We start from the raw sequence: 54,941 nt of genomic DNA, 5'->3' as shown, positions 1-54,941 counted from the left end.
ATCAACGCGGCATTGCTGTGCGCGTTGTCGGTCGTGTTCGCGGGGCATGGTGTGAAAGCGCTGCAAGAGGCCGGGATTTTCGGCACGCGTCCTGTTCCGTTCTTCGAATTCGACTGGCTGGGCATTCATGCTGATGCGTACTCGTTGGGCGCTCAGGCCATTGCACTGCTGGCGATCATCGTGCTTTACGGGCGCAGCAAACTGGCCGAAAAGCGCAGACTGCCTGCCTGACGTTCACGCCTTGCCATGCTCACAGGTGTCGTCGCTGCGCGGCAGCGATGACACCTCATTAACAGGAGAGTTTGCCCATGCGGGTCTGGATCGACGCCGACGCTTGCCCCAAGGCTGCGAAGGATCAAGTCATCAAGTTCGCTTTAAAGCGTCAGTTTGAAGTGGTGCTGGTGGCCGGGCAGAGCCAGGTCAAGCCGACCTATGCGTTGGTCAAACTGATTGTGGTGCCCAGCGGCCCGGATGCTGCCGACGATTATCTGGTTGAGCACGCGGTGCCCGGCGAGTTGGTGATTTGCAGCGACGTGCCGTTGGCGGACCGGTTGGTGAAGAAGGGCGTGGCCGCACTCGATCCGCGCGGTAAACCGTTCGATGCCCACAACATGGGCGAGCGGTTGGCGGTGCGTAACCTGTTTACGGACCTGCGCGAGCAAGGTCAGGTGAGCGGCGGGCAGGGTGCGTATGGCGAACGCGAGAAACAGGCGTTCGCCAATGCGCTGGACCGTCTATTGACGCGCCTGACGCGCGCCTGATTAATCGTTTTCGTGAGTCAGTTCCAGCACCCGGTCAACCATCTTGTTGATGCCTGAAGCCGCTTCGCTGATGGATTGCGCCAGCATGTAGGCCGGGGTGCTCACCAGTTTCCGGGCCTTGTCTTCGACGATATCGCTGACGTCGCACTCTTGGTGAGTGGCGCCCATTTTATTCACGACGGTGGCCGTGTCCGCGTCATTACCAATGGTGCAGATCACACCAGGGCCATAGATTTTGGCGGCCATGGCCGGTGAGATGCACATCAACCCCACGGGTTTGCTCGCTTCGGCAAAGGCTTCGGCCAGTGCTAGCACATCAGGCTGCACGGTACATTCAGCGCCTTTAACAGCGAAGTCAGACAGATTTTTCGCGGCGCCAAATCCGCCGGGTACGATCAATGCGTCGAAGTCCTCAACGTTCGCCTCGCGAATATCCTTGACCTCGCCACGGGCGATGCGCGCGGACTCCACCAATACGTTACGCGACTCAGGCATCTGTTCGCCGGTCAGGTGGTTGATGACGTGCATTTGCGCCACATTGGGTGCGAAGCATTGTGCATGGGCGCCACGCTGATCGAGGCGCAGCAGGGTGATAACGCTTTCGTGGATTTCGGCACCGTCGTAGACGCCGCAGCCCGACAGAATCACGGCAACTTTTTTCTGGGTCATATGGGTTCTCCTCAAAACGTGATACGTGGCGTTAATGTCGCCTGATTTGGCATCAGATGCCAGAGCGGACAAGTCGGGCGCACGTCGCTGAATGCATGACTAATGGATCGCTTTCAAACGTCAGTGTTCAGTTTAGAAGAGAGAACGCAGGCGCTGTCATGGGCAGCGCCTCGGGAGGTGCGAGTGCGGGCGCACACGCGGTGTTACTCGACGGGCGGGGTGTTGGCGTCGGCGGCTTTGTTTTTTTCATCCAGCGCGGTCTGCCGGGCGATGCGCGCATTCTTGAAGCGACGGCGGATCCACAGGCACACGCCCAGTACCAGCAGCGCACCCAGCACCCACAATTCGTACTTTTTAACGCTGCCGAGCAAGCCTTCCAGCACGGCGCCAAAGTGGTAGGCGGCGGTGGCCAGGGCGATGGCCCAGATGGCGGCACCAATGCCGTTGAGCAGCAAATAGCGGCCCGGCGGATACCCGGACAGGCCAATCGCCACCGGCATGACGGTGCGCAGCCCATAGACAAAACGGAAGCTCAGGACCCAGATGTCCGGATGCTTGCGAATGTGCTCCAGCGCCTTGTCGCCCATCAGTTGCCAGCGCGGCTTGCGCGCCAACAGTTTGCGGCCGTGCTTGCGCCCCAGGAAGTACCACAGCTGATCGCCGGCATAACTGCCGAGGAACGCCACGATCATCACCAGTTTGAGGTCCATATATCCGCGGAACGCCAAGAAGCCTGCGAGTACCAGAATGGTCTCACCTTCAAAGAACGTCCCTAGAAACAGGGCGAAGTAGCCGAATTCTTGAAGAAATTGTTGGAGCATTGTCTGGATGCTGGCGAAATGAACGCGCAGCCTACGCCTTCAAGCGCGTGTATGAAAGTATCGAAATGTGTCTGGTCGTGAACAAATCCTACAATGCACATGGTTTTGACTTACGTCATGCGCGTTGTCATCTGGCGTTCATGACGCGCCGTTATAAAGGTCGCGCGCGTGCAGGCCGAGGTTGTATCGGGTTTTTTTGCAGTCGCAAGCGATGTGCCCCTACGCGCCGAAGGCTCTACTAAAGTCGCAGTGGAAGACCGGCGGGTGGTGGTGATGCAGCGCAGTCTCAGAACAATTTGGCCAAAACACCCTCTAACCAGGCCTCAGCCCGCATAAAGCGCCTTTGAGCGGTTTAATCCCGCAGGCGTTGGTGGCATTCTGGCTGTCAATTTGACTGGCCGCGCCGCTTAACTGTTACGAGAGTCAAACCCGCTCTTATCAGGAACAATCAATGAATACCGAAGGACAGACAGAACTCGTTGCCACCGAACCTCAACCGATCGTTGAGCAGGCCCCCGAACCCCAGCCCGAGCCGCAAGCGCAAGCCCCGGCCGAGAGCCATGGCGCGGCGCACCCGGTGATTACCATTCCGGGTCTGGATGACAGCAGCCTGTATATCCATCGTGAGTTGTCGCAATTGCAGTTCAACATTCGCGTGCTGGAGCAGGCGCTGGATGAGTCCTACCCGTTGCTGGAGCGGCTGAAGTTTCTGCTGATCTTTTCCAGCAACCTCGACGAGTTCTTTGAGATCCGGGTGGCGGGCCTGAAGAAGCAAATTACCTTCGCCCGCGAGCAGGCCGGTGCGGACGGTTTGCAGCCGCATCAGGCGCTGGCGCGCATCAGTGAGCTGGTGCATGGCCATGTTGATCGTCAGTACGCGATTCTCAACGACATTCTGCTGCCCGAGCTTGAAAAGCATCAGGTGCGCTTCATTCGTCGGCGTCACTGGAACACCAAAATCAAGGCGTGGGTACGCAAGTTCTTCCGCGATGAAATTGCACCGATCATCACGCCTATTGGTCTGGACCCGACGCACCCGTTCCCGTTGTTGGTCAACAAAAGCCTCAACTTCATCGTGGAGCTGGAAGGCATTGATGCCTTCGGCCGCGACTCGGGTCTGGCGATCATTCCAGCCCCGCGTTTGTTGCCGCGTGTGATTAAAGTGCCGGAAGACGTTGGCGGGCCGGGCGACAACTATGTGTTCCTGTCGTCAATGATTCACGCCCATGCCGATGACCTGTTCCAGGGCATGAAAGTAAAAGGCTGCTATCAATTCCGACTGACCCGCAACGCCGATCTGGCGGTTGACACTGAAGATGTCGAAGACTTGGCCCGTGCGTTGCGTGGCGAGTTGTTCTCGCGTCGTTACGGCGATGCGGTGCGTCTGGAAGTGGCCGACACGTGCCCTAAGCACCTGTCCGACTACTTGCTCAAGCAATTCAACCTGCACGAAACCGAGCTGTACACGGTCAATGGCCCGGTGAACCTGACGCGCCTGTTCAGCATCACCAGCCTGGACAGCCACCCCGAGCTGCAATACACGCCGTTTACGCCAGCCATCCCGAAGCTGTTGCAGAACAGCGAGAACATTTTCAGCGTGGTCAGCAAGCAGGACATTTTGCTGCTGCACCCGTTTGAGTCGTTTACCCCGGTCGTCGACTTGCTGCGCCAGGCCGCCAAGGACCCGCATGTCCTGGCCGTGCGCCAGACCCTATACCGCAGCGGTGCCAACTCCGAGATCGTGGATGCGTTGGTGGATGCGGCGCGTAACGGCAAGGAAGTGACGGCGGTGGTGGAGCTGCGTGCGCGTTTTGACGAAGAGTCCAACCTGCAACTGGCCAGCCGTCTGCAAGCTGCGGGCGCAGTAGTGATCTACGGGGTGGTGGGGTTCAAGACCCACGCCAAGATGATGCTGATTCTGCGTCGTGAGGCGGGCGAAATCGTGCGCTATGCGCACTTGGGCACGGGCAACTACCACGCCGGCAACGCCCGTCTGTACACCGACTACAGCTTGCTGACCTCGGATGACGCGCTGTGCGAAGACGTCGGCAAGCTGTTCAGCCAATTGATCGGCATGGGCAAAACCTTGCGCATGAAGAAGCTGCTGCATGCGCCGTTCACACTGAAGAAGGGCATGCTGGACATGATTGCCCGGGAAACCCAGTTCGCCCTGGAAGGCAAACCTGCGCACATCATCGCCAAATTCAACTCACTGACCGACCCCAAGATCATTCGTGCGTTGTACAAGGCCAGCCAGTCCGGGGTGCGGATTGACCTGATCGTGCGCGGGATGTGCTGCCTGCGCCCGGGCATCCCCGGCGTGTCGCATAACATTCACGTGCGCTCGATCATCGGCCGCTTTCTGGAGCACACGCGGGTGTTCTACTTCCTTAACGGCGGGGAAGAGCAGATGTTCTTGTCGAGTGCCGACTGGATGGAGCGCAATCTCGATAAGCGCGTCGAAACGTGCTTCCCGATTGAAGGCAAAAAGTTGATTCTGCGGGTCAAGAAAGAGCTTGAGTGCTACCTGACAGACAACACGCACAGCTGGAGCCTGCAGTCGGACGGCCGTTATATCCGCAACACGCCAACCGGCAACCAAAACCCGCGCAGTGCCCAGGCCACGTTGCTGGAGCGCTTGAGCCTGCCGGTATTGACCGTCAGCACCGGCCCGTCGGTGTAAGCCTGAAGGTGGCTGGCGCAGGTTGCGCCAGCCACTGCATCACCGCCTCAGGACACCGTCAGCACAATCCCGACTCGGGTCAACCATTGAGCTTCTTGCTCAAAGTCGGCCTGGGTCAGCGGGTTCTGTTCCAGCCAGCCTTCGGGGAATATCACGTCAAGGTGATCGCCATCGGCGCGCAGTTTGACCTGAGACGCCTGCTGATCGCCGCGAATGTGGTGATACAGAATCGCAAAGCGCAACAACACGCACAGGCGAATCAGCTTGATGCCGTCATCCCCGAACTCGGCAAACTTGTCTTTAGGGATGTTGCGGCGGTGCCCGCGAACCAGCAACGCAAGCATTTGCTGATCTTCGCGTGAGAAGCCGGCCAGATCGGAGTGCTCGATCAGGTAGGCGCCGTGCTTGTGGAAGTGATAGTGGGCGATGTCGAGGCCGACTTCGTGCACCTTGGCCGCCCAGCTCAGCAGTTCACGCCACACGCCGTCTTTCAGGTCCCATGACTTGGCCACTTGATCGAAGGCGCGCAGTGCTTTGCGTTCGACCCGTGCGGCCTGTTCGCGATCGACATGGTAACGGTCCATCAACGAGCTGAGTGTGCGCTCACGCACGTCTTCATGATGGTGACGGCCGAGCAGGTCGTACAGCACGCCTTCGCGCAACGCGCCGTCGCAATGATCCATGCGCTGCAATTCAAGGGCGTCGAAGATGGCTTCCAGAATCGCCAGGCCAGCGGGGAAGATGGTCCGGCGATCCGGCTTGATGCCTTCAAAGTCGATCTTGTCGACTTCGCCCAGTTTGAAGAGTTTGCGCTTGAGCCAGCTCAGGCCTTCGGCGTTGACCTCGCCATTACCGTGACCACCTGCCTTGAGGGCCAGGCCAATGGCGCGAATGGTGCCTGACGAGCCGATGGCTTCATCCCAGCCCAGTCGGTGCAGGGCGTGTTCGATGCTCATGATCTCCAGGCGCGCTGCGGTGTAAGCCTGTGCATAACGTGCCGGGGTGATCTTGCCGTCGCGGAAATACCGCTGGGTATAACTGACGCAACCCATTTGCAGGCTTTCACGCAGCAGGGGCTCAAAGCGTTGGCCGATGATGAATTCAGTGCTGCCACCGCCGATGTCTGCCACCAGGCGCTTGCCCGGCGTGTCCGCGAGGGTGTGTGAAACGCCCAGATAAATGAGGCGCGCCTCTTCCCGTCCGGAAATGACTTCAACGGTGTGCCCGAGAATTTCTTCGGCGCGCACGATGAATTCGTTGCGGTTGCGGGCTTCACGCAAGGCGTTGGTGCCGACGATGCGCACGGCGCCCAGCGGCATACCGTTGATCAGTTGGGCAAAACGCTTCAGGCAATCGAGCCCGCGCTGCATGGATTCTTCATTGAGTTTGCGTTCTTCGTCGATGCCGGCAGCTAACTGCACCTTTTCACCAAGACGTTCAAGAATACGGATTTCACCGTTCTGAGCCTTGGCCACCACCATGTGAAAGCTGTTAGAACCCAGATCAATGGCGGCGATCAGGGATGGATTCTTGGCTTGGGATTGGGGCATGGTTGAGGGGTCTCGGTCGATAACGTCGCCATCGTGCCACGATCACAGGCTCGCGCCAACGCGTGATGTCGGATGGCTTGATAGGGATCAAAGTTTTTATCTCAGTGCACGTCAGCGGTTATCTGACCGGCTGAACGGCAGGCCCTGCCTTAAAACCTTCTGCATACGCTGGCTCATGGCTGACTATAGTTATAGTCAATCAAGCGTCAGCTTCCTGAACGCAGTGATGACGGCTATGATGTGCTACGTTTTTGCTTACCACCACGGAGACTTCCATGAGCAGCGATCTTATTAAACACGTCACCGACGCTAGCTTTGAGGCCGATGTTCTCAAGGCTGAAGGCGCCGTACTGGTCGACTACTGGGCTGAATGGTGTGGCCCTTGCAAAATGATCGCGCCAGTTCTGGACGAGATCGCTGAGACGTACAAAGGCAAGCTGACCGTTGCCAAGCTGAACATTGATGAAAACCAGGAAACCCCGGCCAAGCATGGCGTACGTGGTATTCCGACGTTGATGCTGTTCAAGAACGGCAATGTCGAAGCCACCAAGGTGGGTGCGCTGTCGAAGTCGCAATTGGCTGCATTCCTCGACGCCAACATCTAAGTGTCGATAAAAGCCCTGCTAAATGCGGGGCTTTTTCATGGCTCAAGGACTAGACGCTATGAAAAGCAAGTGTTACATTCGGCCCCGCACTGGTTTCTCCACTGCCCCCTGCAAGCCGTCGCCGACGCACTCCTTATCGAATTAGTACGCGATCCTGTCGCCTTCTCTGCGGCGCGGCCTCATTAAGCCAAAAGCTTAATTTCCCCCCTCCATAAATGATTACGTCATTCCTATATGAACCTGACTGAACTCAAGCAAAAGCCGATTACCGAACTGCTCGAATTGGCCGAACAAATGGGCATAGAAAATATGGCCCGTTCGCGCAAGCAGGACGTGATTTTCTCCCTGCTGAAAAAGCACGCGAAAAGCGGCGAGGAAATCTCCGGTGATGGCGTGCTGGAGATCCTCCAGGACGGCTTCGGCTTCCTGCGCTCTGCTGACGCTTCCTATCTTGCCGGCCCTGACGATATTTACGTCTCGCCCAGCCAGATCCGTCGCTTCAACCTGCGCACCGGCGACACCATCGTCGGTAAAATCCGCCCGCCAAAAGAAGGCGAGCGTTACTTCGCCCTGCTGAAGGTCGACACGATCAACTACGATCGTCCTGAGAACGCGAAAAACAAGATTCTCTTCGAGAACCTGACCCCGCTGTTCCCGACCGTTCGCATGAAGATGGAAATCGGTAACGGTTCCACCGAAGACCTGACCGGTCGTGTGATCGACCTCTGCGCGCCAATCGGTAAAGGTCAGCGCGGTCTGATCGTTGCTCCGCCAAAAGCGGGCAAGACCCTCATGCTGCAGAACATCGCGTCGAACATTTCGCGTAACAACCCTGAAGTTCACTTGATCGTTCTGTTGATCGACGAGCGTCCTGAAGAAGTAACCGAAATGCAGCGCACCGTTCGCGGCGAAGTGGTTGCGTCGACCTTCGACGAACCGCCAACCCGTCACGTGCAAGTGGCTGAAATGGTGATCGAGAAGGCCAAGCGTCTTGTTGAGCACAAAAAGGACGTGGTGATCCTGCTTGACTCCATCACCCGTCTGGCCCGCGCCTACAACACCGTGATCCCGAGCTCCGGCAAGGTCTTGACCGGTGGTGTTGATGCCCACGCCCTTGAGAAGCCAAAGCGTTTCTTCGGTGCGGCACGTAACATCGAAGAAGGCGGGTCGCTGACCATCATCGCCACCGCGCTGGTTGAAACCGGCTCGAAGATGGATGAAGTGATCTACGAAGAGTTCAAAGGCACCGGCAACATGGAACTGCCTCTGGACCGCAAGATCGCTGAAAAGCGCGTCTTCCCTGCGATCAACATTAACCGCTCCGGCACACGCCGTGAAGAGTTGCTGACCGCGGACGACGAGCTGCAACGCATGTGGATCCTGCGCAAGCTGTTGCACCCGATGGACGAAGTGGCCGCCATTGAGTTCTTGATCGACAAGCTGAAACAGACCAAGACCAACGACGAGTTCTTCCTGTCGATGAAACGCAAGTAATACGGTTTCTCGACTCAAAAAATGGCGCCCTCCAGGGCGCCATTTTTTTTAAACATAAAAAAGGGAGGTTTGTGCTTAACTCCGGTCAACAAAAACAATGTATTAGCGAGTTTCGAGCGTTATGACTTCTCTTGTTTATCGCAGGGATATTGATGGCCTGCGCGCAGTTGCCGTGATTGCTGTCGTGCTGTTTCACTTTGGTGTACCCGGTTTTTCCGGCGGCTTTGTGGGCGTCGATGTGTTCTTCGTCATTTCCGGTTATCTGATCACTTCAATCATCTGGCGTCAGCGTGAAGCCGGACGTTTCAGCTTCGTCGAGTTCTGGGCACGTCGCGCGCGACGGATCTTGCCCGCCTTGTTCGTCTTGCTGATGGCGGTGTTGGTGGCGGGTTGGTTCCTGATGGCGCCCAAGGACTACGAAGAGCTGGGGCGCTCGGTGCGCTACCAGGTGATGTTCGCGTCCAACCTGTTGTTTATGCGCCAGGAAGGCTACTTCGACGCCGCCAGCGATCTGAAACCGTTACTTCACACGTGGTCATTGGCGGTTGAAGAGCAGTTCTACATCGTCTTCCCGCTAATACTGACGTTGCTTTCCAGCCGTTTCAGGCACTGGCGCATGGCCTTGTTCAGCCTGTTACTGATTTCATTTGGCTTGAGCGTCTGGGCTGTGGCGCATCACCCGGAGAAAGCGTTTTTCCTGCTGCCGATGCGCGCATGGGAGCTATTGGCTGGCGCCATGCTGGCCATCGCGCCTGAACCCAAGAAACGTCTGACGCCAGCTGCGGCGCAGTGCTTCAGCCTGTTGGGGTTGGCGCTGATACTGGTGGCAGTGTTCGGCTATGAAAAAAGCACCCCTTTCCCCGGTGCCGCAGCGCTGTTGCCTGTCATAGGAGTGGTGGCCCTGATCTGGGCCAACGAGCATCACCGCACGTGGGTCGGTCAGGTATTGAGCACCCGCGTGATGGTCGGGCTGGGTCTGATTTCTTATTCCTGGTACTTGTGGCACTGGCCGGTGTTCGTGTTTGGCAGTTATGCCAGTGTGGATGACTTCGGCCCCGTGTTGACCGCTGCGTTGATCGCGCTGACGTTGATCCTCGGCTATTTATCCTGGCGATTCGTTGAAACCCCGTTTCGTGAACGTCGATGGCTGGCCGGGCGTCGTCAGATTCTGACCGCCGCAGCGCTAGGCATTGTGGTGTTGGGGCTGGCGGGGCAAGCGCTGCGCTGGACGGATGGCTTGCCGTCCCGTTTGTCAGAGCAGGCATTGCAATACGCCAACGCCAGCAAATGGCGGCCCGAACTGATGGCCTGCATCACCGATGACAAAAGCCCGGCAGACACACCGTTTTGCCGCTACGGCACGCCCGATGCGCCAGCGCAGTTGTTGGTGTGGGGCGACAGTCATGCCACGGCGTTGATTCCGGCGCTGGACGCAAGCGCCCGCCAGTACGGGGTCAATGTCATGTTGGCCAGTTCGGCCGGCTGTTTGCCGCTGCAAGGGCTAGAACATGGCGAGCGGTGTGCCCACTACAATCGGCGCGTGGAACAGACGCTCAATGCCGAACCGGTCGGCGACGTAATGCTGGTGGCACGTTGGAGCCTGTACCTCGACGGCGACGCCAAGGGCGACAAGGGCCATGCGCTCAAGGCGGCGGACGGCCACTATGACCGGGCCATCGCTGAGCAGCGTCTGGCGGACGGGTTGCGCACGCGCATTGATGAGCTGCGCAGGGCCGGCCACCGGGTGTGGCTGATGAAAGAAGCCCCGTTGCAACCGTTTAACCCCCCGTATCGCTTGAGTCGGCTGGCGATGTTGCATCAGCCGACCTCGGGCACCGGTTTTGCCCTGGCCGAGCACCTCAAGCAGAAGGCGTTTATCAACCAACTGTTCGCTCAACTCGCTGCCAACGACCCCGGCGTCAAGGTGTTGGACCCTACGCCGCAACTGTGTGATGACACGGGTCTGTGCCGGGCCGAACAGGAGGGTCATTCGTTGTATACCGATGACAACCACCTGTCCGAGGTCGGTGCCCGCTTACTGCTTCCTGTGCTCGCCCCGCTGTTCCAAGAGGTGGCAGGCGCCAGGGCGCTGGGCGTGAAGTGAGTTCAAATCCGTCCGCCCAGCAGCGATAAGCTGCCAGCGGGCGGCATTGCAGGTAGGATGTACGCCTATTTTGAGGGTGCCAACGTCAATGAAATTCAAGGATCTTCGGGATTTCGTGCAGCAGCTAGAGCAGCGCGGAGAGTTGAAACGCATCCAGATTCCCGTCTCTCCAGTGCTGGAGATGACCGAAATCTGTGACCGCACGTTGCGCGCCAAAGGCCCGGCGTTGCTGTTCGAGAACCCGACCGGCCACACGATCCCGGTACTCGGTAACCTGTTCGGCACGCCAGAGCGCGTGGCCATGGGCATGGGGGCTGAGTCTGTCAGCGAATTACGTGAAATTGGCAAACTGCTAGCGTTCCTCAAGGAGCCAGAGCCGCCGAAAGGTCTGAAGGACGCGTGGTCGAAACTGCCGATCTTCCGCAAGATTATTTCCATGGCCCCGAAAGTCGTTAAAGACGCGGTGTGCCAGGAAGTCGTGATTGAAGGCGACGATGTCGATTTGGCCATGTTGCCGGTGCAGCACTGCTGGCCGGGCGATGTGGCGCCGCTGATTACCTGGGGCCTGACCGTCACCAAGGGCCCAAACAAGGATCGCCAGAACCTCGGCATCTACCGACAGCAAGTGATAGGCCGCAACAAAGTCATCATGCGCTGGCTGAGCCACCGGGGCGGTGCACTGGATTACCGCGAGTGGTGCGAAAAACACCCGGGTCAGCCATTCCCTGTTTCCGTGGCGCTCGGCGCTGACCCCGCGACCATCTTGGGTGCCGTGACGCCAGTGCCTGACAGCCTGTCCGAATACGCGTTTGCCGGCCTGTTGCGCGGCAACCGCACCGAACTGGTGAAGTGCCGCGGCAACGATCTGCAAGTGCCCGCCACGGCGGAAATCATCCTTGAAGGCGTGATTCATCCGGGTGAAATGGCACCGGAAGGACCGTACGGCGACCACACCGGTTACTACAACGAAGTGGACAGCTTCCCGGTCTTCACCGTTGAGCGCATTACCCATCGGATCAAGCCGATTTACCACAGCACCTACACCGGCCGTCCACCGGATGAGCCTGCGATTTTGGGCGTGGCGCTCAACGAAGTGTTTGTACCGATCCTGCAAAAGCAGTTCCCGGAAATCACCGACTTCTACCTGCCGCCTGAAGGCTGCTCGTATCGCATGGCCATCGTGACCATGAAGAAGTCGTACCCAGGGCACGCCAAGCGGGTCATGCTCGGCGTGTGGTCATTTTTGCGTCAGTTCATGTACACCAAGTTCGTGATCGTGACCGATGACGACATCAACGCCCGCGACTGGAACGACGTGATCTGGGCCATTACCACGCGCATGGACCCCAAGCGCGATACGGTGATGATCGACAACACGCCGATCGACTACCTCGATTTCGCCTCGCCGGTGTCCGGTCTGGGTTCGAAGATGGGGCTCGATGCGACCAACAAATGGCCGGGTGAGACCACGCGCGAATGGGGGCGGGTCATCGTCAAGGACGAAGCAGTGACCCGCCGTGTCGATGACATCTGGAACCAATTGGGAATAGATTGATGCGAGTTACCTTGCAGCCGTCAGGCGCGGTGTTGGACACCTTGCCCGGCGAGCCGATTCTGAATGCGGCGCAGCGCCTGGGCTATGAATGCCCGCAAAGCTGTCGCAACGGTAATTGCCATGTGTGCGCCGCCTTGCTGGTTGAAGGACGCGTCCAGCAGGCGGGCGAAATGCGTGACCATGGCGAGATCTATACGTGCCTGGCGCAGCCGCAGGAAGACTGCGTCGTGTTGTGGGACGGTGTGCTTGCCTTGGGAGAGTTACCGGTGCGCAGCGTGGTCTGTCAGTTGACCGAATGCAGCGAAATGGGCGGCGATGTGTGGCGCGTGCGTCTGCGTGCGCCTGCGGGCAAGCCACCGCGCTATTACGCGGGCCAATACGTGATGCTGGAGCGTGAGAACGGTGAAAAATCCGCCTTCTCGCTGGCCAGCGCCCCACACGCCGGGCGCGACCTCGAACTGCATGTGCTAGTGCGCGAAGACAGCGCCCGTCGCCTGATCGAGCAACTGCAACGCAACGCAATGATCCGGGTTGAAATGCCGTTCGGTGATACCCACTTGTCCCAATTGCCCGACGGCCCGCTGGTGTTGATCGCCGCGGGCACTGGCATGGCGCAAATGCACAGCCTGATCGAGCATTGCCGGGAGAAAGGATTCCCGCATCCGGTGCATTTGTACTGGGGCGTTCGTCGTCCTGAAGACTTCTACACCCTGGAAGAGTGGGACGCGTGGCAGAGCATTCCGAATTTGCACTTGCACAAGGTGGTCAGTGACCTGTGCGGATGGGAAGGACGTTGTGGGTTGTTGCACGAAGCCGTGTGCGAAGACATCCACGACCTGAGTGCTGTCTACGTGTATGCAAGCGGGTCCCCGGCCATGGTGTACGGCACCTTGGACGCGCTGGTCGCCGCAGGCATGGACGCCCACCAGATGCGCGCTGACGTCTTTGCGTACAGCCCACGGCCCTGATGCCTCGTGTGCAGCCTGTCGCAGCCCCGCGCCGCGACAGTGGCTGCACCGGCGGGTGCCCGCGCACGCCTTGAGTTCACGCCTGCCAGGATTAAAAACGTAACCCCGTGGTCACCATGGCGGCGTTGAAGCCGAGCCATACCAGCTCGCTGGCCATCGGGCCGTAATGAACGCCCACGGACGGGATGATCACCGGCGCCACGCCAAAACGATTGAGCGGGATTTTGTCCTGATACTTCCCGTGGTAGCCCTCCAGCAACCCGCCCGTCAGCTTCAAGTACAGGGGATAAGACTCGCTGTCGAAGCGCTTGCCGCCGTATGCGTAGTAAGAACGTTGCCTGAACGAGTTGCGAAAGGTCGCCGCACCCGCCAGCCAGTTTGAGCGGTGGTGGTATTCGAGTCCGATCAGGTCCTGATGGTTGTTGTGCTCGGGGTCGGGCGAAAAATGCCGGGTATAAACGCTGGTCTGTGCATACCAAAAATCTCGATCCTGCTGTTGCGCTTCATCGTGCGCCATCGCGGCGCTGGCGTTGACCAACATCAACACGCCACAGATTCCGGATTTCTTCATGGGTGGGCCTCTGTCGGCAGTTTGGCGTGCGCCAGTGGCGGGTCACTATAAAGAGGTGGGTGATCGTTAACCTGAACGTGACCGGAACAGGTCGACGCCCGACGGTTTGGCATCGCGTTGTTTGCGTGACCCAGTGGCCATATGTCAGGCCAAGCGCGTCATTTCGCATTCAGTGCTATAAGATTCAGCACGTTATGTTGTGGACATCCTGCAAGTGCGCAAGGCCTGTACCCATTCGTTATGACTGTCATTGAATCAACCTGCTTGACCCCCGCTTACCCGCCGCGACTTGATCTCGGGGCGCCGTTGACCCCTGAACAATTGCGCAGCTCGCTGCACGGCACCATGGCGCGCCATAAAGGTGGACCGGTGTGGTTGTTCGCCTATGGCTCACTGATCTGGCGCCCGGAGTGTTCAGCGGTTGAACGCGTGCGCGGTCGGGTACATGGCTATCACCGCGGGCTGTACCTGTGGTCACACGAACATCGTGGTACCCCGCAATTGCCGGGTTTGGTGTTCGGACTGGACCGGGGTGGCTCATGCAGCGGCTTTGCCTATCGGCTACCGGAAGAGAACCTCGACGCTGCCCTCTATGCCTTGTGGCTGCGGGAGATGCCCGTGCCGTCGTATCGGCCGCACTGGCTGACCTGCCGGCTTGAAGACGGTTCGCAGGTACAAGCGTTGGGGTTTGTGCTGGAGCGGCACCTGCCCAGCTATGCGGGCAATCTGCCAGATGACGTATTGGGCCAGGTGCTGGCCAACGCCTGCGGGCGTTACGGCACCACCCGCGATTATGTAGAGCAGACCGTAAACGCCCTGCGCAGCCACGCCATGCCAGACCGTCATCTGGAGGCGCGGCTCAAGCGCTGTGGATCAATCAAGCCTTAAGCGTTACGCGCTTCGCTGGCTGTTTTCTTGTGGCGCAGGGTGGGGATCATGAACGCGATCGCCAGCAGGCATGCACTGATCAACAGTACGAAGCCGCCATCCCAGCCGAAGTGGTCAACCAGATAGCCCATGGCCGCGCTGGCCGCCACCGAACCGCCCAGGTAACCGAACAGCCCCGTGAAGCCGGCTGCCGTGCCTGCGGCTTTTTTAGGTGCCAGTTCCAGCGCCTGTAAACCGATCAGCATCACTGGCCCGTAAATCAGGAAGCCAATGGAGAACAGCGCGATCATGTCGACGGTCGGGTTGCCCGGCGGGTTGAGCCAGTACACCAGCGTCGCGACTGTCACCAGTGACATGAACACGATCCCGGTCAGCCCGCGGTTGCCGCGGAAGATTTTGTCCGACATCCAGCCGCACAGCAGCGTCCCCGGAATACCTGCCCATTCATAGAAGAAGTACGCCCACGACGTGGTGTCCACGGTGAAGTGCTTGGCTTCTTTGAGGTAGGTCGGTGCCCAGTCCAGAACCCCGTAGCGCAGCAGGTAGACGAAGACGTTGGCCAGGGCGATGTACCACAGCATTTTGTTGCGCAGCACGTATTTGACGAAAATCTCTTTGGCGCTGAATTCGTCTTCGTGGCTGGCGTCGTAACCGGCCGGGTAATCGTTTTTGTACGCCTCAATCGGCGGTAAACCCACGGATTGAGGCGTGTCGCGCATGGTGATAAACGCAAACAGTGCGACCAGCAGCGCAACGGTGGCCGGTACGTAGAACGCGGCGTGCCAGTCGTTGAACCACGCCATGCCCAGTAAGAACAATGGGCCGATCAAACCGCCACCCACGTTGTGGGCCACGTTCCACACAGAGACCACGCCGCCGCGTTCTTTCTGCGACCACCAGTGCACCATGGTCCGGCCACTGGGCGGCCAGCCCATGCCCTGTGCCCATCCGTTGATGAACAACAGAATGAACATCATGGTCACGCTGGACGTGGCCCAAGGCGCGAAACCGAAAATGAACATGACGGCCGCTGAAATCATCAGGCCAAACGGCAGGAAGAACCTCGGGTTGGAGCGGTCGGACACCAGGCCCATGAGGAACTTCGACAAGCCATAAGCAATGGCGATTGCAGACATCGCTACACCCAACTGACCCCGGGTATACCCCTCGTCAATCAAGTACGGCATGGCCAGCGAGAAGTTTTTACGCAGCAGGTAGTAGCCTGCGTAACCAAAAAAGATACCGGCGAAAATCTGCCATCGCAGGCGTCGATAAGTGCTGTCTATTTTTTCAGCAGGCAGCGGTGCCTGATGAGCGGCAGGTCGGAAAAAAGCAAACATTCAAGAGCTCCAAATTTCTTGTTATATCGGCGGGCCCGAACGTTACATTTTCGTTACCGAAAATGACAGGCCTTCTCAACTGAAACAAACGGAAACAACCCACATGACATGTTCACTTATGAACATGTCGCACAGGTGTAAAAGCGTGGGGGTTGTCCACAACGATCTTGCGAGTACGAAAAGGCTTGGACACTTGAATTATCAAGGCACTCAAGGGTGTTTCAGTTGCAGGTACTGTCCGTTTAATCGGAACGCTCCGACGTTTAGTTGGGAACCTGAGACCTGAAAGAATTAGCGACAAATTTCTATCATGTGTGCCCTCTGCACTGATGCAGGCGTTCAACGCGCAGCTTGGGAGAAAGCATGAAGAAATGGATCGGGTTGGTCGTATTGGCGGTGTCGCTAAAGGGGTGGGCAGGGGATTTCGTGCCCTCGCTGCACTATCTGGTGAAACCTGCTTACCCTCAGGAGTTGGAGCGAGTGGGCTTGCCCGGTGAGGTGCGGGCCAAGTTCAAGGTCAATGCCGATGGCTCGGTGGTTGACCCCAAAATTCTGTACAGCACCCATCCTGAATTCGCGGGCGCCGTGCTTAAAGTGGTGCGCGAATGGCAGTTTGCGAGCTGGACGCCAGGAAACGGCAACCCGCAGCAGGTCGAGATTTTATCGCCACTGGTGTTCAGTCTTAACGACAGCCGTGAAGCCCGTGGCAGGCTGCAGGGGGTCGATCTGGCGGGCGCCACCTGTCGCAAACACGTTGAGGAAATCCACCGGTTTGAAAGGCGCAACCTGAAGATGCCGCTGGGGGGGCTGACCTTGTTTATGGTAGCCCGCAGCCGTTTGATCGATTTGTATGTCGCGCAAGATCTGACCTTGGAGCAATTGTCCGAGGCCTTGTATGAGCTGTCACAAGGCATGGAGAAGATCAGCCGCACCTGTGAGAAAAATCGGGGCAGCCGGTTTGTCGATACGTTGCCGGAGGGGGTGAAGGACCTGCTGGCGAGGTCTCTCGAGCGTGATCACATTCAGGTGGCCAGTGAAATGTTGTAAACCCTGACAGCCGCTTCAGGCAGCTGAGTACGGGTGCTCTAGAAAAGACGGCACCCGTGTTGACTCATGAGGTTTTGTACCCTGGCTTGCCATTGGCAAGTCGCCATTCGTTCACGATTCGAATGACATCCTGCGGGTCCTTTGCAATACCCGCTTCGATGTAGACGGTCAGTTGTAAACCGTCCGGGTGTTCAGTGATCCTTAAAAAATGCTCCACCAGGGCACTGTGTTCTTCTTCAGAGAGGAAGTTGATGCACCAAATGTCAGTGAACAGTTTTACGAGTTCATGCTCTGTGTACGCTTCGTATTGAGTTTTAATGTTGTCTCTCCGCTGTCTTTATTCAGGTTTTCCCGTTATTGGGAAGACAAACGTACGTGCGCTTTAAACAGCGGGTGAGGTACATAGTTATGCCATTTGCCCGAAGAAGGGGTGTCGCAGATCGGCGCGTTATTGCTTTGCTTACCTTGGCCGATAACCTCGAAGAGGCTGCCCGCAGCCGTCTGTTGGTGATCTGCCCATCCGCTATACCCCTTGGGCCAGGGCCAAACGACCCGTATGCTTGCCCCCAACCGTAAAAAGGAGCGAATTGTGAAAGCGTGGATCTTGATGATGCTGGCCCTGTCCTTGCCGATGGCAGCGGTAGCCGAAGAAGCGAAAGAAGGCGAGGCCAAGGTCAGCTACATCAGCCTGAGCCCGCCGTTTGTAGGCAATTACGGTCTGGATGGCAGCCCGAAGCTCAAGGTCTACAAGGCCGATATCGCGTTGCGCGTCACGGGCGACGAAGCGGCCAAGGCCGTGAAGGCAAACGATCCGCTGATTCGTAACCAATTGGTGGGTCTGTTCACTCAGCAGACCAGCGAAACCCTGGGCAATGTCGAGAATAAAGAAAAGCTGCGCCAGGAAGCGCTGAAGCAGATCCAGCAGGTTCTGACCGACGAGACCGGCAAGCCGCAGGTTGATGATCTGCTGTTCAATAACTTGATCGTTCAGTAAGCCTGACGCTGCGCTCGTCGGGCAGGCAGTGGTTTTGTTCGCGCCCATCGCGTCGCGAACAAAACCGGTGTCAGTCGTTCAGGCCCTGCACGAACGTTACGACGCCAGGCTCTTGCGAAACCGCGCCAGGGCAATCGCGAAAAACAGCAGCCCGATGGTCGCCAGCGCCAGTAAGTCGGGCCACACCACGTCCACTCCGGCTCCCCTGAACAGAATCGCTGCGCTCAAACTCACAAAGTGGGTCGAGGGCGAGCACTGCATCACCCACTGCAACCATTCAGGCATGCTGTCCAGCGGCGTGCTGCCACCCGAGAGCAACAGCATCGGGATGATGACCGGGATGGCCAGCAAGCCGAACTGCGGTGTTGAGCGGGCGAGGGTGGCGAGGAAAATCCCCAGGGCGGTACTGGCAAACAGATAAAGCGCCGTCACCCCCAGAAACAACGCCAGTGATCCGGCCAGCGGTACGCCCAGCGCCCATTTGACGATGACCTCCAGCGACACCCAAGTGCAGAGCACCACGACCAGCATGTTGCTCCAGATTTTTGCCAGCATGATTTCCAGCGCTGTAAGGGGTAACACCAGCAAGTGATCGAGGGTGCCGTGCTCTCGCTCGCGCAACAGCGCGGTGCCGGTCAGCACAATGGCCAAAATGGTGATGTTGTTGACGATCTGAATCACCGCCAAAAACCAGCCGCCCTCAAGGTTCGGGTTGAACAGCGCACGGCCGCTGATCCGTACTGGCGTGTTCGCGGCAGCGTCGGCCTGGCCGGTGTAATTGAGCAGCTCACGTTGAAAGATGCGCCCAATGTAGCCCGCGCCCATAAACGCCTGACTCATGGCCGTGGCATCCACGTTGACCTGCAGACCCGGTTCACGCCCGGCCAGCAGGTCCGCCTGAAAGTTGGCCGGTACGTTGATGACGAAAGTGTATTGGCCGCCATCCATGGACGCATCCAGCTGATCGTAAGGCAACGCTTGCGGGGTTTGGAATTCTGGCGGCAGCAACGATTCGCTGAGTTTGCGTGACAAGGCGCTGTGGTCTTCATCGACAATCGCGACGCTGGCGTTATGCACGCCAATAATTGACCCCGCCGCCGGCATGTAAATCGCCACCGTGAAGGCGTAGAACAAAAACAGCAGCAGCACGCTGTCATGGCGCAGGCTCGTGAGTTCTTTGATCCCCAGGCGCAGGATGTGCGAGAGCTTGTGCATCAAACCTCCTGCTTCTTGAGCATGATGAGACTCAAGCCGGTAAAGGCGACGAAGAAGCCCAGCAACGCCAGGCATTGCGGCCACAGCTGGCGCAAATCCAGGGCTTTGGTAAACGTACCGACCGCAATATCGAGAAAGTGCCCGGCAGGGAACAGCATGCCCATCAGCGCCGCAGAGCCGTCCAGTGACGAGCGCGGCACGATCAGCCCGGAGAATTGGATCGTCGGCAGGCTGGTGATGATCATGGTGCCGAGAATTGCCGCGATCTGGGTGCGGGTGAACGCTGAAATCAACAGCCCCATGCTGGTGGTCGACAACACATACAACAGCCCACCGAGCGCCAGCGTCAGTGCGCTGCCTTTGAACGGCACGCCGAACAGCCAGCGGTTCATCGCCACCAGCAGCGCCAGATTGACCAGACTCACCACCAGGTACGGCACCTGTTTGCCCAGCAAGAACTCAAGCCGGGTCAGGGGCGTGGCGTAGAAGTTGGTGATGGACCCCAGCTCTTTTTCCCGCACGATCCCCAGCGCCGTCAGCATGGCCGGGATAAAGGCGAGAATCAGCGCCATCACGCCCGGGCCGATGGCATTCACGCTGACCACGTCCTGGTTGTAGCGAAAACGGGTTTCGAGCTTGGCGCCGCCTTGTTTGTTTTGCGCCAGACTGCTCAGCGCGGCCAGTTGTTCAAGGTTGGCCTGGTGCACGGATTCAACATAGTTACGGCTGGTTTCTGCACGGAACGGCATGCCGCCATCCAGCCAGGCGGCGACGGTGGGCTGGCGCCCGGCGTACAGGTCGCGGCCAAAACCCGGCGGGATTTCCAGTGCGATTTTGATTTCTGAACGTTGCAGACGCTTGTGAAGTTCTTCTGCACTGTAGATGGGCGCGTGTTCTTCGAAGTAACGCGAGCTGCGGAAGGCTTCCAGATACGCGCGGCTTTGCGGGCTTTGGTCCTGGTCGTAGACGGCGAACGCCAGGTTTTCCACGTCCAGTGAAATGCCGTAGCCAAAAATCACCATCATGAACAGCGCGCCCAGCAAGGCGAACGCCATGCGGACTTTATCGCGTAGCAGTTCTTTGGATTCGCGGCTGGCGACGGCTATCAGCCGGGTCAGGCTGAAGCCGCTTTTGCTGGGCGGTGGTGGCGCATTGATCACCGCCGCAGCCGCTTCGGACGCGGGCGCCGCACTCGACTCCTGCTCGTTTTGCGCCTGCTCCAGGCACGTGACAAATGCGGCTTCCAGCGTCTCGCCGTGAAACTGCTGCTGCAACGCATCGGGGGTGTCGCAAGCCAGTACTTTGCCGGCGTGCATCAACGAAATACGGTCGCAGCGCTGGGCTTCGTTCATGAAGTGGGTGGACAAGAAAATCGTCACGCCCTGATCGCGCGACAGTTCGATCAGCAGTCGCCAGAAGTCGTCGCGCGCGGCCGGGTCAACCCCCGAGGTGGGCTCGTCAAGGATCAGGACTTCGGGGCGATGCAATACCGCCACGGCCAGCGACAAGCGTTGACGCAACCCCAATGGCAACTCGCCGGACTGTTGCTCGGCAATATCAGCCAGATCAAAACGCTCGATCAGCTCTTCAATCCGCGCGCGGCTGTCTTCTTTGGGCAAGTCGAACAACTGGGCGTGCAAGACCAGGTTTTGCCGCACGCTCAACTCGCCATACAGCGAGAAACTCTGGGACATGAAGCCCACGCGTTTGCGCGTGGCCAGGTCTTTGGCATCCACCGGATTTCCGAGCAGTTTGGCACTGCCTTCGGTGGCGGGCATCAACCCGGTCAGCACTTTCATGGTGGTGGTCTTGCCACAACCGTTGGAGCCCAGAAACCCGAAGATTTCACCGCGTCCGATAGCGAAGCTGACGTTGTTCACGGCGATAAAGTCGCCGAATTTGAGGGTCAGGTCATGGGCTTCGATGGCGATATCGCTGTTGTCGCTGACCCGTGGCGGAATCACCAGCGGCTCGTTGCTGTGGCCGGTGTCGCCCTGATAGTGGGTAAACGCTTCGTCCAGTTTGCCGGTGGAGGCGACCGCCGCCAGTTCCTGCGTGAGCCCGGTCGCAATCAATGTGCCGCGGTCGAGCATCAGGCAGTGCTCGAACTGTTCCGCTTCTTCCATGTAGGCCGTGGCAACCAGCAATGTCAGTTGCGGGCGCTGGCTGCGTACGTCGTCGACCAGCTCCCAAAAGCGCCGACGGGACAGCGGGTCGACGCCGGTGGTCGGTTCGTCAAGGATCAACAGGTCGGGCTCGTGAATCAGCGCGCAACACAGCCCGAGCTTTTGCTTCATACCGCCGGACAACTTGCCCGCGGGTCGTTCGGCAAATCGCTCCAGGTCTGTGGCCTTGAGCAAGTTGGCCATGCGTTGTTCGCAGTCGTCTTTGGACAGGCCGAACAACGTGCCGAAAAAGCGAATGTTTTCGCTGATCGACAACTCCGGGTACAGGTTGCCGCCGAGCCCTTGGGGCATAAAGGCAATCAACGGGTAAAGCGTGTTGCGATGGCGGCGATCGTCAATCGGCCCGCCGAGCACCTCTAGGCTGCCTTGCTGGAGCTTTTTGACCCCGGCAATCAGCCCCAGCAAGCTCGACTTGCCCGCGCCATCCGGGCCAATCAGCCCGCAGCGCGTGCCTTTAGGCAAGCTGAAGGTGATGTCGAGCAGCGCCTGCTGTTTGCCATACCGGTGGCGGATGCCACTGGCGTTGAGCGCCAGGTCGCTCATTGCAGATTGGCCGGCCAGTCCACGTCGGCAGTGCGCACATACCCGGCGCCGGGCATTCCGGGTTTAGCCTGAGGCACGGCGCTCGGGTCGGTGAGACGAAGTTTGACGCGGAACACCAGTTTTTGACGCTCGTCGCGGGTTTCGACCTCTTTGGGGGTGAACTGCGATTTGGCGGCCACGAAGCTGATTTTTGCGGGCAGTGGCGTTTCGGGCAGGGCGTCGAGCAGGATGCGCGCCTGCGCGCCGACGGTCAGCTTGCCGACCACCGAAGCGGGTAAATACAGGTTCATGTACTGGTCGCTGGGGTCGATCATCATGAACACGCGTCCGCCCGCGCCCAGCACTTCGCCGGGTTCGGCAAGGCGCAGCTGGATCACACCGTCGATGGGCGCCCGCAGGCTGCTGTCGTCAATCTCGCTGGTGAGCTGTGCCACTTGCGCTTCGCTGGAATGGATCGCGGCCCTGGCAGCGGCGACCTGAGCCTGCGCGGCGACCACGGCAGCATTGCTGGTGTCAAAACGCGCTTGTTGCTGATCGAGTTGCTGGCCGCTGGCAAAGCCGCGCTGGGCCAGTTGGCGGAAGCGTTTGAGTTCCTGGCTGGCGAGCAGTTTTTCGCTTTGGCGCAGTTGTACGTTGGCCTCGTTGGCGGCCAGGTTTTGCCGGGCCCGCAGCACTTCGGACTCGGCCTGATTGCGCGAGGCTTCGAGGGTGCGGGTGTCCATGCGTGCCAGCAGTTGACCCTTGGTCACGCGATCGCCTTCGTCGACCAGCACTTGCGCGAGGCGACCGGGGATTTTGGCGGCGATCTGGACTTCAGTGGATTCAAGTCGGCCGTTGCCCATGCTGATGCCTTCGGGGAGTCGGTCATGCTGGGATTTCCAGTAACCGAACCCGCCTGCCGCCACCAGCAGGATCACCAACGGAATAACGAAATAATGGGATACACGGTGGTTCTTCGACATGCAAACATCCTGTCTCACAGAGCGCTCTAGTTTGACGGTCTCACTGCCGGGGCGGTTTGATGCCAGTCAAAGGAAGGTCAAAGCCTAGACGCTATTGAGCGAGGTTGCCGAAGTGATTTGCCCGTTTACAGGCGCGCGCCTGTGCCTGCAGGGCGTGGCTGCCCGTCAGAGCAGCCCCAGCACCGTCGCCCATTGTTCGTCTGTGACGGGCATGACTGAAAGGCGGCTGCCTTTTTGGACCAGGGGCATCTCGGCCAGCGCCGTCTGTTGTTTGAGGTAGTCGAGCTTGATCACCTGAGGAAACGTGTGCACGTGGGCCACTTGCAGCGCACTCCACGGGTTTTTCTCGGCACTGGCTTTGGGGTCGTAGTAAGGGCTGTCGGGGTCGAGCGCGGTGGGGTCGGGGTAGGCCGCTTCGACGATGCGGCCAATTCCGGCAATGCCGGGTTGCGGGCAACTCGAATGGTAGAAAAAGAACTCATCGCCCACCGTCATGGCACGCATGAAATTACGCGCTTGGTAGTTACGAACGCCGTCCCAGCGCGCTTCACCGACTTTCTGTAAGTCCTTGATCGAGAACTCGTCAGGCTCGGATTTCATCAACCAATGGGCCATTTTTCTTCTCCTGAAACATGATGTGAATCATCTTTCTTGAAACATTTTGATAAACCGACAGCCGGTTGACGCCATCGTTTGCGTGTCGTTACGGGTTGTCGCAGAATGCCGGGATTTTAAGCTTGACGCTGCTGCACGGCCTATAAAAAACCGTTGCTGTCATCGTGTTGATTTGCCTGAAGGGGGGCAATCGATGAAACGCAAACCGGATGTACTGTGGGTGTTGGCTTTTTTGTTCGGTTTGGGCGTAGTGACGACGGGGTATGCGCAAAGTTTGTGGTCCAACTCGACCGACGCGCCGATTGAACTGGCTCAACAGCAAGTACAACCTTTCAAACGCTAAACTTTCTTGCGCTAACGCGTTTCAGGCATCGCTCTCAACGTGATGCCTTGGCGATGTGTGGGCGACGTACCACTGTTTGTCCGACACCGTGCCTTGTAACGGTACGTCCCAACTGGCTTGTGTCAGGCTTTCGACCTTTTGGCATTCGTGGGCCAGGCCTAACAGTGTCGGTTTGCGCCAGCTCTGACGGCGTCCCAGATACGCCAGGCTGCGGTCGTAAAACCCGCCACCCATGCCCAGCCTTCCACCCTTCGCATCAAACCCCACCAATGGCAGCAACACCAGGTCGAGTGTCCAGACCTTGCGTTGGCGTGCGGGGTTGATGCGCGGCTCCAGAATACGAAAGCGGTTGGGGATCAGCTTCTCGCCAGGGGCGATGCGTTGAAACACCATTTTGGTCCGCGGCCACGCGCTGAGTACCGGCAGGTAGGTGATCTTGCCCCGGCGTTGCGCTTCGCGCAGCAGCAGGCGCGGATCGATCTCACCGTCGGTGGGCAGATATAGCGAGAGGTGTTTGGCGCGGCGAAACAAAGGATGTTGCGCCAGTTGCCGGTACAGGCCGCGGGCGGCCAGACGTTGCGCGCAGGGCGACAGTTCGCGGCGGGCATTGCGCAGTTGTCGGCGAAGTTGCGGGCGGGTAGGTGGCGTGCTGTTCAAGGTCGACACCGAGAAAGCCAATGCCAGCAGAGGGCTGGCATTGCACTGGAAAAATCAGGCTCCCCGACGTACCGCTGTCGGCTTGGCCCTTGAACCCGAAAGTTCAAGGTGGAAGTTGCAGTAGACCTTAAGGCTTTCCGTCTAGCGGACATGCGCACCGGTCCAACGTGCAAGCTCCAGGGTAGTGCGAATCGGCTCAGGGACATCGCTAACTGGCGAATACTCCAGGGAGTGGCGCGAGTATACCCCAAAGAAACCTTTTGAATCAGCTTTGACGTTCGTTCGGATCAGTGGCAAGCACCAGATCCACGCGTTCCAGCAGGTCGCGCACTTGTTCGCGGGTGGAGCTGTTGGTCTGAACTTCGGCGACCTCCTGCTTGTGCAGCAGATCGTGAGTGATATTGAGCGCGGCCATGACGGCGATGCGGTCGGCGCCAATGACTTTGCCGCTGCTGCGGATTTCGCGCATTTTGCCGTCCAGGTAACGGGCGGCGCTCACCAGGTTGGTCCGTTCGTCCTGGGGGCACATGATCGAATATTCTTTATCGAGGATATGCACGGTGACGCTATTGCTTGAACTCATGAGTCTTGCTCCAGGGCTTTGAGGCGCGAAATCATCGATTCCACCTTGTGTCGGGCGATTTCGTTTTTTTCAATGAGGTGCGCGCGTTCCTCGCGCCAAGTCTTTTCCTGAGCTAGTAAGAGTCCGTTTTGACTTTTAAGTTGCTCGACCCGGCTAATCAAGCGTTCGAGTCTAGCCATCAGTTCATGCAGGTCGGTGTCTTCCATTGTGTCCTACTGTGTATTTTCTGATGGAGGGTGACGATCAGGGGTGTTGACGCCTTGATGGTCTGGCTCGTCTGCCGATGCTAGGATACAAGGCCTCCATTCTAGACATAGCGCCGCTTGGCGCCTAGCTGACCATGCCTATTCAGAACTCCCCGTACCAAGCCTTTGCCGCCCTGCTGAGCACCAGCGGCATTAACGTATCGCCTGCCGAGTTGCACGGCCTGTTGCTGGGTCGCAGTGCGGCCGGTGCCGGCTTTGAACCTGACAGCTGGCTGGCCGATGCCAAAGAGCTGTTCCATAGCGAAAATGAAACCAGTGACAACGTACGCAATGCCTTGATCGGTTTGCAAGAGATGGTCAAGGGCGAACTGACCAGTGACGACATGACCGTCGTGCTGTTGCTGCCAACAGACGACGCGTCGCTGCCTGATCGCGCCACTGCATTGGGAGAGTGGTGCCAGGGTTTTCTGGCCGGTTTCGGGCTTAACTACCGTGATAACGCGTTGAGCATCGAAGGCAAGGAAGTGCTGCAAGACCTGGCGGCCATCGCACAGGTGCAGGACGCGCTGGAAGAATCTGAAGACGGTGAAAGCGACTACATGGAAGTGATGGAATACCTGCGCGTTGCGCCGCTGTTGCTGTTCACCGAAACAAAAAAGCCTGAAGCGCCAGCGGCCGCCAAGCCTTCGTTGCACTGATCGATCACCAAGAGGAAACCCGTCTGCCCATGATCCATATCCCGAAATCGGAATACGCACGCCGCCGCAAGGCGCTCATGGCGCAGATGGAACCCAACAGTATCGCGATATTGCCCGCGGCCCCCGTGGCGATCCGCAACCGTGACGTCGAGCACGTCTACCGTCAGGAAAGTAACTTCCAGTATTTGAGCGGTTTCCCCGAGCCTGAAGCGGTGATCGTGTTGATCCCCGGCCGGACTCATGGCGAATTCGTGCTGTTTTGCCGCGAACGCAACCCTGAGCGCGAGCTGTGGGACGGTTTGCGGGCCGGGCAGGAAGGCGCCATGCGCGATTTCGGTGCGCACGATGCATTCCCCATTACCGACATCGACGACATCCTGCCGGGGCTGATTGAAGGCCGCGACCGGGTGTACTCAGCGATGGGCAGCAACCCGCAATTCGATCGCCATTTGATGGAGTGGATCAACACCATCCGCTCCAAGGCCAGCCTCGGTGCTCAGCCGCCCAACGAATTTGTTGCCCTGGATCATCTGCTGCATGACATGCGCCTGTATAAATCGGCGGCAGAACTTAAAGTTATGCGCCACGCGGCGCAGATTTCGGCCCGTGCCCATATCCGTGCCATGCAAGCCAGCCGTCCGGGCTTGCATGAATACAGTCTGGAAGCCGAGCTGGATTATGAATTCCGTAAAAGCGGGGCAAAAATGCCAGCGTATGGCTCGATTGTCGCTTCGGGTGACAACAGCTGCATCCTTCACTACCAAGAGAACGACGCCCTGCTCAAGGACGGCGATCTGGTGCTGATCGATGCGGGTTGCGAGATCGACTGTTATGCCAGCGATATCAGCCGCACCTTTCCGGTCAACGGGACCTTTTCGCCCGAGCAAAAAGCAATTTATGACCTGGTGCTGGCGTCGCAAGAAGCCGCGTTCGCTGAAATCGCGCCGAACAAGCACTGGAATCAGGCCCACGAGGCGACTGTTCGCGTGATAACGGCGGGGCTGGTGGCGCTGGGGTTATTGCAGGGCGAAGTCGACGATCTGATCGCCAGCCAAGCCTATAAAGCGTTCTACATGCACCGCGCCGGTCATTGGCTGGGGCTGGATGTGCATGACGTGGGTGAGTACAAGGTCGGGGGTGAGTGGCGCGTGCTGGAAGTCGGCATGACCCTCACCGTTGAACCCGGCATCTACATCAGCCCTAACAATCAAACCGTCGCCAAAAAATGGCGCGGCATCGGTGTGCGGATCGAGGATGACGTAGTGGTCACCAAAAACGGTTGTGAGATTTTGACCGGCGATGTGCCGAAAACGGTGGCCGATATCGAGGCCTTGATGGCTGCGGCCAAGGTGAACGCAGCATGAGTCGGGTCAATCTGGCCATCATTGGCGGCGGGCTGGTGGGTGCGAGCCTTGCGCTGGCGTTGCAGGCTGGCGCCAAGGCGCGGGGCTGGAAAATCGTCCTGATCGAACCCTTCGCTCCCGGCAATAGCTACCAGCCCAGCTACGACGCGCGTTCCTCGGCCTTGAGCTATGGCGCCCGGCAGATCTATGAGCGACTGGGGCTGTGGCAGTCCATCGCCACCCGCGCCGAACCGATCAAGGACATTCACGTGTCCGACCGCGGGCGTTTTTCGACCGCACGCTTGTCCGCCATTGAAGAAGGCGTGCCAGCGCTGGGGTACGTGGTCGAAAACGCCTGGCTGGGCCAGTGCCTGTGGAAAAACCTGGACCCTGACGTCATTACCTGGCGCTGCCCCGCTGAAGTTATCCACCTGCAGCCGCTTGAAGACGGCTATCGCCTGACCCTCAACGATGAAACCACGCTTGACTGCGACCTCGCCGTGCTGGCCGATGGCGGGCGTTCGGGCTTGCGCGAGCAGTTGGGGATTCATGTCAGCAAGCGTCCTTATGACCAAAGTGCGCTGATCGCCAACATCACCCCGAGTGAAGCCCACGGCGGGATGGCCTTTGAGCGTTTCACCGACGAAGGCCCGATGGCCTTGCTGCCGCTGCCGGAAAACCGCTGCGCGCTGGTGTGGACCCGCCTGGGGATGGACGCCGAGCGTTTGGCCGCGCTGGATGAGCGCAGCTTCCTCAGTGAATTGCAGGGCGTTTTCGGCTATCGCCTGGGCACCCTCAAGCAAGTCGGCGCGCGGCATTTGTATCCGCTGACGCTGATCGAGGCGCAAGAGCAAGTACGCCCGCACCTGACTGTGCTGGGGAATGCCGCCCACAGCCTGCATCCCATTGCCGGTCAGGGTTTTAATCTGTCACTGCGCGATGCCCAGGCGTTGGCCGACGCGTTGTTGGCGAGCGACAAACACCCCGGCGATCTGGCCACGTTGTTGAGTTATCAACAGCGGCAAAAACTCGACCAGCAATTGACCATTGGTTTTTCGGACCAGGTGACGCGGTTGTTTGGTAGCGATCAGACCCTGGTGTCGTTCGGCCGCAACTTGGGCTTGCTGGGGCTTGATCTGCTGCCTCCAGCCAAACGCTGGTTTGCCCGTCAGGCCATGGGCCTGGGCACCCGCGCAGACAGTTGATGATGGCCGGGGGCGTTCGCGCCCCTTGTCGATCCTTTTTTCACGTGCGGCGCTTGCCGCTCACGACACAGGCTTAAAGCATGGAAATGCGCGCAGATCTGCTGATTGTTGGGGCCGGAATGGTCGGAAGTGCCTTGGCGCTGGCGCTCAAGGACAGCGGCTTGAAAATCCTGCTGCTCGATGGTGGGCCGCTGAGCGTCAAACCGTTCAGTACCGACGACGTCTTCGAGCCTCGGGTCAGCGCCTTGTCGGCCGCCAGCCAGCGCATCCTGCAACGCCTGGGTGCGTGGGACGGTATCGTCCGGCGTCGCGTCAGCCCCTATTCGCACATGCACGTGTGGGACGGCAGCGGTACAGGCCAGATCCATTTCTCGGCGGCCAGCGTGCACGCCGACGTGCTGGGTCATATCGTAGAAAACCGTGTGGTGCAGGATGCGCTGCTGGAGTGTTTGCAGGGCAGCGACATCGAATTGCTGGCCAATGCGCGGCTGGAACAGATGCGCCGCTCAGGCGACGAGTGGCTGCTGACGCTGGCGGACGGTCGCACCTTGCGCGCGCCGCTGGTGATCGCAGCCGATGGCGCCCACTCGGCGGTGCGCCGCCTCACGGGCTGTGAGACCCGCGAATGGGACTACATGCATCACGCCATTGTCACCAGCGTTCACTGCGCCCAGCCGCATCAGCAAACCGCCTGGCAGCGCTTCACTGACCACGGGCCCTTGGCATTTTTGCCTTTGGAACGCGATGGCCAGCAGGACTGGTGCTCGATTGTCTGGTCCACCACGCCTGAAGAAGCCCAACGTTTGATGGCGCTGGATGACGACGGTTTCTGCCGTGAGCTTGAGCGGGCGTTCGAAGGGCGGCTCGGGCCGGTACTGAGCGCAGACCCGCGGGTCTGCGTGCCTTTGCGCCAACGTCACGCCAAACGCTATGTGGCCGAAGGGTTGGCACTGATCGGCGATGCCGCCCACACCATCCACCCGTTGGCCGGGCAGGGCGTCAACCTCGGTTTCCTTGATGCGGCGGTGTTGGCCCACGTGTTGTTGCACGCGGTTGATCGCGGCGAACGTCTGGCCGACATCAAAGTACTAAGCCGTTTCGAGCGTCGTCGCATGCCGCACAACCTGGCGTTGATGGCGGCGATGGAAGGCTTTCAGCGACTGTTTCAGGCGGATTCGCTCACCGCGCGCTTGCTGCGCAACAGCGGCCTGAAGTGGGTCAACCAAATGCCCGAGGCCAAAGCGGTGTTCGTGCGTCAGGCGCTGGGGTTGACCGGGGATCTGCCGCCGCTGGCCAAGCCCTGATCGGAGCCTGCCCCGGCCTTTGCAACATCTGGTAACGCCTCGGGGGCGAGTTAGGTTGAGCTGGCAAATGTGATTCACTACCATTTACGCCCGATTCGCATCTAGAGAGACCGCCCCCCATGTTGGCACCCAAGCGTCTACTGACTGCCCTGGCCCTGAGCGTTTTTGCGAGCAGCGTCTACGCTGCCGACGAAGTGGTGGTGTATTCCTCGCGCATCGACGAACTGATCAAGCCGGTATTTGACGCCTACACCGCGAAAACCGGGGTCAAGGTCAAGTTCATCACGGACAAGGAAGCGCCGCTGATGCAGCGCATCAAGGCAGAGGGCCAAAATGCGACTGCCGACCTGTTGTTGACCGTGGACGCGGGCAACCTGTGGCAAGCCGAGCAAATGGGCATCCTGCAGCCGTTCACGTCCGAAGTGATCGATAAAAACATCCCGCCGCAATACCGCTCTTCTTCCCACGCATGGACGGGCCTGAGCCTGCGTGCGCGGACCATCGCCTACTCCACGGACCGGGTCAAACCTGAAGAGCTGTCCACCTACGAAGCGCTGGCCAATAAAGAGTGGGAAGGCCGCCTGTGCCTGCGCACCGCCAAAAAGGTGTACAACCAGTCGCTGACCGCCACCATGATCGAAGTGAACGGTGCCGACAAAACCGAAGAGATCCTCAAAGGCTGGGTGAACAACCTGTCCACTGATGTGTTCTCGGATGATATCGCGGTGCTGGAGGCGATCAACGCCGGTCAGTGCGACGTGGGCATCGTCAATACCTACTACTACGGCCGCCTGCACAAGCAGAAGCCTGACCTGGCCGTGAAGTTGTTTTGGCCCAATCAGGCTGATCGCGGTGTACACGTCAACCTGTCGGGTATTGGTTTGACCCAATACGCTCCGCACCCGCAAGCCGCCAAGGCGCTGGTCGAGTGGATGACCACGCCGCAGGCGCAGTCGATCTTTGCAGGCACCAATCAGGAGTTCCCGGCGAACCCGAGCGTTCCGCCTTCTGCCGAAGTGGCCAGTTGGGGTGAGTTCAAGGCAGACGCCTTGCCAGTCGAAGTGGCCGGCAAACGCCAGGCTGAAGCCATCCGCATGATGGACCGCGCGGGCTGGAATTAAGCCCGGTGTAAAGCCAGCCCTCTCCCTCGCGCAGAGGGCGCTGACGGGCGGTCTGTTCGAAGGCGCGCGGCCTCTATTCGGGCCGCGCGCAGCCTTCCCCCTCCACATCGTGTAACAACGCAACATACAATCGCTGGTTCTTCCCTCCTTCCGAGAGTCTTTTGTGGCACATCCCGCCCAACGTCGCTGGTATCCGCTGGTTTTTAGCATCGCTGCCCTGGTGCTTTTGCCCCTGAGCGTTTTGCTGTTGTCCTGGCAAAGCGTGGACAGCCAGATCTGGAACCACCTGTGGGACACACAAATGCCGCGTCTGCTGGGCAACACGCTGACGCTGATCATCGGGGTCGGGATCGGCGTCACCCTGCTGGGCGTCAGCCTTGCGTGGCTGACCAGCTTGTGCGAATTCCCGGGCAGACGCTGGCTCGACTGGGCGCTGATGTTGCCGTTCGCGATCCCGGCCTACGTGCTTGCGTTTGTGTTCGTCGGCTTGCTGGACTTCGCCGGGCCGGTTCAAACGCTGCTACGCGAATGGTTCGGCACGGGGCTGCGTTTGCCTCGCGTGCGCTCCACCGGTGGCGTGATCATCGTGCTGATTCTGGTGTTCTACCCGTATGTCTATTTGCTGGCGCGCACTGCATTTTTGGCGCAGGGCAAAGGGTTGATGGAGGCGGCGCGGGTGCTGGGGCAAAGCCCGTGGCAGGCGTTCTGGCGCGTGGCCTTGCCCATGGCGCGCCCGGCCATCGGCGCCGGGGTGGCGTTGGCGCTGATGGAGACGCTGGCTGATTTCGGCGCCGTGTCGGTGTTCAATTTCGACACGTTCACCACGGCGATCTACAAAACCTGGTACGGCTTTTTCAGTCTCTCAACCGCTGCGCAACTGGCCAGCCTGCTGTTACTGGTGGTGATGATCGTGCTCTATGGCGAACGCCGCGCCCGGGGCGCCAGCCGTGCCAGTAACGAGCGTCCGCGCGGTAAGGCCCTCTATCACCTCACCGGGCCTAAAGCCTGGTTGGCCAGCGGGTGGTGCGCGCTGGTGTTTGCGTGTGCGTTTGTGATCCCGATGCTGCAACTGGTGGTGTGGTTTTGGCAACGTGGGCGCTTTGACCTCGATGAGCGTTACACGGGTCTGATATTGCACACCTTGTACTTGGGCGGCATGGCGGCGCTTATCACGGTCTGTGTGGCTCTGGTGCTGGCGTTTGCCCGGCGTCAGGCGCCGACACCGACCATCCGTGTCGGGGTGAGCCTGGCCAACCTGGGTTACGCGCTACCCGGTTCGGTTTTGGCGGTGTCGATCATGTTGGCCTTCAGTTATCTGGATCGCGAACTGGTCATTCCGGTTTCCGGCTGGCTGGGCGGCGCGGGCAAGCCCTTGCTGCTGGGCAGCCTTTCAGCCTTGTTACTGGCGTATTTGGTGCGCTTTATCGCCGTCGCTTATGGCCCGCTCGAAAACAGCCTGGCGCGCATTCGTCCGTCGTTGCCCGAAGCTGCACGCAGCTTGGGCGTGAGTGGCCCGCGACTGTTTTTCAAAGTGTATCTGCCGTTGTTGTTGCCGGGGACATTGAGTGCGGCGCTGCTGGTGTTTGTCGACGTGCTCAAGGAAATGCCCGCAACCCTTCTAATGCGGCCCTTCGGCTGGGACACACTGGCCGTGCGCATCTTCGAAATGACCAGTGAAGGCGAATGGGCTCGTGCTTCACTGCCCGCCCTGACGCTGGTACTGGTGGGACTGTTGCCGGTCATCGGGTTGATTCGACGCTCGGCCCATCGAATCGGCTAGGTGTCAGTGCTCCGGCATGCGGCTACAATGCGCGGCATTCGGTGCGGTCTGTCAATCAGGCCAGGTTCCCTGCGCAGTGTACGAAAGCTAACTTAACTAGCCTGAAACACTTTGCACGCCTGTCCGCACCTTCGCCAATCCCGGAAGGAGGAACCCATGGGACAGCGTACGCCTTTGTATGACCTGCATCTCGCCCTCGGCGCGAAGATGGTCGATTTTGGCGGTTGGGACATGCCTTTGCATTACGGCTCGCAGGTGGAGGAACACCACGAAGTGCGTCGGGACTGTGGAGTGTTTGATGTCTCGCACATGACCGTGATTGACGTCGGCGGCGTGCAGGCCAAGGAATGGCTTCAGCATTTGCTGGCCAACGATGTCGAGCGTCTTCACACCCCTGGCCGTGCGTTCTACAGCGCCATGCTCAATGAAAAGGGTGGCGTGGTCGACGACATGATCGTTTACCTCAGGGCCAACGGTTACCGGTTGGTGGTCAACGCAGCGACCCGCGACCAGGACCTGGCGTGGATGACGGCCCAGTCCCGCGGTTTTGACGTGCAGTTGCAGGAACGCCCGGAGCTGGCGCTGCTGGCGATTCAAGGCCCACAGGCCCGGCACAAGGTCGCTGAACTGGTGAGCCAGGCCCGCAGCGATGTGATTCACCAGCTCAAACCCTTCGAAGGACTGGACGCAGGTGACTGGTTCATTGCCCGCACCGGTTATACCGGCGAAGACGGGCTGGAGATAGTGCTCCCCGCCGATCAGGCGCCAGCGTTCTTCAACGATCTGGTCGGTGCAGGTATCTCTCCAATCGGCCTCGGTGCGCGTGACACGTTGCGCCTGGAGGCGGGTCTTAACCTCTATGGTCAAGACATTCACCTGTCGGTCTCGCCCCTTTGCGCCAACATGGAATGGACCATCGCCTGGGAACCGGCTTCGCGCCTGTTCATCGGACGCGAAGCGCTGGAGGCCGAAAAAGCAGGGGGCGTGCCGCTGAAACTGGTGGGTTTGGTGCTCGAAGAGCGAGGCGTCCTACGGGCTCATCAGGTTGTTCGTATTGCTGGTGTTGGCGAAGGAGAGATAACCAGTGGTAGTTTCTCTCCTACGCTAAGCAAATCGATTGCCTTGGCCCGCGTTCCGATCGCCACGGGTGACCGTGCTGAAGTCGAAATTCGCGGCAAGTGGTACCCGGTTCGCGTGGTCAAACCCACGTTTGTACGTCTAGGCAAAGCCTTGATCTAACGTTTACCGGCAGGCTTGCGCTGTGTGCAAGCGGCTGACATTTCTTATTGAGGACACTGAATATGAGCAATATCCCCGCTGAGTTGCGCTTTGCCGAAAGTCACGAGTGGGCCCGTCTGGAAGCGGACGGCACTGTCACTGTGGGTATCAGTGATCACGCTCAGGAAGCGTTGGGGGATGTGGTGTTCGTTGAGTTGGCCGAAGTGGGCAAAGTGTTTGCCGCAGGCGACACTGCAGGCGTCGTGGAGTCAGTAAAAGCCGCCTCGGACATCTATGCGCCAGTGTCCGGTGAAGTGATCGCGGTCAATGAGACGCTGGCCGACAGCCCTGAAAGCCTGAACAGCGATCCTTACGCGAGCTGGATCTTCAAGCTCAAGCCAAGCAACACCGCTGAGCTGGACAAACTGCTGGATGCCGCTGGCTACAAAGCCGCCATTGGCGAGTAAGCCACGGCGGGACGGTCGCTGCCGGTAGACCTCTCTACCGGCAGCGAAATCGGTTACGCGTTCTGCAACACGGCCTTGACGGCTTTAACCGACCGCTCCACATCGGCTTTGGTCATCGCCGTGAACATCGGCAATGACACAATCAGCCGCCCTACGCGTTCTGCGACGGGGAACATCCCTTCTTTGAAACCTTGCGCGCGATACAGGCTCAGCAAGTGAATGGGCGGGTAGTGATAGCCCACGCCCACGCCCAATGCCTGCATGTCTTTCATGAACGTAGCCCGTGCCGGTTGGCCGTCCTTGCGCTCAGGCAGCACTAGCTGGAACAAGTGCCAATTGGTAGTGCTGAAATCAGCCACAGGCAATTGCGCGCCGTATTCGGCTTCAAAGTCAGGGCCGAAACACTCGAAATAATGCTTGGCCAATTCACGGCGGTGCGCGGTAATCGTCTCGATATGGGCGAACTGCCCGAGACCGATGGCAGCCGCAATGTCAGTCATGTTGAACTTGCCGCCCAGAACGTCGACATCCAGGCCATCGAATCCGGTACGGGTGACGCCTTGTAGGCGGTATTTCTCAGCCAGCCGCGCTTCTTCTTCGTTATTGAGCACCAAACACCCGCCTTCGGACGAGGTGATGTTCTTGTTGGCCTGGAAACTGAACGACACGAAATCTCCGCGTGCGCCGATGCGCTGCCCGTTCCAGCTCGCGCCTAGGGCCTGAGCGGCGTCTTCGACCACGCGCAGGTTATGTTTTTTGGCCAGAGCGTACAGGGCGTCCATGTCCACCGGCAGGCCGGAGAGGTAAACCGGAATGATGGCTTTGGTGCGTGGCGTAATCGCGGCTTCGGCTTTCTTCAGGTCAATATTGCGGGTGATCGGATCAATATCGGCAAACACCGGCGTAGCGCCGACCTCGAGAATCACATTGGCAGTGGCGACCCATGAGATCGGCGTCGTGATGACTTCGTCACCTGCACCGATCCCTGCGATGCGCAGGGCGATTTCCATGGTGCACGTGCCGGAGTTGAACGTGCGCACCGGGCGACCGCCCACGTACTCGGACAATTGCGCCTCGAATGCCTGAACCTTTGGCCCGCTGGTGATCCAGCCCGAGCGCAACACGTCGCCCACGGCAGCAATGGTGGCTTCATCGATGGTTGGTTTGGAAAACGGCAAGAAGGGCAGCGAGCTCATAAAGGCGTGACGTCCGATGTGAATGAGTAATGAGAGACCATAGAGCACTAGCACATGGCCCAAATCATACCCAGAGCATGGATCACATCAGGTGAAATTTCTGTATGAAGGCTGAATGAAGCGCGTTATGAAGGGCTATCAACCAGCATGGAGCCGTTGAGGTCTGCGACAAGCAAGGTAAACCCTTCGGTAAGTAAGACGACACCGCGGGTGCATAAACTGCCAAATCGATCAAACAGTAGTCAAGCAGAAGGGCTTATGTACCTGTGTATCAGTGGTTTTTGCCTGCCGCTCCAGACGATCGTTTGATTAAGTTTGAGCGTGATCTCGACCACTTTTTAACGATCAAATCGTTCAAGCGCTCGGCCATATAAAGTCTTAACGCAATGGCAGAAGGTGAATGGCTATTAAACAGTGAGCAGACCGCGCAGATTTAAAACATCTTAGGTCAGGCCCTTCCAACAGGCTTGAAGTTATTCAGGGATGTTGAGGCATAGCGATCATATGGCAGTACATTCGGGGAATTTTCTTACAGTCTAACTTTGTTGTCGGATTAACAGTGTTTGACGGTGTTGTGCATTATCCAACTCACTGACATCGAGGGATTAACAGGTAGGCGTTTAAGTGACGATGAGCACCTCTTTCATCTCACGTGTAATACGCCTTGAAAATCGGCTTTTGAAAGTGAAGGTCAGCGGTACTGACTCATTCCCTTTGGATACTCACACCCAAACAACATTTGCGATGGTGTCGATGAGCACTTTATAAACACCCATCAGCGTTTGCCACCGAGGGTGTACCAAACGTCTGGCGGTGAAGCAGGACAATGCTTCACTGCCAGACGACTAAACCGGCACGCCAGAGGCGACAGGCCGGTTTTATTCAGCGGTCGCGTTTTTGGCCAGAATCGCGTTGGCCAGGTCCATGTCACTCACTTTCAGATTCGGGTTCTGCGCGCGAACCTCCTGCATGGCCGACTCCAGGTATGGCCCACGGATCTCGCCGTTGCTGGCCACAAAACTGCCTGCGTCATCTTGTGCGGCGATGACCTTACGGTCTTTTTTGAACGTCAGGTAGGTGGAACCGGTGGTCGCACCGGACGACAGGACGTTGCGCCAGAAGCTGTCGGCCATCGCTGAGCCAACAGGAAGGGTCAACAAAGCGGCAGCGGCAACAGCATATTTGAGACGCATGATGGGAAACTCCGGATAAATGAACTACCAACTTTGATTCTAGTCAGTGTTAGAGAGTTCCGTAACCTTACGTCACAATTTCTACGGTGAGCACGACCCCATTCTGAGCGACCACCCGCACGGCCGTGCCCACCTCGGCGTCAGGCCCTTCGGCCATCCATACACTGTCGCCCGCTTTGATTTTCCCTCGTCCATCCACAATGGCTTGTTGAACGAGGAATGTGCGGCCGATGAGTTCATGCCCCCTGCGGTTGAGGAAAGGTTGATCGCTCAAGGCGGGCGAAGTGCGCTGGCGTTTCCACCAGTACACCGCAGTCAGGATGGCCAGTACGCCAAACAGCGGCAATTGCAGCGTCCAGGCCAGCTCGGGTATCAAAAACTTCAACCCGGCCACAAGAGCAGCGGCAAGCCCGGCCCACAGCAAATACCCGCCTGTACCGAACACCTCCAAGATCAGTAGCACTGCTGCCAGAGCCAGCCAGTCCCAGTGGTTGAGGTTTTGCAGGAGTTCCAACATGTCTTAGCCCTTCGTTTTATCGAATGAGGCTCTGACTATTTCGCCGATTCCACCCACTGCTCCGATCACTTGGCTGGCTTCCAGTGGCATGAGGATCACCTTGCTGTTGTCGGCAGACGCGATTTTGCCCAAGGCATCAACGTACTTTTGCGCCACAAAGTAATTGATGGCCTGCACGTTGCCGGTTGCAATGGCCTCGGAAACCACTTGGGTCGCGCGCGCTTCTGCTTCCGCCTGACGTTCACGGGCTTCAGAGGCAAGAAATGCTGCCTGCCGACCGCCTTCGGCTTCGAGAATCTGGGCTTGTTTTTTACCTTCAGCCGTCAAAATCGCAGAGGCGCGCAAGCCTTCAGCTTCAAGGATTTGCGCCCTTTTGATGCGTTCGGCTTTCATTTGGCCTGACATGGCAGCCATCAAATCCGCAGGCGGGCTGATGTCTTTGATCTCGATTCGGGTGATTTTGATCCCCCATGGCGCTGTTGCTTCATCTACCGTGCGCAGCAGTTTTTCATTGATACCGTCACGCTGGCTGAGCATGGCATCCAGCTCCATTGAGCCAAGCACCGTGCGAATGTTGGTTTGCAGAAGGTTGCGAATGGCATGTTCGAGGTTGTTGACCTCATAGGCCGCCTGGGCGGTGTTAACGACCTGGAAAAAACATACGGCATCTATCTGTACCGTAGCGTTGTCGGACGTAATGACCTCTTGTGGCGGGATATCCAGCACACTTTCCATGACATTAAGCTTGCGTCCAATGCTATCCATGACGGGAATAATAATGTTCAGACCGGGTTTAAGCGTATTGGTGTAACGCCCGAAGCGCTCTACTGTCCACTCATAGCCTTGGGGCACAACTTTGAACCCCATAAAAAGCAAAGACAGCGCCAATACGACAAAGAGCAAAACAACATAGCTGAATTCCATAACCATTCCTTGTTTGAGGTGACTCGAGATAAATCCGGAAAAAATTGTATCCCCCGAGCGCACGCCTTAATCGGTTAAATATTATTCAAAATAATTCAACTAAGCGGTAATGACGCGCAAGACTTCATCCATGGAAGTTACGCCCGTCGTTACTTTGTGCGCCGCCGCCAGTCTTAATTGGCGCATGCCTTCTTCACAGGCCGCTCTGCGCAGGGCGTTAATATCGGTGTCATGGCTAATCAATGCTGTGAGCGTGTCAGTCATCAACATGATCTCGTAAATGCCAGCTCGGCCGTTGTAGCCAGTCTCCCGACAGTGATCACAGCCTGTGGCGGCAAAAACGCTGGAGGGCGCCGGGCTGCCGGGTGCGAAGTTGTGCCAGTCATCGGGTGACACGCGGTGTTCGCTTTTGCAGTCCGGGCATAAGACTCGTATCAATCGCTGGGCCATCACGCCCAGCAAGGTTGCTTTGATCAAATAGGGCGCCACCCCGAGTTCCTGTAAACGGTTAATGGCGCCGGGTGCATCGTTGGTGTGCAACGTCGACAACACCAAGTGCCCGGTCAGTGCGGCTTGAATCGCCATTTCAGCGGTTTCCAGGTCACGTATTTCACCGAGCATGATGATGTCCGGGTCTTGGCGCATGAGCGCACGCACCCCGTTGGCAAAGGTTAAATCTATGTTGGGCTGCACCTGTGTCTGGTTGAAGGCAGGCTCAATCATTTCAATTGGATCTTCCAGCGTGCACAAGTTGATCTGCGGTGAGGCCAATTGCTTGAGCGTTGCGTACAACGTGCTGGTTTTGCCCGATCCCGTTGGGCCTGTGATCAAAATAATGCCGTTGGGCTGACGGGTCATACGGTCCCAGCGCTGCATGTCTTCAACGCTGAAGCCGAGTTGGTCAAAACCCTTGAGTAAAACGTAGGGGTCGAAAATGCGCAGCACCATTTTTTCGCCAAAGGCGGTGGGCAGGGTGGCCAGACGCAGCTCCACCTCGGCCCCTGCCGGTGTTTTGGTTTTGATGCGGCCGTCTTGAGGTTTGCGTTTTTCAGCGACATTCATGCGGCCCAGGCTTTTCAGGCGGCTGACCACTGCGGTCGTGACCTGCGGCGGAAAGTGATAAACGCTGTGCAGCATGCCATCAATGCGCAAGCGCACGGCCCCTTGCTCGCGCCGGGGTTCGATATGGATATCGCTGGCCCGCTGTTCGAACGCGTGCTGAAACAGCCAGTCAACGATATGGATGATATGGGCATCGTTGGCATCGGGTTCCTGATTGCCCGCGCCAAGGTTTATCAACTGCTCAAGGTTGGGCAAATGGGTGTTTTTTTGATCCGTGAGTGCAGCCCCGGTGACGGATTTGGCCAAACGGAACAGTTCCGTTCCGAGTCGGGCAATCTCAAGGGGGTTGGCAAATACCCGCTTGATGGGGCGATTGAGGGCCTGGCGCAAATCGGCCTCCCACCCCCTCACATTGGGTTGCGCACTGGCAACGGTGATCGCGTGTTGATCGGCTGCAATCGCAAGAATTTGATGACGCTGCGCGAACGCGCTGGACATGAGCCCGGTGACGCTGGCGGCATCGATTTTCAAGGGATCGAGGCGCACGTAGGGCTGCCCGCATTGTTGCGCAAGCCAAGCCGTGAGGTGCTCAAGCGTGAGGGTTTTGCCGGGGCGCATCAGGTCGGGTAATTGCTGCGCCGCCAGAAACACCAGCGGGTGGACGGGGTCCAGGCTGGAGGTGCGATAACGCGTCAACACCTGATCGGCCAGTGGCTGGGCGATTAACCCTTGAGCAACAAGACCCGGCAGCAGCTGTTCAAGGTCAAGCGGGCGATCGGCGGCAGGATGGGCGTGCATGAAGACTCCTTGGCAATGCACAAGCGCAGACAGGTCCTTGTCTGGCCATGAATACCCAAGCCTAGCCGCGCCCCGGGCTGTGGCGACTGCCAATCAATACCAGCTATTGCGAGCGCTTTTGCAGGCGGGAGGGGCTGCACGTCACCTGATACATCACCAGTTCACAGACACTCACCAGATTGCGCAGTTTTTCGCCGATCACCTGGGCGCGGTGCCAGCTTTGCTCATCGCTGACGATGTCTATGCGTAATACATCGTCTTCGCGCATGACCTCTACCTGCTGGGGAATCAATTGCTGCAAGGCAAACAGGTTCAGTGCGCGGCATAGCACATCGGCTTCAGCCTCCGCCACAATCTGATAACGCACTGTGCAGGGGGCAGTGTTTACGGCCCAGACATCGGCGCGTGTCGCGGTGGGTACGGCTTCAAGATGTGGCATGCAATGACTCCTGATTTCGGCTGGAGAAATATTCACATGCACTGTAGGAAATTATTTATCTATGATGATCGGAATTTGATCAATTAAGACTTGATCAATTCCTAATGAGCTAATAATCGGGAATATTTATGCAAGGTGAACTGGACGCTTACGACCGCAGGATTTTGGCCCTTCTGCAAGAAGACGCTTCACTGTCCAGCGCACAGATCGCCGAAAAAGTGGGCTTGTCGCAGTCCCCCTGCTGGCGCCGGATTCAGCGCATGAAAGAGGAAGGCATCATTCGGGGGCAGGTGACCTTGCTGGATCGCAAGAAGGTGGGCCTGAATACGCAGATCTTTGCTGAGGTCAAACTCAATGCTCATGGGCGCTCCAACTTTACCCAATTCACGGATGCGATCCGTGGGTTCCCGCAGGTGCTGGAGTGCTACGTGCTCATGGGGTCGGTGGATTTTTTGTTGCGGATCGTGACCCCGGACATCGAGGCCTATGAACGTTTCTTCTTCGAACAACTGTCGATGGTGCCCGGCATTCAGGAAGTGAACTCGATTGTGGCGCTGTCTGAAATCAAATCGACCACGTGCCTGCCGGTGTAGCGCAAAAAAAACGGCCTTCACAAGGAAGGCCGTTGGTGTGCTGTCAGTGAACAAACAGCGCAATCAGGATGATGATCGGGATTGGGATACCGAGGAAAAACAGCAGTAATGAGCGCATTTTTATTCTCCTGAATTAACGGACAACCGTGGTGGTCGTGGTGTGGTCGATGTAAGTCACTGCGTCGCGACGGCGACCGCCGAACGTGGCACACAGGCTGGCGAAGAACGCACCAATCAGCAGGGTGATGAACATCCACAGGGTGGTCCAGGCAGCGACCTTGGCAGCCGTGTCAGCCGCTTCTTTGGCTTTGATTTTGGCCTCTTCAATGGCCTGATGGGCCTTGGCGTAGACCTGGTCAACCCGTTGCTCGGCTTCTGGCTGAGTCAGGTTGGTACGCTGAGCGACGATTTGGGCCAGGTAGGTACGGTCGTCTGCACTCAGTTGGCCATCATTGCCCAGGCTGCGGACGAAAATGCGCGTCACGATGCCGTGGGCGGCGTCTTCGCTGACAGCGGTGCCGCGATCATCGCGAAACAGCGTGTCGATGAAATAATCCGAGCTGTTGCCCGCACCGTTGTTGGCGTGGTTGCCCGCAGCGCTACCGGCTGCACTGCTCATGGCGGTGGCTGCACCTGACGCGACGTTCGCACCGGCTTGTACGCCGCTGCCAATCACACTGCTGACCGAGCCGGCTACCAAGGTGGCGGTCACCAGTGTGGCCACTGCCCACGCGAGGAAACCATGGGCAGTATCGCGGAAATACACTTCATCGCCATGCATGTTGGCCCATTTGACCCGCAGACGACCGGCCAGATAGCCGCCCATGCCCGAGGCAATAATTTGTGTCACGGCCAGCCAAATGATGGCGGTGATGCCCAATCCTTTGGCGCCTACGCCCTCACCTGACCACGGCGATACGGCTGAAAAGCCCAAGCCTGCGCCCAACATCAGCAGCAAGAGGGAAAGTGCAGCGGCAGCGGCGGCACCTGCAAAGATCGCGGCCCAGGACACACCGGAGTGGCCAGAGCTGTCTTGCAGGGCAGCGGGATAGTGTTCTGTAGTCCCGATCATTGTTGTTGTGCTCCTGAAATGGTGAGAAGTGCAGCCTTCATTCAAGAGATTGCAGGGGTTGTGCCAACACCGTATTTATAAAAAATCTATGTTTAACAATAAGTTAGAAGTCTGAGTGTTTTGCTTGGTCATGCAGGTTGCATGATTGACGCGAAAGGGGCGGGCGTAATGCATTGAAACAATTTAGAGGGGAAGACGGCTTGCCTACAAACAAAAACGGGAGCCTGTGTGGGCTCCCGTTTGGGTGTCATCAATGATGACGATGTTTGTTCTTCTTGCGATGGCCATAAGCATGACCCCGGCCTGGGTGATCGTCGCGGTAGTAGCGGCGATTGCCACGATCACGGTAATCACGATCATCGGCATCGCTTTTGTTGCCCATGTAATTGCCCAGCGCGCCGCCTGCGCCGCCGCCAGCGGCTGCGCCGACCAGGCCGCCCGTGCTGCCGCCTATGCTGCGGCCCAAGACGTTACCGCCTGCGGCACCCAGGGCACCACCGATGGCCGCTTCGCCACGGCTGCGTTTGTCGGCACCCACGGCACTACCGGCCGCGCCGCCTACGCCTGCGCCGATGGCCGATCCGGTCGAGCCGCCGAGTTGTTGCCCAACCACGGCGCCAAGAACCCCGCCTAATGCGCCGCCTACACCGGCTTCGGTGGTGCCACCGGCCGAGGCTACGCCACTGACCAGGCCAAGGGACAACAAGAGAATCGAGGTGAGCTTCATAAGTAAGCCTCAAAGGGATGACGGCGCGATCCTGAGGCTGTACGCGGTTGGTTACAATCAAAATCCGACCAGTAGCACGAGTTGTACACAATTTACTAAGTTATTGTTTTTACGAGGGAACTTAATGGATTTTGCACGGTCTGAGCATTAGTTCGGACAGGCCGCTTTCTCAGGAAAGCGGCCTTTTTTGTGTCCAAAAAAAAACGTCGTGTCATGTGGGCTCGGGCGAGGGTAGGGGGACGACAGCGCGCGCCCGGTCGTTGCACGCTAAATCCCCCTGTTGCCCTTCACTTATAGACACACACGGTTACGAGGTCGAACTGTCCACACCTCAGATTCAACTTCAGCCTTCGTGCTTCAAATGATTTGACAGGCAATTCGCATGAAGAAGGAAGGTAAAGACGACTCTTTTTTCGAGCCCCGCTGGAAACCGAAACTTCCAAACGGTGGTGCCTGTTGGGCTGCTTTGCAAAAACCGCCTCCGCCAGAGCCGGTGTATCGCTCAAAAGATGAGTGGCCATCTCCCAAGCCACGCACTGATTTGGTCTTCACCAAATCCTGCGTGGCTGAAAACGGGTGCTGCATAGATGCAAGAACCGCCACCGAGCCAGCTTCCATGCTTTTGCCTTCCGCGTCAGAGGTCATTGCAGTGGCCATCGGTGCGGATGCCGGACTGGCCCGTGTTGCGAGTGACGGCACATTCCATACCGACGAACAACTGTGCTGCATGTGCAAGGCCACCACGCGGGTGCGCTTTCAGTTCCGACGGTCATGCAGATTTACGGCATTCACACTGGCGCGTCAGGTGATGACTCAGTACGCACCGTGCAGGTGAAATGGAGCGCAAGCAAGACTGCATTGGAGGCCGAATTAAACGGGATCACCCTCCTCTGGACGCCACACCAAAGTAAATGGAGAAACACATGTTTTTAGAAATTACAGGATTCCTTGCAGACGATTGTGAAGATAGCTCAATCAAATTTGAGCTGGACGTGCGACCTGAGTTTGAAAAAAAAGTCATGGATATTCTAGGCTGGGAAAATTTAGCTGCCGAGTGCGATGGCGAGCTACCTTTGACCGAAGAGCAAGTTCGAAAAATATCCTCAGCTATAAATGAACAACTGCCAGTGACGTTAAACATGTTTATCGGTGTACGCGCTTAAAATCTTTCCCTGACTAGACGTGCCCGGGAGATTAACCAGTAGAGAGAAGGGTCTCATGCAAAATCAGGTGTCGATAATCTGGCGGTACTCGACGCGCCCATCAACAGTGGCCTGGCTTACTGCCCTGAGCTTTGCTGTTATGGATTAATTGACGACTACAAGCAGGCATCAGTTAAGAACCCTGATATTGATCGTCGAGGCATTTCCAGGGTGAGTAAACGCTGCGTGCTTTACAAGCCCAACCCATCGTTGCGCATGGGGCATTGCGCAATAGTTAGCGCTGATCACTGTGTTTTTTTCAATGTGCCGCGCAGATGCGGCACGTGGATCGGAGCTCCCCTAAGTGAATCAGGCGTGTCGCCATTAGTCTTTATTGCAATCAGTGGCTTTTACCCAGAGTCCCACCCGGACCATTCAATACAGGACAAAAAACGTGCCCAAAGAGTTGGAGACAGCAATTCTCGCTGTATTGGGTTGGACCCGCTTATGGGATGTTCCGATGGGGGGAAATGAGCTAACCCAAGATCAATCGATCTTGGTTATGGCGATACTGGGCGAACCCTTCAATAGTGAGCTGGTTTACTTCTTGGGACTTTGCAGCTAACTGTTGAGGCCGTGTACCAACGCCTACCCGCCCACTCCCGCGTCACCGCCGCCAAGGTTGTCCTCGAATCGCAATGGGACACTTGGCGGGTTTTGATCGCACTGGGTGACGCGATGGTTTCAGAGATTGCAGGCGTTCTGCCTCAGCTCGCCTTGGCCATGATCAGTGTCGACGGTGTGGCTGCCTCAAGGCGAATCGCCACGAACTTGGACGTCGGCGTATGGCTGCCATCCCCGGTGCTTTCCAGCGGCACCAATGGGTTGACTTCCGGGTAGTACGCCGCTGCTTGTCCGGCCGGAATATCAAACGCCAGCAAGGTGAAATTTTTAACCCGACGCTCGTGCTCGTCATCCCAGATAGACACGATGTCCACCCTTTGGCCCGGCTTGAAGCCCAGGCGAATAATGTCGGCTTCGTTCACAAACAGCACGTTGCGTTGGCCCTTGACCCCGCGGTAACGGTCGTCCAGCCCATAAATGGTGGTGTTGTACTGATCGTGGGAACGCATCGATTGCAGGATCAGGTCCGGCAGGCGGCCTGTCGCACGTGTGCGTTCGTCGACCAGATCCCGTGGCAGCACGTTGGGTTTGAAGGTGGCGCGGCCCGCAGGTGTATTCCACTGGCGGGCACCTGCGGCGTTACCCAAATAGAACCCGCCGGGGTGCTGTACGCGGGTGTTGAAGTCTTTGAAGCCGGGGATGGTGTCAGCGATCAGCTCGCGAATGCGGCTGTAATCTTCGACGACCCCGTTCCAGTCAATCGGGTGCGTTCCCAAGGTTGCCGCTGCGATGCCGGCAACGATGGCCGGTTCCGAACGCATCTGATTCGACAAGGGCTGCAACTGGCCATTGGAGGCGTGAACCATGCTGAACGAATCCTCCACCGTGACCGCTTGCGGGCCTTGCACCTGGATATCGATGTCGGTTCGGCCAAGGCAAGGCAGGATCAGCGCTTCCTTGCCGTGCATCAAATGGCTGCGGTTGAGCTTGGTGCTGATTTGTACGGTCAGGTCGCAATTGCGCAGGGCCTGGGCCGTGCGCGGGCTGTCGGGCGTGGCCTGGGCAAAGTTGCCGCCCAGTCCGATAAAGACCTTGGCGCGCCCTTCGAGCATGGCGTGGATGGCTTCCACCACGTTGTGCCCGTTTTCACGCGGCACATTGAATTTGAAACGACGCTCCAGTGCATCAAGGAATGCCACGGGCGGGCGCTCGTTAATGCCCATGGTGCGGTCGCCTTGCACGTTACTGTGGCCGCGCACCGGGCACAGACCCGCACCGGGACGGCCAATGTTGCCGCGCAACAGCATCAGGTTGGCGATTTCCTGAATGGTCTGTACCGAGTGGCGATGCTGGGTGATGCCCATGGCCCAGCACATGATGACGTTTTTGCCTTTCAGGTACATGCGCGCGGCACGTTCGATGTCCGCCAGCGTCAAGCCCGATTGCTCGACCAGAGGGTCCCACGGGGTGTCATCCAGGCTGGCGATGTAATCCAGCACGCCGGCGGTGTGTTCATTCAAGAACGCATGGTCGAAGACTGCCGGCTCCCCAGCCGCCTGGGCATCGCGTTCCCATTGCAGCAGGAACTTGGCCATGCCCCGCAACAGCGCCATATCGCCGCCCAAAGCAGGGCGCAGGTAAGCAGTGTTGGTCGGGCGGTCACCGTTGGTGAGCATTTCCAGGGGGTGTTGCGGGTGCTGGAAGCGTTCCAGACCGCGCTCTTTGAGCGGGTTGACACACACCACTTGGGCGCCGCGCTTCACGGCTTCGCGCAGCGGTTCAAGCATGCGCGGGTGGTTAGTGCCGGGGTTTTGCCCAAGCACGAAGATTGCGTCGGCATGTTCGAAGTCATCGAACGTGACCGTGCCCTTGCCGACCCCCACGCTTTGCGCAAGGGCAACGCCGCTGGCTTCGTGGCACATGTTCGAGCAATCGGGGAAGTTATTGGTGCCGAAGGCGCGCACGAACAATTGGTACAAATACGCCGCTTCGTTGCTGGCGCGGCCCGAGGTGTAGAACTCCGCCTGATGGGGGCTCGTCAGGTTCAGCAGGTGCTTGGCAACCAGCGCGAAAGCGCCATCCCACGTGATGGGCACATAGCGGTCGGTGGACGCGTCGTAACGCATGGGCTCGGTCAGGCGGCCCTGATATTCGAGCCAGTAATCGCTTTGCTCCAGCAGCGCGCTGACGCTGTGTTTGGCGAAGAACGTGGCATCGACCCGGCGCTTGGTGGCTTCCCAGTTAACCGCCTTGGCGCCGTTCTCGCAGAATTTGACCAGCCCGCTTTCCGGCGAGTCGCCCCAGGCACAACCGGGGCAGTCGAAACCGCCGTTCTGGTTGGTCTTGAGCATCATGCGCAGGTTTTTCAGGGCGTTGTCGCTGGTCAACCAGGCTTGCGCCACACTGATCAGCGCGCCCCAGCCACCTGCCGGGCCTTTATAGGGCTTGTAGCGAGGGGTTGGGGTTTGGTCGGCTTGATGATGAGTGCTCACGCGGGATTCTCCTGCACCGGGCTGTATACACGCGGTGCGCTTTTTTGCGGCAGATGAATAAGGTTGAGGTTGTGGCGGCGGGCCCATTGCAGCGCCAGGCCCGTAGGCGAGGACAGGCTGATCAGGGTCTGGATGCCTGCGCGCAACACTTTTTGAATCAGCTCAAGGCTGCAACGGCTGGTGACAATCGCCGCGCCGCCGTTCAGGTCGATGCGTTGGCGCACCAATGCACCGATCAACTTGTCGAGCGCGTTATGCCGGCCAATGTCTTCGCGACCCATCAGCAGGTGGCCGTTGGCGTCCATGTAAACGGCCGCATGCACCGCGCCGCAGTGCTGGCCCAGCGGTTGAAACGCGCTGATGCGCTGGCGCAGGCCGTCAAGCCACTGTGCGGGCGGCAAGGGCGCACCGGGCAGGACGTTCAGCTCGGGCAACGCTTGCTCGACGGCTTCGACGCCGCACAGGCCGCAACCGCTGGTGCCTGCCAGTTGGCGACGTTGCTGTTTGAGGTTCCAGAACGCACGGCTGGCGATTTCGACGTGGGCATACTGCGCCGAGCCCGCGCCACTGAGCTTGAGGTCATAAATATCGCTGGGGTCTTGAATGATGCCGCTGCCCAGGCTGAAACCGACGATGAAATCCTCAAGGTCAGTGGGCGTCACCAGCATCACCGCTTGGTTGATGCCATTGAAGGCAATCGCCAGGGCGACTTCTTCGGCGAGGGCAGTTTCAGCGCCGCTGCTGTGGTCCAGCGTGACGTAGTGATAGTTCTGGCTGGCAGCGGGCGCGGGCGAATCCTGGGCGGGCGCCGCGCACGTGGGGCGCTGGGCGTTCATAAGGCTGTACCGACGGAATATTCAGCAGTAAGGGTAGGCGCGACACTGTGTCGCGTCTAATCGCTAGTGCTGATCTATTGATAGATGCCGTCGATCAACAAGCAGTTGATGATTTTTGAAACAGCGCGAAGCAGGCTTCAGCCAGTGCCGACCGTGGCGCTTCGCGGCGCATGATCAAACCCAGCGTGGCGAGGGTTTGCGCATCGGCAATCGGGTGCAGGCGCAGGTCGTCAGTCAGGGCTTCAAGGCCGCCTTCAAGCGGCATGACCGCGCAACACAACCCGCCATGCACGGCTTGCAACAGTTGATGAACCGCATCGGTTTGCAGCATGGGTTGCGGGGTCAGCCCGCGACTGTGGAAGTTGTGATCGATGGACTGGCGAAAATGCATGCCGCCACTGAGCAGCGCCAACGGCAATTCGATCAGCGCTTCCCAGCTCAACGGTTGCTCACCGAAGGTGAAGTGCCGTTGGTCGTATAAAAGCCCCATGCGGGTGTCGCCCAAGGTGAGCGAGTCGAAACGCTCATGGTCTAGCCGGTCGAGGTAGGAGACGCCCACATCCAGCTGATTGCGGGCCAATTGCTCCAGGATCTGTTCGGAACTCAGTGCGGACAACTCAAAGCGCAGTTCGGGGTGCGCCTTGTGCATTTGTTGCAATAACGGCAGCGGGTCGAAACTCGACAACGGCACCACGCCCAAACGCAACGTACCGATCAGGTTGCCGCGGCACGCAGCCGCTTCGGCCTGCAAACCGTCGTAGGCGGACAACACGGTTCTGGCCCATGCCAGCACGCGCTCGCCGGGCGCGGTAAAGCTTTCAAAGCGCTGGCCGCGATTGACCAATTGCAACCCCAACTCCTGCTCAAGGCTGCGCAGGCGCATGGAGAGCGTGGGTTGGGTGATATGGCAGCGGGCCGCCGCCTGACCGAAATGACGGGTTTCATCGAGGGCGATCAGGAATTTCAGTTGTTTGATGTCCATGCTCGCTCCACGTGCAAATCGTCGGGGGGATTCTAACGTGCCCGCCCCGGAACCTGCCTGTCCAATGTTGGTCTACGCTGTGTGTCTGGATATTCCAACCCTAGGAGCGTGAACGATGAGTATTTTTAGCTTTATCAAGGAAGCGGGCGAAAAAGTAATCGACTTGCTGACACCGGGCAAAGCCAACGCCTCGGAAGAACTCAAGAAGCACGTAGAAAAAGTAGGTTTGGGCAATCCGAACATCACCGCCACCGTTGAGGGCGACAAAGTGATCGTGACCGGCGAGGTCGCGAGTCAGGAAGAGAAAGAAAAAATCATTCTGGCGGCGGGCAATATCGAAGGTGTTGCCAGTGTTGACGACCAAATCACGGTGACCGGCCCGGTGGTTGCCGCTTCGCGTTTTGTGGTGGTGAAAAAGGGCGACACCCTCAGCGCCATCTCACTCACGGTATACGGCGACGCGAACAAGTATCAAAAAATCTTTGAAGCCAACAAACCGATGCTCAAAGACCCGAACAAAATCTACCCGGGCCAGACACTGCGTATCCCTGAGTAAACCCGCGCGGTTTTCGGCAGCGACAGCAGGTGTGCATGCACGTGTGTCGCTGCCCAGGTATGCGGTGGTGATCCCTCACGCACTTCAGTGGGCCTGACTCAAAGCCCTTCCAGCAAGTCGCGGTAATCCCCCAACGCCGCAAATTCCTCAGTGTCTTTCGGGCCTTTTTTGCTGTCGGGCTGTTTTACGGCCAGCAAATGCCTCACGCCATAATCCCGTGCACTGCGCAGAATCGGCAGGGTGTCGTCGATAAACAGGCTGCGTGCCGGATCAAACCCGGTATCAGCGTGCAAGGCATCCCAGAACTGTGGGCTTTCCTTCGGGAAACCGTAGTCGTGTGAGCTGATCAGCCTTTCGAAGTAAGGCGCAAGTTCGATGCGTTCCAATTTCAAAGACAGCGAATCGCGGTGTGCGTTGGTGATCAAAATCACCCGCTTGCCGGCTTTTTTGATGGCGGCTAAAAATGTATCGGCATCAGGACGCAGGGCAATCAGGTCCGCGGTTTCGAGTTTCAATTCGCGCACCGGGATCTTCAGCTCGGCGCTCCAGAAATCCAGGCAATACCATTTCAATTGGCCAGCATTGCGTTCAAACAGCGGCATCAGCTCCAGTTCAGCCATGGCCCGGCTGATACCGTGCAGTTCGGCGTAGCGTTGGGGCAAATGCTCAAGCCAGAAGTGGTTGTCGTAATGCAGGTCGAGCAGCGTGCCGTCCATGTCCAGCAGAACGGTATCAATGTCGCGCCAAGGTAACGCTGTCATGCAAAACTTCTCCCGCAGTTGAAAAACATCCGACCAAGACAATCGGAAAAGCCGGGGTATAGTAACCCGTTCATATTGAGGAGCCGCTATGCGCCAAAAACCCACCGTACTCGCCCGTGAAATTGTTGCCAGTAGCCGATTGTTTCGTGTTGAAGAAGTGCAGTTGCGCTTTTCCAACGGCGTTGAGCGCACGTATGAACGGCTGGTGGGGCGCGGCAATGGTTATGGCGCGGTGATGATCGTGGCGATGATCGATGCCGAGCATGCCCTGTTGGTTGAAGAATATTGTGGCGGCACCGACGAATACGAAGTCTCGCTGCCCAAAGGGCTGATCGAGCCGGGCGAAGACGTACTGGCAGCGGCCGAGCGCGAGTTGAAGGAAGAAGCGGGCTATGGCGCCCGTCAGTTGGTGCACCTGACCGAGCTGTCACTGTCGCCGGGTTACATGAGTCAGAAAATCCAAGTGGTGCTGGCCACCGACCTGTATGAGTCGCGTCTGGAAGGCGATGAGCCGGAGCCCATGCGGGTCGAGACAGTGAACTTGCGCGAGCTGTCGACGCTGGTACAAAACCCGCAATTCACCGAGGGCCGTGCCTTGGCGGCGCTGTATCTGGCGCGGGATCTGCTGACCCAGCGCGGGGAATTTACGCTGTGAGCCTGCCTGTCCCTCAACTGCTTCAGGGTGTGATTCAACTGGTGCATCAGGCGGGTGACGCCATCTTGCCGTTCTGGCGCGCTGATGTGGCGGTCACCGCCAAGTCCGATGATTCGCCGGTGACAGCGGCTGACCTGGCCGCCCATCATGTGCTGCTCGACGGCCTGACTGCACTCGATCCGGGCATCCCTGTCTTGTCCGAAGAAGACGCCAACATCGCCCAAGACGTGCGTGCCGAGTGGTCCCGCTGGTGGCTGGTCGACCCGTTGGACGGCACCAAGGAATTCATTGCCGGCACTGAAGAGTTCACTGTCAATGTCGCCTTGATCGAGCACGGCCGTGTGGTGTTTGGCGTGGTGTCGATGCCTACCAGCGGCCGCTGTTATTACGGCGGCGCAACATTGGGGGCGTGGCGCGCAGATGGCGACACGATCGAGCCCATCACTGTGCGCACCACCCCGCCTGCGGGCGAGCCGCTGACAGTGGTCGCGAGCCGTCGTCACTCCAGCCCGGAGCAAGAGAAACTGTTGGCCGGGTTGAGTGAACATTTGGGTGAATTGACCCTGACCAGCGTCGGCAGCTCGCTCAAGTTTTGTTTGCTGGCCGAGGGCGCGGCCGATTGCTACCCGCGTTTGGCCCCGACCTCACAGTGGGACACCGCCGCCGCCCAGGGCGTGCTCGAAGGCGCGGGCGGTGTGGTGCTGCACCTGGACGGCCAGCCGTTCACTTACCCGGCGCGGGCATCGCTGCTCAATGATTCGTTTTTGGCGTTACCGGCAAAAGCGCCTTGGCGCGAGACGCTGCTCAACCTCGCGCGCGCATAACCGGGATCGACCCTCGCGCCGCCTTAACGGTGCAACACATACTGGCCGCTGAAACGGACGGCGTCTTCTTCGCCGTCCGCATTGATGACCCGGGTTTCCAGGGTCAGGCGCGCCCGGCCATGGCGTGTGTACATGCTCACAAACTTGGTCCAGGCCGCCTCGGCCGGTGCGTCGCACAACACGATCGCGTCCTGCGTGACCGGCAGCGGGTAGCTGATGTGGCCTTCCTGAATCACGATGTGCCCGTCTTCGATGCCCGCTTCACGTAGTCTCAAGTGCAACCAGCCCCAGCCCGCCAGCACCGCGCCGCAGTACAAGCTGCCACCGAACATGGTGCTCTTGTGGTTGATGTTGGCCGTCAGCGGCAACTGCAGGCGCAGTTGCCGGTCATGCCAGCCGAGGACTTTGAGGCCCATTTCGCGGGTCAGCGGGATGTCGTGGTGGAGGATGGATTCCAGGTAACGACTGTCGCGGTTCATGCAGGCCTCTTTGGTCAAATCACTCAAGTTCATCGGGGTGGGCGTGGCTGCCGCTTTCGAAATGCAAGCCGTACTTGCGCAGCTTGTCGTGCAAGGTTTTGCGCGGCACGCCCAAGGCTTCGGCCAGGCTGCGCATGGAGCTGTGAGAGCGTTCGAGTTCGGCCATGATCAGGCTTTTTTCGAAGTGCTCAACCTGTTCGCTCAGCTTGCCCGAACCCTCAAGGCTAGACGATGGCGGCGCCTCGGCCGTTTCATTGTCCAGGGCCAGCTCAAGGCCCAGCGCAAAGCGTTCCGCGACGTTTTGCAGTTCACGCACGTTGCCCGGCCAGGCGTGACGCAGCAGCAAACTGCGCTGGGCCGGTTGCAGCACGTTGTGGGTCAGGCCGTGGCGGGCGCTGGCTTCGTCGGCAAAGTACTTGAACAGCATCAGCACGTCTTCGCCGCGCTCGCGCAACGGGGCAATGCGCAGCGGGGCAACGTTGAGCCGGTAATACAAGTCGGCACGAAAACGGCCCTGATCGGCGGCCTGACGCAAGTCTTCCTTGGTGGCCGCGATGACGCGGATGTCCAGCGGGATCAATTGATTGCCGCCCAGACGCTCAACGACACGCTCTTGCAGCAGGCGCAACAACTTGACCTGCACATCGAGGCTCATGCTTTCGATTTCGTCGAGAAACAGCGTGCCGCCGTTGGCAAATTCGAATTTACCGATGCGGCGCTTTTGCGCGCCGGTGAACGCGCCGGGCTCGTGGCCGAAGAGTTCGCTTTCGACCACAGACTCGGCCAGCGCCCCGGCATTGATTGCCACGAACGGGCCGTCGCGGCGGCTCGACAAGTCGTGCAATGCCCTTGCGACCACTTCTTTGCCGGAGCCGGTCTCACCCAGAATCAGCACATCGGCCTTGGTGGCGGCCAGTGCGCCGATCTGTTCGCGCAGTCTGAGCATCGGGGGCGAGAGGCCGACCAGCCGCGTGCTCAGTTGCTGGCGGTCGCTCAGGGCCATGCGCAGGCTGCGGTTGTCCAGCACCAGCGCGCGCAAGGCCAGGGCGCGACGCACGCCTTCCAGCAGCGCGTCGCTGGCAAAGGGTTTTTCCAGAAAATCGTAGGCCCCGGCGCGCATGGCCTGGACTGCGAGGGGCACGTCACCATGACCGGTAATCAGCAGCACCGGCAGTTCCGGGTCCTGGGCGTGAAGTTCGGCCAACAGCTCAAGGCCGTCCATGCCGGGCATGCGGATGTCGCTGACCACCACGCCGGGCCAGTTGCGCTCGATGCGCGCGGCAATGCCGGTGGCCTCGGCCAGCGGCAGGACGTGAAGGCCAGCGAGGTCCAGGGTTTGATACAGCGCCTGGCGCAGATGCGGGTCATCGTCGATCAGGATGACCTGTACGTTTGAGTCGATGAATGAGCTCATGACCTGGAATCCTCTGAAGCTTGCAGGCTGACGCCCGGTGCGCCAGCGCGCAGTCGAAGGGTGATTAAGGCGCCGCCTTCCTTGTGGTTGGCAAACAGCAGTTCGCCGCCAAATGCACGAATCAGGGTGTCGCAAATGGCCAGGCCCAGGCCTAGCCCCTGCGTGCGGGTCTTGGTCGTGTAAAACGGTTCGCCCGCGCGGCCCAGCGCCTCCATGCAGAACCCCGGCCCGTTGTCGCGGATGCACACCGTGACGCCTTCCGGGGTGGACTCGGCACTCAGCCACAAACGCCTCGGCGGGCCTTTTTCGGTCAGCGCGTCGAGGGCATTGGCCAACAGGTTGCCCAGCACTTGGCGCAGGCGCGTTTCACCGGCTTCAACCCAGAGCGTGGCGGCAGGCAAGTCGCGAATCAACTCGACTTCCATGCTGCGCCGACGTTTGGCCAGCAAAGCCAGGGCGTCATCCAGCGCAGGTTGCAGGGCGACGCTTTCCGGCGCGTGCCGATCGCGCCGCGCAAACGCGCGCAGGTGAGCGATGATCGAGGCCATGCGCCCGGTCAGCTCATTGATCAGCTTGAGGTTGCCGCGCGCGTCGTCGATGCGCTGATGGTCCAGCAAGACTTCGGCATTTTCGGCATAACTGCGGATGGCGGCCAGAGGCTGATTCAATTCATGGCTGATGCTCGCTGACATGGTGCCCAGCGCAGACAGCTTGCCGGCCTGCACCAGATCGTCCTGCGCGCGCACCAGTTCTTGTTGCGCATGCTCGCGCTCCAGCACTTCTTCACGCAGGCGCCGGTTCAATCCTTCCAGGTCGCTGGTGCGCTCTGCCACACGCATTTCCAGCTCGCGGCGGGCCTTGGCTTCAAAGGCGATACGCTCCAGATAATGTCGGCGCCGTTGCATCATCAAACCGATCAGCAGCATGACCACCAGCAGCGTGGCGCCCCCAATGGCCAGCACGGTGCGTACGGGGCGGTCGATCAAGGTGCGCGGCGCGAGGATGTTGACGCTCCAGCCGGTTTCGTCGATGGCCTGGGTTTGTACCAGCCAGTTGCTGAGGTTCAGGTTCAGCGGCTTCGGGTCGCGGGTCGGGTAGGGCAGGATGGCAAAGATCGACTGCTGTTCCTGCTGTGACAGTTCGCGGGTGGCCCTGAACC

The 54,941-nt window shown here is 58.8% G+C and carries 57 protein-coding genes and 1 other RNA gene (2 of these 58 only partly in view); 28 read left to right on the top strand and 30 right to left on the bottom strand.

All coding sequences use genetic code 11. The features are described 5' to 3' along the window. Both IF654_RS22150 and IF654_RS22145 read left to right on the top strand, forming a co-directional pair. Positions 1-231: the 3' portion of a cytochrome c/FTR1 family iron permease gene (locus IF654_RS22150; protein WP_094989328.1), read on the top strand. The gene continues 1,665 nt to the left of window position 1, outside the view; 231 of the gene's 1,896 nt are visible here — the last part of the coding sequence; its start codon lies off the left edge, out of view; it ends in the stop codon at positions 229-231. A 77-nt stretch (positions 232-308) separates the two neighbouring features. Further along, positions 309-761 carry a YaiI/YqxD family protein gene (locus IF654_RS22145; RefSeq protein WP_047272813.1) on the top strand — a complete coding sequence of 151 codons (453 nt, stop codon included), beginning with the start codon at positions 309-311 and terminating at the stop codon, positions 759-761. On the opposite strand, the gene elbB is transcribed toward IF654_RS22145, so the two are convergent. Together elbB and IF654_RS22135 are read right to left on the bottom strand one after the other, a co-directional pair. Continuing rightward, positions 762-1,430, bottom strand: a complete 669-nt coding sequence (elbB, locus tag IF654_RS22140; protein WP_094987879.1) for an isoprenoid biosynthesis glyoxalase ElbB — start codon at positions 1,428-1,430, stop codon at positions 762-764. A 203-nt stretch (positions 1,431-1,633) separates the two neighbouring features. Beyond that, on the bottom strand, positions 1,634-2,251 hold the full coding sequence (locus tag IF654_RS22135; protein WP_047272815.1) for a DedA family protein: 618 nt from the start codon (positions 2,249-2,251) through the stop codon (positions 1,634-1,636). Between the two features lie 451 nt (positions 2,252-2,702). Between IF654_RS22135 and ppk1 the strand changes: the two genes are divergently transcribed. Further along, positions 2,703-4,934 (top strand): polyphosphate kinase 1, encoded by a 2,232-nt coding sequence (gene ppk1, locus IF654_RS22130; protein WP_047272816.1) that lies wholly within the window; start codon positions 2,703-2,705, stop codon positions 4,932-4,934. A 47-nt stretch (positions 4,935-4,981) separates the two neighbouring features. Here the strand turns inward: ppk1 and ppx are convergent, their stop codons facing one another. Further along, positions 4,982-6,484, bottom strand: coding sequence for an exopolyphosphatase (ppx, locus tag IF654_RS22125; protein ID WP_047272817.1), 1,503 nt, complete (start codon positions 6,482-6,484; stop codon positions 4,982-4,984). A 275-nt stretch (positions 6,485-6,759) separates the two neighbouring features. Here ppx and trxA point away from each other — a divergent pair, with 275 nt between their 5' ends. From trxA to IF654_RS22100, 5 genes are all read left to right on the top strand, one after another. Further along, positions 6,760-7,089, top strand: coding sequence for a thioredoxin TrxA (gene trxA, locus IF654_RS22120; RefSeq protein WP_016783018.1), 330 nt, complete (start codon positions 6,760-6,762; stop codon positions 7,087-7,089). 234 nt (positions 7,090-7,323) lie between these two features. Then, positions 7,324-8,583 carry a transcription termination factor Rho gene (gene rho, locus IF654_RS22115; protein WP_047272818.1) on the top strand — a complete coding sequence of 420 codons (1,260 nt, stop codon included), beginning with the start codon at positions 7,324-7,326 and terminating at the stop codon, positions 8,581-8,583. Positions 8,584-8,704: 121 nt separating this feature from the next. Continuing rightward, positions 8,705-10,687 (top strand): acyltransferase family protein, encoded by a 1,983-nt coding sequence (locus tag IF654_RS22110; protein WP_047272819.1) that lies wholly within the window; start codon positions 8,705-8,707, stop codon positions 10,685-10,687. 88 nt (positions 10,688-10,775) lie between these two features. Continuing rightward, positions 10,776-12,242 (top strand): 4-hydroxy-3-polyprenylbenzoate decarboxylase, encoded by a 1,467-nt coding sequence (gene ubiD, locus IF654_RS22105; RefSeq protein WP_047272820.1) that lies wholly within the window; start codon positions 10,776-10,778, stop codon positions 12,240-12,242. Beyond that, the gene (locus IF654_RS22100) at positions 12,242-13,210 is read left to right on the top strand and encodes a CDP-6-deoxy-delta-3,4-glucoseen reductase (protein ID WP_094987878.1); all 969 of its coding nucleotides are present in this window, start codon (positions 12,242-12,244) and stop codon (positions 13,208-13,210) included. The genes ubiD and IF654_RS22100 overlap by 1 nt, the downstream gene beginning before the upstream one ends. 91 nt (positions 13,211-13,301) lie before the next feature. Here IF654_RS22100 and IF654_RS22095 read toward each other — a convergent pair whose 3' ends face one another. Beyond that, positions 13,302-13,781 (bottom strand): sn-glycerol-3-phosphate transporter, encoded by a 480-nt coding sequence (locus IF654_RS22095; protein ID WP_169835844.1) that lies wholly within the window; start codon positions 13,779-13,781, stop codon positions 13,302-13,304. A gap of 240 nt (positions 13,782-14,021) precedes the next feature. On the opposite strand from IF654_RS22095, the gene IF654_RS22090 reads away from it, so the two are divergent. Further along, positions 14,022-14,669: a gamma-glutamylcyclotransferase gene (locus tag IF654_RS22090; protein ID WP_047272822.1), complete on the top strand. Its 648-nt coding sequence runs from the start codon at positions 14,022-14,024 to the stop codon at positions 14,667-14,669. Here the strand turns inward: IF654_RS22090 and glpT are convergent. Continuing rightward, positions 14,666-16,009 (bottom strand): glycerol-3-phosphate transporter, encoded by a 1,344-nt coding sequence (glpT, locus tag IF654_RS22085; protein WP_047272823.1) that lies wholly within the window; start codon positions 16,007-16,009, stop codon positions 14,666-14,668. The genes IF654_RS22090 and glpT overlap by 4 nt on opposite strands. 363 nt (positions 16,010-16,372) lie before the next feature. Between glpT and IF654_RS22080 the strand changes: the two genes are divergently transcribed. After that, a complete protein-coding gene (locus tag IF654_RS22080) occupies positions 16,373-17,056 on the top strand; it encodes an energy transducer TonB (RefSeq protein ID WP_094987877.1) in 684 nt (227 codons plus the stop codon). A 64-nt stretch (positions 17,057-17,120) separates the two neighbouring features. Here the strand turns inward: IF654_RS22080 and IF654_RS23385 are convergent, their stop codons facing one another. After that, positions 17,121-17,375, bottom strand: coding sequence for a bacteriocin immunity protein (locus IF654_RS23385; RefSeq protein WP_080960265.1), 255 nt, complete (start codon positions 17,373-17,375; stop codon positions 17,121-17,123). A gap of 270 nt (positions 17,376-17,645) precedes the next feature. Here IF654_RS23385 and IF654_RS22070 point away from each other — a divergent pair, with 270 nt between their 5' ends. Next, positions 17,646-18,050: a flagellar basal body-associated protein FliL gene (locus IF654_RS22070; protein WP_047272824.1), complete on the top strand. Its 405-nt coding sequence runs from the start codon at positions 17,646-17,648 to the stop codon at positions 18,048-18,050. Between the two features lie 96 nt (positions 18,051-18,146). Here the strand turns inward: IF654_RS22070 and IF654_RS22065 are convergent, their stop codons facing one another. The 4 genes from IF654_RS22065 to IF654_RS22050 form a co-directional block, all read right to left on the bottom strand. Then, positions 18,147-19,265 (bottom strand): ABC transporter permease, encoded by a 1,119-nt coding sequence (locus tag IF654_RS22065; protein WP_047272825.1) that lies wholly within the window; start codon positions 19,263-19,265, stop codon positions 18,147-18,149. Beyond that, positions 19,265-21,994 (bottom strand): ribosome-associated ATPase/putative transporter RbbA, encoded by a 2,730-nt coding sequence (gene rbbA, locus IF654_RS22060; protein ID WP_047272826.1) that lies wholly within the window; start codon positions 21,992-21,994, stop codon positions 19,265-19,267. Before rbbA ends, IF654_RS22065 begins: the two co-directional genes overlap by 1 nt. Further along, positions 21,991-22,956, bottom strand: a complete 966-nt coding sequence (locus tag IF654_RS22055; protein WP_047272827.1) for an HlyD family secretion protein — start codon at positions 22,954-22,956, stop codon at positions 21,991-21,993. Before IF654_RS22055 ends, rbbA begins: the two co-directional genes overlap by 4 nt. A gap of 165 nt (positions 22,957-23,121) precedes the next feature. After that, positions 23,122-23,571, bottom strand: a complete 450-nt coding sequence (locus IF654_RS22050) for an EVE domain-containing protein (protein ID WP_047272828.1) — start codon at positions 23,569-23,571, stop codon at positions 23,122-23,124. A 193-nt stretch (positions 23,572-23,764) separates the two neighbouring features. Between IF654_RS22050 and IF654_RS22045 the strand changes: the two genes are divergently transcribed. Continuing rightward, on the top strand, positions 23,765-23,914 hold the full coding sequence (locus IF654_RS22045; RefSeq protein ID WP_088500203.1) for a hypothetical protein: 150 nt from the start codon (positions 23,765-23,767) through the stop codon (positions 23,912-23,914). Between the two features lie 21 nt (positions 23,915-23,935). On the opposite strand, the gene IF654_RS22040 is transcribed toward IF654_RS22045, so the two are convergent. The 4 genes from IF654_RS22040 to IF654_RS22025 form a co-directional block, all read right to left on the bottom strand. After that, complete coding sequence (locus tag IF654_RS22040) at positions 23,936-24,571, bottom strand: 5-formyltetrahydrofolate cyclo-ligase (RefSeq protein WP_047272949.1); 636 nt, start codon at positions 24,569-24,571, stop codon at positions 23,936-23,938. Between the two features lie 56 nt (positions 24,572-24,627). After that, a non-coding RNA gene (gene ssrS, locus IF654_RS22035) (6S RNA) lies at positions 24,628-24,805 on the bottom strand. A 31-nt stretch (positions 24,806-24,836) separates the two neighbouring features. After that, positions 24,837-25,154 carry a cell division protein ZapA gene (locus IF654_RS22030; RefSeq protein WP_194862068.1) on the bottom strand — a complete coding sequence of 106 codons (318 nt, stop codon included), beginning with the start codon at positions 25,152-25,154 and terminating at the stop codon, positions 24,837-24,839. Then, a complete protein-coding gene (locus IF654_RS22025) occupies positions 25,151-25,360 on the bottom strand; it encodes a TIGR02449 family protein (protein ID WP_047272830.1) in 210 nt (69 codons plus the stop codon). Before IF654_RS22025 ends, IF654_RS22030 begins: the two co-directional genes overlap by 4 nt. 134 nt (positions 25,361-25,494) lie before the next feature. On the opposite strand from IF654_RS22025, the gene IF654_RS22020 reads away from it, so the two are divergent. The 8 genes from IF654_RS22020 to gcvH all read left to right on the top strand — a co-directional run bounded on the left by IF654_RS22020 (position 25,495) and on the right by gcvH (position 34,496). Further along, the gene (locus tag IF654_RS22020) at positions 25,495-26,058 is read left to right on the top strand and encodes a YecA/YgfB family protein (protein ID WP_047281650.1); all 564 of its coding nucleotides are present in this window, start codon (positions 25,495-25,497) and stop codon (positions 26,056-26,058) included. Between the two features lie 29 nt (positions 26,059-26,087). After that, complete coding sequence (pepP, locus tag IF654_RS22015) at positions 26,088-27,422, top strand: Xaa-Pro aminopeptidase (protein ID WP_047281649.1); 1,335 nt, start codon at positions 26,088-26,090, stop codon at positions 27,420-27,422. Continuing rightward, positions 27,419-28,606: a 2-octaprenyl-6-methoxyphenyl hydroxylase gene (gene ubiH / locus IF654_RS22010; RefSeq protein WP_047272833.1), complete on the top strand. Its 1,188-nt coding sequence runs from the start codon at positions 27,419-27,421 to the stop codon at positions 28,604-28,606. Before pepP ends, ubiH begins: the two co-directional genes overlap by 4 nt. An 86-nt stretch (positions 28,607-28,692) precedes the next feature. After that, the gene (locus IF654_RS22005; RefSeq protein ID WP_169835847.1) at positions 28,693-29,910 is read left to right on the top strand and encodes a 2-octaprenyl-3-methyl-6-methoxy-1,4-benzoquinol hydroxylase; all 1,218 of its coding nucleotides are present in this window, start codon (positions 28,693-28,695) and stop codon (positions 29,908-29,910) included. A gap of 119 nt (positions 29,911-30,029) precedes the next feature. Continuing rightward, positions 30,030-31,031: an extracellular solute-binding protein gene (locus tag IF654_RS22000; RefSeq protein WP_047272835.1), complete on the top strand. Its 1,002-nt coding sequence runs from the start codon at positions 30,030-30,032 to the stop codon at positions 31,029-31,031. A gap of 163 nt (positions 31,032-31,194) precedes the next feature. After that, positions 31,195-32,811: an ABC transporter permease gene (locus tag IF654_RS21995; RefSeq protein WP_047281648.1), complete on the top strand. Its 1,617-nt coding sequence runs from the start codon at positions 31,195-31,197 to the stop codon at positions 32,809-32,811. A gap of 156 nt (positions 32,812-32,967) precedes the next feature. Continuing rightward, positions 32,968-34,050, top strand: a complete 1,083-nt coding sequence (gcvT, locus tag IF654_RS21990) for a glycine cleavage system aminomethyltransferase GcvT (RefSeq protein ID WP_047281647.1) — start codon at positions 32,968-32,970, stop codon at positions 34,048-34,050. A gap of 62 nt (positions 34,051-34,112) precedes the next feature. Continuing rightward, complete coding sequence (gene gcvH, locus IF654_RS21985; protein ID WP_047291774.1) at positions 34,113-34,496, top strand: glycine cleavage system protein GcvH; 384 nt, start codon at positions 34,113-34,115, stop codon at positions 34,494-34,496. Positions 34,497-34,549: 53 nt separating this feature from the next. On the opposite strand, the gene IF654_RS21980 is transcribed toward gcvH, so the two are convergent. The 6 genes from IF654_RS21980 to IF654_RS21955 all read right to left on the bottom strand — a co-directional run bounded on the left by IF654_RS21980 (position 34,550) and on the right by IF654_RS21955 (position 40,625). Beyond that, positions 34,550-35,692 (bottom strand): DegT/DnrJ/EryC1/StrS family aminotransferase, encoded by a 1,143-nt coding sequence (locus IF654_RS21980; protein WP_047272839.1) that lies wholly within the window; start codon positions 35,690-35,692, stop codon positions 34,550-34,552. Positions 35,693-36,570: 878 nt separating this feature from the next. Continuing rightward, the gene (locus IF654_RS21975; protein WP_047272840.1) at positions 36,571-36,885 is read right to left on the bottom strand and encodes a DUF2388 domain-containing protein; all 315 of its coding nucleotides are present in this window, start codon (positions 36,883-36,885) and stop codon (positions 36,571-36,573) included. Between the two features lie 67 nt (positions 36,886-36,952). After that, positions 36,953-37,402, bottom strand: coding sequence for an NfeD family protein (locus IF654_RS21970; protein WP_047272841.1), 450 nt, complete (start codon positions 37,400-37,402; stop codon positions 36,953-36,955). 3 nt (positions 37,403-37,405) lie between these two features. Further along, positions 37,406-38,326, bottom strand: a complete 921-nt coding sequence (locus IF654_RS21965) for an SPFH domain-containing protein (RefSeq protein WP_047272842.1) — start codon at positions 38,324-38,326, stop codon at positions 37,406-37,408. Between the two features lie 99 nt (positions 38,327-38,425). Next, positions 38,426-40,186, bottom strand: coding sequence for a type IV pilus assembly ATPase TfpB (tfpB, locus tag IF654_RS21960; protein WP_094987876.1), 1,761 nt, complete (start codon positions 40,184-40,186; stop codon positions 38,426-38,428). Between the two features lie 103 nt (positions 40,187-40,289). Then, complete coding sequence (locus IF654_RS21955; protein WP_047272844.1) at positions 40,290-40,625, bottom strand: hypothetical protein; 336 nt, start codon at positions 40,623-40,625, stop codon at positions 40,290-40,292. A gap of 128 nt (positions 40,626-40,753) precedes the next feature. Here IF654_RS21955 and IF654_RS21950 point away from each other — a divergent pair, with 128 nt between their 5' ends. Continuing rightward, positions 40,754-41,218 carry an Lrp/AsnC family transcriptional regulator gene (locus tag IF654_RS21950; RefSeq protein WP_047272845.1) on the top strand — a complete coding sequence of 155 codons (465 nt, stop codon included), beginning with the start codon at positions 40,754-40,756 and terminating at the stop codon, positions 41,216-41,218. 133 nt (positions 41,219-41,351) lie between these two features. On the opposite strand, the gene IF654_RS21945 is transcribed toward IF654_RS21950, so the two are convergent. From IF654_RS21945 to IF654_RS23075, 3 genes are all read right to left on the bottom strand, one after another. Beyond that, positions 41,352-42,290 (bottom strand): hypothetical protein, encoded by a 939-nt coding sequence (locus IF654_RS21945; protein WP_047272846.1) that lies wholly within the window; start codon positions 42,288-42,290, stop codon positions 41,352-41,354. 250 nt (positions 42,291-42,540) lie between these two features. Continuing rightward, on the bottom strand, positions 42,541-43,017 hold the full coding sequence (locus IF654_RS21940; RefSeq protein ID WP_194862069.1) for a glycine zipper domain-containing protein: 477 nt from the start codon (positions 43,015-43,017) through the stop codon (positions 42,541-42,543). A 357-nt stretch (positions 43,018-43,374) separates the two neighbouring features. Further along, on the bottom strand, positions 43,375-43,635 hold the full coding sequence (locus IF654_RS23075) for a hypothetical protein (protein ID WP_230683745.1): 261 nt from the start codon (positions 43,633-43,635) through the stop codon (positions 43,375-43,377). Here IF654_RS23075 and IF654_RS23070 point away from each other — a divergent pair. The 4 genes from IF654_RS23070 to IF654_RS23380 all read left to right on the top strand — a co-directional run bounded on the left by IF654_RS23070 (position 43,634) and on the right by IF654_RS23380 (position 44,784). Continuing rightward, positions 43,634-43,852 carry a hypothetical protein gene (locus tag IF654_RS23070; RefSeq protein WP_230683825.1) on the top strand — a complete coding sequence of 73 codons (219 nt, stop codon included), beginning with the start codon at positions 43,634-43,636 and terminating at the stop codon, positions 43,850-43,852. The genes IF654_RS23075 and IF654_RS23070 overlap by 2 nt on opposite strands. Next, positions 43,789-43,950, top strand: a complete 162-nt coding sequence (locus IF654_RS23065; RefSeq protein WP_230683822.1) for an S-type pyocin domain-containing protein — start codon at positions 43,789-43,791, stop codon at positions 43,948-43,950. The genes IF654_RS23070 and IF654_RS23065 overlap by 64 nt, the downstream gene beginning before the upstream one ends. Beyond that, positions 43,941-44,180 (top strand): pyocin S6 family toxin immunity protein, encoded by a 240-nt coding sequence (locus IF654_RS21930; protein WP_047272848.1) that lies wholly within the window; start codon positions 43,941-43,943, stop codon positions 44,178-44,180. The genes IF654_RS23065 and IF654_RS21930 overlap by 10 nt, the downstream gene beginning before the upstream one ends. Before the next feature lie 382 nt (positions 44,181-44,562). Continuing rightward, positions 44,563-44,784 (top strand): pyocin S6 family toxin immunity protein, encoded by a 222-nt coding sequence (locus tag IF654_RS23380; protein ID WP_350449317.1) that lies wholly within the window; start codon positions 44,563-44,565, stop codon positions 44,782-44,784. A gap of 142 nt (positions 44,785-44,926) precedes the next feature. On the opposite strand, the gene IF654_RS21925 is transcribed toward IF654_RS23380, so the two are convergent. The 3 genes from IF654_RS21925 to IF654_RS21915 all read right to left on the bottom strand — a co-directional run bounded on the left by IF654_RS21925 (position 44,927) and on the right by IF654_RS21915 (position 49,093). Continuing rightward, positions 44,927-47,275, bottom strand: coding sequence for an FdhF/YdeP family oxidoreductase (locus IF654_RS21925; RefSeq protein ID WP_047272849.1), 2,349 nt, complete (start codon positions 47,273-47,275; stop codon positions 44,927-44,929). Next, positions 47,272-48,111, bottom strand: a complete 840-nt coding sequence (gene fdhD / locus IF654_RS21920) for a formate dehydrogenase accessory sulfurtransferase FdhD (RefSeq protein ID WP_047272850.1) — start codon at positions 48,109-48,111, stop codon at positions 47,272-47,274. Before fdhD ends, IF654_RS21925 begins: the two co-directional genes overlap by 4 nt. A gap of 94 nt (positions 48,112-48,205) precedes the next feature. Then, positions 48,206-49,093, bottom strand: coding sequence for a LysR family transcriptional regulator (locus tag IF654_RS21915; RefSeq protein ID WP_047279786.1), 888 nt, complete (start codon positions 49,091-49,093; stop codon positions 48,206-48,208). A gap of 115 nt (positions 49,094-49,208) precedes the next feature. On the opposite strand from IF654_RS21915, the gene lysM reads away from it, so the two are divergent. Beyond that, positions 49,209-49,649, top strand: coding sequence for a peptidoglycan-binding protein LysM (gene lysM / locus IF654_RS21910; protein WP_047272852.1), 441 nt, complete (start codon positions 49,209-49,211; stop codon positions 49,647-49,649). A 98-nt stretch (positions 49,650-49,747) separates the two neighbouring features. Here lysM and yrfG read toward each other — a convergent pair whose 3' ends face one another. Next, positions 49,748-50,410 (bottom strand): GMP/IMP nucleotidase, encoded by a 663-nt coding sequence (gene yrfG / locus IF654_RS21905; RefSeq protein ID WP_047279784.1) that lies wholly within the window; start codon positions 50,408-50,410, stop codon positions 49,748-49,750. 88 nt (positions 50,411-50,498) lie between these two features. On the opposite strand from yrfG, the gene nudE reads away from it, so the two are divergent. Then, positions 50,499-51,065 (top strand): ADP compounds hydrolase NudE, encoded by a 567-nt coding sequence (gene nudE, locus IF654_RS21900; RefSeq protein ID WP_047272854.1) that lies wholly within the window; start codon positions 50,499-50,501, stop codon positions 51,063-51,065. Continuing rightward, entirely contained in the window at positions 51,062-51,889 is an 828-nt protein-coding gene (gene cysQ, locus IF654_RS21895) for a 3'(2'),5'-bisphosphate nucleotidase CysQ (RefSeq protein ID WP_047281641.1), read from the top strand. Before nudE ends, cysQ begins: the two co-directional genes overlap by 4 nt. Positions 51,890-51,912: 23 nt before the next feature. Here cysQ and IF654_RS21890 read toward each other — a convergent pair whose 3' ends face one another. The 3 genes in view from IF654_RS21890 to IF654_RS21880 are tightly spaced (at most 19 nt apart) and all read right to left on the bottom strand, a layout consistent with a single transcriptional unit that may run on beyond the window. Continuing rightward, positions 51,913-52,368, bottom strand: coding sequence for a thioesterase domain-containing protein (locus tag IF654_RS21890; protein WP_047272856.1), 456 nt, complete (start codon positions 52,366-52,368; stop codon positions 51,913-51,915). Between the two features lie 19 nt (positions 52,369-52,387). Further along, the gene (locus IF654_RS21885) at positions 52,388-53,782 is read right to left on the bottom strand and encodes a sigma-54-dependent transcriptional regulator (RefSeq protein ID WP_047281899.1); all 1,395 of its coding nucleotides are present in this window, start codon (positions 53,780-53,782) and stop codon (positions 52,388-52,390) included. Continuing rightward, on the bottom strand, positions 53,779-54,941 hold the 3' portion of the coding sequence (locus IF654_RS21880; RefSeq protein WP_047272858.1) for a sensor histidine kinase. 652 nt of this gene lie beyond the right edge of the window; the window shows 1,163 of its 1,815 coding nt (coding positions 653-1,815); its start codon lies off the right edge, out of view; it ends in the stop codon at positions 53,779-53,781. The genes IF654_RS21885 and IF654_RS21880 overlap by 4 nt, the downstream gene beginning before the upstream one ends.

The organism is Pseudomonas lundensis, assembly GCF_015377145.2.
Taxonomy (GTDB): Bacteria; Pseudomonadota; Gammaproteobacteria; order Pseudomonadales; family Pseudomonadaceae; genus Aquipseudomonas; species Aquipseudomonas lundensis.
Note: the sequence above shows the minus strand (reverse complement) of the source record. Positions and strands in the feature narration are given on the sequence as shown.

What these genes read in the sequence shown, in the direction of transcription:
- IF654_RS22145 (WP_047272813.1), top strand. Translation starts at nt 309, where the DNA reads ATGCGGGTCTGGATCGACGCCGACGCTTGCCCCAAGGCTGCGAAGGAT.
- elbB (WP_094987879.1), bottom strand. Translation starts at nt 1,430, where the DNA reads ATGACCCAGAAAAAAGTTGCCGTGATTCTGTCGGGCTGCGGCGTCTAC.
- IF654_RS22135 (WP_047272815.1), bottom strand. Translation starts at nt 2,251, where the DNA reads ATGCTCCAACAATTTCTTCAAGAATTCGGCTACTTCGCCCTGTTTCTA.
- ppk1 (WP_047272816.1), top strand. Translation starts at nt 2,703, where the DNA reads ATGAATACCGAAGGACAGACAGAACTCGTTGCCACCGAACCTCAACCG.
- ppx (WP_047272817.1), bottom strand. Translation starts at nt 6,484, where the DNA reads ATGCCCCAATCCCAAGCCAAGAATCCATCCCTGATCGCCGCCATTGAT.
- trxA (WP_016783018.1), top strand. Translation starts at nt 6,760, where the DNA reads ATGAGCAGCGATCTTATTAAACACGTCACCGACGCTAGCTTTGAGGCC.
- rho (WP_047272818.1), top strand. Translation starts at nt 7,324, where the DNA reads ATGAACCTGACTGAACTCAAGCAAAAGCCGATTACCGAACTGCTCGAA.
- IF654_RS22110 (WP_047272819.1), top strand. Translation starts at nt 8,705, where the DNA reads ATGACTTCTCTTGTTTATCGCAGGGATATTGATGGCCTGCGCGCAGTT.
- ubiD (WP_047272820.1), top strand. Translation starts at nt 10,776, where the DNA reads ATGAAATTCAAGGATCTTCGGGATTTCGTGCAGCAGCTAGAGCAGCGC.
- IF654_RS22100 (WP_094987878.1), top strand. Translation starts at nt 12,242, where the DNA reads ATGCGAGTTACCTTGCAGCCGTCAGGCGCGGTGTTGGACACCTTGCCC.
- IF654_RS22095 (WP_169835844.1), bottom strand. Translation starts at nt 13,781, where the DNA reads ATGAAGAAATCCGGAATCTGTGGCGTGTTGATGTTGGTCAACGCCAGC.
- IF654_RS22090 (WP_047272822.1), top strand. Translation starts at nt 14,022, where the DNA reads ATGACTGTCATTGAATCAACCTGCTTGACCCCCGCTTACCCGCCGCGA.
- glpT (WP_047272823.1), bottom strand. Translation starts at nt 16,009, where the DNA reads ATGTTTGCTTTTTTCCGACCTGCCGCTCATCAGGCACCGCTGCCTGCT.
- IF654_RS22080 (WP_094987877.1), top strand. Translation starts at nt 16,373, where the DNA reads ATGAAGAAATGGATCGGGTTGGTCGTATTGGCGGTGTCGCTAAAGGGG.
- IF654_RS22065 (WP_047272825.1), bottom strand. Translation starts at nt 19,265, where the DNA reads ATGCACAAGCTCTCGCACATCCTGCGCCTGGGGATCAAAGAACTCACG.
- rbbA (WP_047272826.1), bottom strand. Translation starts at nt 21,994, where the DNA reads ATGAGCGACCTGGCGCTCAACGCCAGTGGCATCCGCCACCGGTATGGC.
- IF654_RS22055 (WP_047272827.1), bottom strand. Translation starts at nt 22,956, where the DNA reads ATGTCGAAGAACCACCGTGTATCCCATTATTTCGTTATTCCGTTGGTG.
- IF654_RS22050 (WP_047272828.1), bottom strand. Translation starts at nt 23,571, where the DNA reads ATGGCCCATTGGTTGATGAAATCCGAGCCTGACGAGTTCTCGATCAAG.
- IF654_RS22045 (WP_088500203.1), top strand. Translation starts at nt 23,765, where the DNA reads ATGAAACGCAAACCGGATGTACTGTGGGTGTTGGCTTTTTTGTTCGGT.
- IF654_RS22030 (WP_194862068.1), bottom strand. Translation starts at nt 25,154, where the DNA reads ATGAGTTCAAGCAATAGCGTCACCGTGCATATCCTCGATAAAGAATAT.
- IF654_RS22025 (WP_047272830.1), bottom strand. Translation starts at nt 25,360, where the DNA reads ATGGAAGACACCGACCTGCATGAACTGATGGCTAGACTCGAACGCTTG.
- IF654_RS22020 (WP_047281650.1), top strand. Translation starts at nt 25,495, where the DNA reads ATGCCTATTCAGAACTCCCCGTACCAAGCCTTTGCCGCCCTGCTGAGC.
- pepP (WP_047281649.1), top strand. Translation starts at nt 26,088, where the DNA reads ATGATCCATATCCCGAAATCGGAATACGCACGCCGCCGCAAGGCGCTC.
- ubiH (WP_047272833.1), top strand. Translation starts at nt 27,419, where the DNA reads ATGAGTCGGGTCAATCTGGCCATCATTGGCGGCGGGCTGGTGGGTGCG.
- IF654_RS22005 (WP_169835847.1), top strand. Translation starts at nt 28,693, where the DNA reads ATGCGCGCAGATCTGCTGATTGTTGGGGCCGGAATGGTCGGAAGTGCC.
- IF654_RS22000 (WP_047272835.1), top strand. Translation starts at nt 30,030, where the DNA reads ATGTTGGCACCCAAGCGTCTACTGACTGCCCTGGCCCTGAGCGTTTTT.
- gcvT (WP_047281647.1), top strand. Translation starts at nt 32,968, where the DNA reads ATGGGACAGCGTACGCCTTTGTATGACCTGCATCTCGCCCTCGGCGCG.
- gcvH (WP_047291774.1), top strand. Translation starts at nt 34,113, where the DNA reads ATGAGCAATATCCCCGCTGAGTTGCGCTTTGCCGAAAGTCACGAGTGG.
- IF654_RS21980 (WP_047272839.1), bottom strand. Translation starts at nt 35,692, where the DNA reads ATGAGCTCGCTGCCCTTCTTGCCGTTTTCCAAACCAACCATCGATGAA.
- IF654_RS21975 (WP_047272840.1), bottom strand. Translation starts at nt 36,885, where the DNA reads ATGCGTCTCAAATATGCTGTTGCCGCTGCCGCTTTGTTGACCCTTCCT.
- IF654_RS21970 (WP_047272841.1), bottom strand. Translation starts at nt 37,402, where the DNA reads ATGTTGGAACTCCTGCAAAACCTCAACCACTGGGACTGGCTGGCTCTG.
- IF654_RS21965 (WP_047272842.1), bottom strand. Translation starts at nt 38,326, where the DNA reads ATGGAATTCAGCTATGTTGTTTTGCTCTTTGTCGTATTGGCGCTGTCT.
- tfpB (WP_094987876.1), bottom strand. Translation starts at nt 40,186, where the DNA reads ATGCACGCCCATCCTGCCGCCGATCGCCCGCTTGACCTTGAACAGCTG.
- IF654_RS21955 (WP_047272844.1), bottom strand. Translation starts at nt 40,625, where the DNA reads ATGCCACATCTTGAAGCCGTACCCACCGCGACACGCGCCGATGTCTGG.
- IF654_RS21950 (WP_047272845.1), top strand. Translation starts at nt 40,754, where the DNA reads ATGCAAGGTGAACTGGACGCTTACGACCGCAGGATTTTGGCCCTTCTG.
- IF654_RS21945 (WP_047272846.1), bottom strand. Translation starts at nt 42,290, where the DNA reads ATGATCGGGACTACAGAACACTATCCCGCTGCCCTGCAAGACAGCTCT.
- IF654_RS21940 (WP_194862069.1), bottom strand. Translation starts at nt 43,017, where the DNA reads ATGAAGCTCACCTCGATTCTCTTGTTGTCCCTTGGCCTGGTCAGTGGC.
- IF654_RS23070 (WP_230683825.1), top strand. Translation starts at nt 43,634, where the DNA reads ATGCTTTTGCCTTCCGCGTCAGAGGTCATTGCAGTGGCCATCGGTGCG.
- IF654_RS23075 (WP_230683745.1), bottom strand. Translation starts at nt 43,635, where the DNA reads ATGGAAGCTGGCTCGGTGGCGGTTCTTGCATCTATGCAGCACCCGTTT.
- IF654_RS23065 (WP_230683822.1), top strand. Translation starts at nt 43,789, where the DNA reads ATGCAGATTTACGGCATTCACACTGGCGCGTCAGGTGATGACTCAGTA.
- IF654_RS21930 (WP_047272848.1), top strand. Translation starts at nt 43,941, where the DNA reads ATGTTTTTAGAAATTACAGGATTCCTTGCAGACGATTGTGAAGATAGC.
- fdhD (WP_047272850.1), bottom strand. Translation starts at nt 48,111, where the DNA reads ATGAACGCCCAGCGCCCCACGTGCGCGGCGCCCGCCCAGGATTCGCCC.
- IF654_RS21915 (WP_047279786.1), bottom strand. Translation starts at nt 49,093, where the DNA reads ATGGACATCAAACAACTGAAATTCCTGATCGCCCTCGATGAAACCCGT.
- lysM (WP_047272852.1), top strand. Translation starts at nt 49,209, where the DNA reads ATGAGTATTTTTAGCTTTATCAAGGAAGCGGGCGAAAAAGTAATCGAC.
- yrfG (WP_047279784.1), bottom strand. Translation starts at nt 50,410, where the DNA reads ATGACAGCGTTACCTTGGCGCGACATTGATACCGTTCTGCTGGACATG.
- nudE (WP_047272854.1), top strand. Translation starts at nt 50,499, where the DNA reads ATGCGCCAAAAACCCACCGTACTCGCCCGTGAAATTGTTGCCAGTAGC.
- IF654_RS21890 (WP_047272856.1), bottom strand. Translation starts at nt 52,368, where the DNA reads ATGAACCGCGACAGTCGTTACCTGGAATCCATCCTCCACCACGACATC.
- IF654_RS21885 (WP_047281899.1), bottom strand. Translation starts at nt 53,782, where the DNA reads ATGAGCTCATTCATCGACTCAAACGTACAGGTCATCCTGATCGACGAT.